The organism is Micromonospora sp. NPDC049523 (assembly GCF_040676775.1).
Taxonomy (GTDB): Bacteria; Actinomycetota; Actinomycetes; order Mycobacteriales; family Micromonosporaceae; genus Micromonospora_G.
The window spans coordinates 229,244-286,914 of record NZ_JBFAPP010000009.1 but is presented as its reverse complement, the minus strand read 5'-3'; the positions used below and the strand labels follow the sequence as shown (position 1 = coordinate 286,914).

Sequence of the window (57,671 nt, the reverse complement as noted above, 5' to 3'; positions counted from 1 at the left end):
GGACCCGTCGTCGATGCTGGCGCTCTACCAGGCGGCGATCCGGATCCGGCGGGCCGAGAGCGGTCTCGGTGACGGCCCGATGAGCTGGATCGAGGCACCGGACGACGTGCTCGCGTTCAGCCGCGGCGACGAGTTCGCCTGCGTGGTGAACCTGTCCGGCGTACCGGTGCCGCTGCCGGCGCACGAGCTCCGACTGCTCGCCAGTGGGCCGCTCGACGGAGACCTGCTTCCCCCGGACACGGCCGTCTGGCTGCGGACCGGAACGGTCTAGACATGACCCGCGTACCCGCCTTCGAACGCAGCACCGGGACAGCGGTGTGCGGTTCCCACCGGCGGTCGTCGGCGGCGTACGCGGGTCAGTGGGTCGCCGGGTACGTCCAACTCGGCCCCGGGCCCACCCGGGCCGAGTGCGACGGCGCGGTGGTGTCCGCCGGGGGTGGGGACGCCGACCCCACCGTCGGCGGACACGCCGTACCCCCGAATTTTTCGGCGGCGGTACGAAACGTCACCGTCGCCACCACCACCGGGCCGTTCCACCGGCCGGTAACCGAACGGGAGGTCTACGCGCCCTGAACCATTGCTGATTGCGGCTCCACGCGGCTCCACGCACGGGGGAATTGGTTTTCCTGACGAAAGGGATCCAATGGCCATCCATACCGCCGGCGCGCCCACGCCCGGCACCGCCACCGCACCACGCAACAACCGCGCCCGGGTCGGGCTGGCCGTCATCGCCAGCACCGCGATGGCCGCGGCCTCGATCAGTGTTCTCACCCTCACGTCGGCAGCGCCCGCCCAGGCCGCCGGCCTATCCCCGTTCGACATCGTCGGTCGCGGTGCCACCGTGCCCTTCGTCGAGCAGGAGGCGGAGAACGTCGCCCACAACGGTTCGAAGATCGGCCCGACCCGCTACTACGGTCAGCTCCCGTCCGAGGCCTCCGGCCGCGAAGCGGTGACCCTGGACGCGGTCGGCGAGTACGTCGAGTTCACCCTGACCAAGCCGGCCGACGCGGTCACCTTCCGGTACAGCATCCCGGACAGCCCGTCCGGGACCGGCCGGGACGCCAGCATCGACCTGCGGATCAACGGCAACGTGGTCAAGGCCGTACCGGTGACCTCGAAGTACGGCTGGTACTACGGGGGTTACCCGTTCAACAACAACCCCGGCGACACCAACCCGCACCACTTCTACGACGAGGCCCGTACCCTGTTCGGGTCGACCTACCCGGCCGGCACCAAGGTCCGGTTGCAGGTCAGCTCCACCGCCCAGTCACCGACCTTCACCATCGACCTGGCCGACTTCGAGCTGGTCGGCGGCCCGATCGCGAAACCGGCGAACGTCATCGACGTGGTGACCGACTTCGGTGCCGACCCGACCGGTGCGACCGACTCCACCGCCGACTTCCAGGCGGCGGTCGACGCGGGCGCGGCACAGGGCCGGGCGGTCTGGATCCCGCAGGGCAACTTCACCCTCTGGGACCACGTGGTGGTCGACCGGGTGACGCTGCGCGGCGCCGGCCCGTGGTACTCGGTGCTCGGCGGTCGGCATCCCACCCAGCGCAACCGGGCGGCCGGCATCTACGGCAAGTACGTCCCCGGCGGCGGTTACACCGGAGGGGTACGCCCGCACGAGGCGAACGGTCCCAGCCGGAACGTGACCGTACGGGACTTCGCCATCATCGGCGACATCCAGGAGCGGATCGACGACGACCAGGTGAACGCGTTCGGTGGGGCGATGACCGACTCGGTCATCGACAACATCTGGATGCAGCACACCAAGGTCGGCGCCTGGATGGACGGCCCGATGGACAACTTCACCATCCGTAACAGCCGGATCCTGGACCAGACCGCGGACGGGGTGAACTTCCACACCGGGGTCACCAACTCCACGGTGACCAACACGTTCGTCCGCAACACCGGTGACGACGCGCTGGCGATGTGGGCGCAGAACGTACCGAACGTCAACAACTCGTTCACCCACAACACCATCGGCGTCACGCTGCTGGCGAACCACCTGGTCAGCTACGGCGGTCGGGACATCAAGATCACCGACAACGTGACCGCCGACTCGCTCACCAACGGCGGCGGCATCCACGTGGCCAACCGCTATCCCGGCGTACAGGGGGCGACCTCGGTCCTCGGCACCTGGACGATCGCCCGCAACACCCTGATCCGCAACGGCAACTCGGACTACAACTGGAACTTCGGCGTCGGCGCGATCTGGTTCTCCGCGCTGAACCAGGGGTTCCAGAACCCCACCATCAACATCACCGACACCGACATCCTGGACAGCTCGTACGCCGCGCTGCACTGGATCGAGGGTCAGACCAACGGCATCTTCCTCAACAACGTCAACATCGTCGGCGCCGGAACGTACGCGCTCCAGGTGCAGGCGGCCAGTCAGGTCTCCTTCACCAACGTACGGGCCAGCGGCATCGCCCAGCCCAAGCCGATGCACAACTGCGTCGGCAGCGGTTTCCAGATCACCCAGGGTCCGGGCAACTCGGGTTGGTACACCGCCACCCCGGACTGCGGCCCGTGGCCGGCACCGATCTGGAACAACGGGCCGACCAGCCCGCCGCCGACCGGCACGCCGCCGCCGACCACTCCGCCCACCACTCCTCCGACCACGCCGCCGACGACCCCTCCGACCACGCCGCCGACCAACGGCAACCTGGCCCAGGGCAAGGTCATCACGGCGACCAGCACCTCGCAGGGGTACGTGGCGCAGAACGCGAACGACGGGAACGCCGCCAGCTACTGGGAGAGCGCGAACGGTGCCTTCCCGCAGTCGCTGACGGTCGACCTCGGCGCGGTGGTGAACACCAACCGGGTGGTGGTGAAGTTGCCACCGGGCTGGGAGACCCGTACCCAGACGTTCGCGGTGCAGGGTTCGACGGACGGGAGCTTCCCGCCGATCGTCCCGGCGGCCGGTTACACCTTCAACCCGGCCTCGGGTAACTCGGTGTCGGTCGTGCTGCCCTCGGCGAACCGCCGCTACCTGCGGTTGGTCTTCACCGGGAACACCGGCTGGCCGGCCGGGCAGGTTTCCGAGTTCGAGGTGTACGGCAGCGGCAGCACGCCGCCGCCCACCACCCCGCCGGTGACCACGCCTCCGCCGACGACGCCCCCGCCCACCACACCGCCGCCCACCACTCCTCCGGCGAACGTCAACCTGGCCGTCGGTCGGCCCACGACGGTGACCAGCGTGGCGGACGTCTACGGCGGTGGCAACGCGGTGGACGGCAATCCGAACACCTACTGGGAGAGCGCCAACAACGCGTTCCCGCAGTCGATCACGGTGGATCTGGGGTCGGCCCGGTCGGTGTCGAGGGTGGTGCTGAAGCTGCCGCCCGCGGCCGCTTGGCAGACCCGTACGCAGACGCTGTCGGTGCTCGGTTCGACCACCGGTCAGGTGCCGTACACGACGCTCAAGGCGTCGGCGGGTTACACCTTCAACCCCGCCTCGGGTAACACCGTCACGGTCACCTTCGCGGCGACCACCCAGCGGTACCTGCGCCTGACCTTCACCGGCAACACCGGCTGGCCCGCCGGTCAGCTCTCCGAGTACGAGGTCTACGCCGTCTAGGCGTACGGCAGGTCCCCTCCCGCCACCGCGGTGGCGGGAGGGGACCGATCACACCCATCGGCTCGGAGAGTGCCGTCGGTGTACCCGGCGCAGGAAGGTGCTGTCTCGTATGTACAGGTTCAGCAGTAATCGGGGACGGGCAACGTCGGCCCGCCCCGCCGCCCCCTGTGGGCTTATGCACCACCACCCCCATCTGACGTTCCAGCCCGAAGTTGGAGGAACGCAATGAGAACCAACCCCGTCCCCTGGCGCCCGCTGGCGGCGATCCTCGCGACCGGTATGGTCGCGGCGCTCGCCCCGGCGATCCCCGCCTCCGCCGCACCCGCCAACCAGGCGAGCGCGACCAACCTCGCCGCCGGCAAGGCCGCCGCGGCGACCAGCGCCAGCACCGGTCACGCCGCCGCCAACATCAAAGACGGTGACCAGGCCAGCTACTGGCAGGGCAGCGGTGCCTTCCCGCAGGCTGCCGCGGTCGACCTCGGCAGCAGCACCAGCATCGACCGGGTCACCCTGAAACTGCCCAAGGGCTGGGCGAAGCGGACCCAGACCCTGGCCATCCAGGGCAGCCCCGACGGTACGTCGTACAGCACGATCGTCGGCTCGGCCAGCTACACCTTCAGCCCCACCTCGGACAACCTGGTGACGGTCAAGTTCCCGGCCACCAACGCCCGGTACGTGCGGGCCGACATCTCCGCGAACAGCGCCGCTTCCGCCGGCCAGCTCGCCGAGCTGGAGGTCCACCCGGCGGCGGTGTCGAACGTCAACCTCGCCGCCGCGGCAGCGGTGGTGTCGCTGAGCGCCAGCAGCTTCGCCGACGTCTACGGGGCCGGCAACGCCGGTGACGGCAACGCCAACACCTACTGGGAGAGCGCGAACAACGCGTTCCCGCAGTGGATCCAGGCCGACCTCGGTTCCGCCGTGGCGGTGAACCGGGTGGTGCTGAAGCTGCCGCCGGCCTCCGCCTGGGCGACCCGTACGCAGACGCTGAGCGTGCAGGGCAGCAGCACCACCAGCAACGGCCCGTTCTCCACCATCGTCGCGTCGGCCGGTTACACCTTCAACCCGGCCACCGGCAACACCGTGACGATCAACTTCAACCAGACCACCGCCCGGTACGTCCGGTTGAACATCACCGGCAACACCGGTTGGCCGGCCGGTCAGCTCTCGGAGTTCGAGGTCTACGGTCCGACCGAGGGTGACACCCAGGCACCGTCGGCGCCGGGGAGCCTGGCGTACACCCAGCCGGGGTCGGGGCAGATCCGGTTGACCTGGAACGCGTCCACCGACAACGTCGGCGTGACCGGGTACGACATCTACGCCAACGGCACGCTGCGCACCAGCGTCGCCGGCAACGTGTTGACGTACACGGACAGCCAGCCGGCGACCGCGACGGTCGCGTACTACGTACGGGCGAAGGACGCGGCGGGCAACCAGTCAGCCAACAGCAACACGGTCACCCGTACCGGCACGCCGGGTGGGGACACGCAGGCGCCGACCGTACCGGGCACGCTGTCGTTCACCGAGCCGGGTTCCGGTCAGATCCGCCTGGCCTGGGGCGCGTCCTCGGACAACGTGGCCGTGACCGGGTACGACATCTACGCCAACGGTTCGGTGCGGGCGAGCGTGGCCGGCAACGTGTTGACGTACACGGACAGCCAGCCGGCGACCGCGACGGTTTCGTACTACGTGCGGGCCAAGGACGCGGCGGGCAACGTCTCCGGCAACAGCAACACGGTCACCCGTACCGGCACCAACCCCGGCGGGTCGAACCTGGCCGTCGGCAAGCCGGTCACCGCGTCGGGCTCGATCTTCACCTTCGTGCCCACCAACGCGAACGACAACAACACCGCCACCTACTGGGAGGGGAACAACTACCCGAGCGTGCTGACCGTGGCGCTGGGGGCCAACGCGAGCGTCAGCTCGGTGGTGGTGAAGCTCAACCCGGACAGCTCGTGGGGTCCCCGTACGCAGACCATCCAGGTGCTCGGGCGTGAGCAGAGCAGCAGCACGTTCACCAGCCTGGCGGCGGCGCAGTCCTACAGCTTCAACCCGGCCACCGGCAACACGGTGACCATCCCGGTCAGCGCCACGGTCGCCGACGTCCGGCTCCAGATCACCACGAACTCGGGTGCTCCGGCAGGCCAGGTGGCGGAGTTCCAGATCATCGGCGTACCCGCGCCGAACCCGGACCTGACCATCACCGGCATGTCGTTCACCCCGGCCTCGCCGGTGGAGACCGACGCGGTCACCCTGTCGGCGACCGTCCGCAACGGCGGGACCGCGGCTTCGGCGGCCACCAACGTCAACTTCTACCTGGGTACGACGTTGGCCGGCACCGCCTCGGTCGGCGCGCTGGCGGCGGGTGCCACCAGCACGGTCACCGCGAACGTCGGTCCGCGCGACGCGGGTACGTACCCGCTGAGCGCCAAGGTCGACGAGGCCAACACGGTGATCGAGCAGAACGACGCGAACAACAGCTACACCAACCCGTCGTCGCTGGTCGTGGCGCAGGTGGCCAGTTCCGACCTGGTGGCCAACGTGAGCTGGTCGCCGAGCAACCCGGCGGCCGGTAGCACGGTCACCTTCACGGTGGCGATCAAGAACCAGGGCACGATCGCCTCCGCCGGTGGCGCCCACGGCATCACGCTCACCGTGGTCAACCCGGCCAACGGTGCCGTGGTCCGTACGCTGACCGGCTCGTACACCGGCACGATCGCGGCCGGTGCCACCACCGCCCCGGTCAACCTGGGCACCTGGACCGCCGTCAACGGCAGGTACGACGTCCGGGTGGTGCTGGCCGACGACGCGAACGAGTTGCCGGTCAAGCGCGCCAACAACACCAGCGTCACCGGGTTCTTCTCCGGTCGTGGGGCGAACCTGCCGTACGAGATGTACGAGGCCGAGGACGGTGTGGTCGGCGGCGGCGCCCAGGTCGTCGGGCCGAACCGGATCATCGGCGACCTGGCCGGTGAGGCGTCCGGACGTCGGGCGGTCACCCTGAACTCGACCGGCAACTTCGTCGAGTTCACCACCAAGGCGAGCACGAACACGCTGGTCACCCGTTTCTCCATCCCGGACGCGCCGGGCGGTGGCGGGATCAACTCGACGATCAACGTCTACGTCAACAACGTGTTCCACAAGGCGATCCCGCTGACCTCGAAGTACATCTGGCTCTACGGGGCCGAGGCCAGCCCGGGTAACTCCCCGAGCGCGGGCAGCCCGCGGCACATCTACGACGAGGCGAACATCTTCCTGGACGCCACCATCCCGGCGGGCAGCAAGATCAAGCTCCAGAAGGACGCCGCGAACACCACCACGTACGCGATCGACTTCATCAACACGGAGCTGGTCACCGCGGTAGGCAACCCGGACCCGGCGCGGTACGCCGTACCGGCCGGCTTCACCCACCAGGACGTGCAGAACGCACTGGACCGGGCGCGGCAGGACGCCAACCTGATCGGTGTCTACCTGCCGGCGGGTACCTACCCGACGCAGTCGAAGTTCCAGGTGTACGGCAAGGCGCTCCAGGTTGTCGGGGCGGGTCCCTGGTACACCCGGTTCGCCGCGCCCACGGGTCAGGAGAACACCGATGTCGGCTTCCGGGCCGAGGCGTCGGCGAACGGCTCGACCTTCGCCGGTTTCTCGTACTTCGGTAACTACACCAGCCGCAACGACGGTCCGGGCAAGGTCTTCGACCTGTCCCGTACGTCGAATATGACGTTCGACAACATCTGGGTGGAGCACCAGATGTGCATGTTCTGGGGTCTCGGGGTCACCAACACCACGATCAAGAACTCGAGGATCCGGAACACGTACGCCGACGGCCTGAACATGACCAACAGCAGCAACAACAACCTGATCAGCAACGTCGAGGGTCGGACCAACGGTGACGACGCGTTCGCGCTCTTCTCCGCGATCGACGGCGGTGGTGGGGCGAACACCGGCAACGTGTTCGAGAACCTGACGGCCACGTTGACCTGGCGTGCCGCCGGTCTGGCGGTGTACGGCGGGCAGAACAACGTGTTCCGCAACCTGTACATCGCGGACATGTTGACCTACTCCGGTATCACCGTCAGCTCGCTGGACTTCGGCTACCCGTTCATCGGATTCGGTCCCGGGTTCACGACGATCGAGAACGCCTCGATCGTCCGGGCCGGTGGTCATTTCTGGGGGTCGCAGACATTCCCAGCGATCTGGATGTTCGCGGCGTCGAAGGAGTTCCGCGCCATCCGAATCAACAACGTGGACATCGTGGATCCGACGTACCACGGCATCATGTTCCAGTCGAACTACAGCGGTGGCCAGGCGACCCAGGCCGTCACGGACACCGTCTTCACCAACATCTCGATCAGCGGTGCGCAGAAGAGCGGTGACGCGTTCGACGCCAAGTCCGGCTTCGGCATCTGGGCGAACGAGTTGCCCGAGCCCGGCCAGGGTCCGGCGGTCGGCTCGGCCACCTTCAACAACCTGCGGTTCAGCAACAACTTCCAGAACATCCGGAACACCACGTCGACCTTCACCATCACCGTCAACCCGTGATCGGGGGACGGCAGGTGTAGCGAGGCGGTAACCAGGTGCCGCCGGGAGGCCAGTCCTCCCGGCGGCACCGTCACGTCCGCCCGTCGGGTCGCGCTCCGGATCGGGGGCCGATGGTCACGTTCGGTAACCGGTCGTAGGATCACGGCATGTCAGCATCCCCGGTACGGTTCGGCCTGATCGGCTACGGCTTCGGCGGCCGGTACTTCCATGCGCCGCTGCTCGCCTCGGCCGCCGAGTGCGATCTGGTCGGTGTGGTGACCACCTCCTCGGCGCGGCGGGAGGAACTGGCTCGGGACCAGCCGGGCACGCCGGCCTTCGATTCGCTGACCGCCCTGGTCGCGGAGGGTGTGGAGGCGGTCGCGATCTCCACCCCGGCGGCCACCCACCTGGCGCTGGCGCAGGAGGCGATCGGGCTCGGACTGGCGGTCGTGGTGGACAAGCCGTTCGTGCTGGATCCGGCCGCGGCGCGGGAGACCGTGGAGCTGGCCGAGCGGACCGGTGTGGTGCTGAGCGTGTACCAGAACCGCCGCTGGGACTCGGACCTGTTGACCGTACGTAAGCTCGTCGCGAGCGGGGAACTGGGCACGGTCACCCGGTTCGAGTCACGGTTCGAGCGGTTCGCCCCGCAGCCGGGACCACCCGCCGCCGGTGGCGGCACCCTGCTCGACTTCGGCAGTCACCTGGTCGACCAGGCGTTGACCCTGTTCGGCCCGGTCGACCGGGTCTACGCCGAGATGCGGCTGCGGGACGATCTCGGTGGCCGCGACGACGACTTCTTCGTCGCCTTGCAGCACACCGGCGGGGTCCGGTCCCAACTGTGGGGCAGTTGGGTTCAGGGCGCGCCCGGTCCCCGGTTCCGGGTCACCGGCAGTACCGGCAGCTACCTGGTCGACGGGGTGGACGGGCAGGAGGACGCGCTCATCGCCGGCCGGTCGCCCGCCACCGAGGCGGATCGGTGGGGCGTGGAGCCCGAGCACCGGTGGGGCCGGATCCAGCGCGGCGAGACGACTACGGTCGTACCGACCGAACGCGGCCGCTGGGACACCTACTACCCGGCCTTCGCGGCGGCCGTACGCGGCACCGCCCCCGTCCCGGTCGACCCCTGGGACGCAGTCGCCAGCCTGAAGGTCCTCGCCGCCGCCCGCACCAGCGCCACCCAAGCCGAAACCATCCCCCTCCCCTGACCCCACTTTCGCTCGTTGATCATGAAGTTAGCGACGAGAAATGTGCCCTGGAGGCGCGCTAACTTCATGATCAACGGCTTGGTGGGGGGCGGTGGTGGCTGGGGGCTGACAAGCTGGGGTGGTGGGCGGTGGCGGGCGGTGGGCGGGGTGAGCGGGGCGACTCCGGGCGCAATCGGGCCGCGTGACCTGGCAGTACGGGACTGGCGGCGGATCCTGGTCGTGGGCGTACGCGGAACGCTGGTGGTGCTCTGGCTGCTCTGGGCGATGCTTGCCTGGTGGTCGGCACCCCGTCCGGCTGACGCCGACCAGGCGCGACGCGACATCGCCGCCGGCTCGGTGACGAGTGTCAATATCGGAACCTACTGGGACAACGGTGGGTTCTGGGGCACTAAACGGATCATGGCAGGTGGTCCCGACGGGAACCAGGTCGCCTGGACGACGGAGACCGGCCGGGTGCGCTACACCGACGTCGGTCACGGATACCCCGAGCCGGCGACGGCGGCCCGGGACGGCAGCATCCCGGCACGGGGCCGCCCGCTTGTCGCGGAACTCCAGGCCGCGGCGGGCGTCAACGGTACGGGAGTGGTCCACCCGCTCATCCGTACGGCGTACTGGCTCGCGGTGTCGCTGATGGCCGTGTTCCTGATCGCCCTGGTTTCGGCTCCCGCCCCGATCCGGGGTACGAAGTGGTACTGGTTCTGGCTCTCCTGGATCCCGCTCGGGCTGGGCGTCCTTGCCTGGGCCACCCGGGAGCCCTGGCTGTACGGGCCACAGACAGCGCTGGAGCAGAAACTCGTCGGCATCGACGGGCCGATCGCGAAGAGGCGGCCCAACGGTTTCGAGGGTTTTGCGCTCCTGGTCGTCATGGGGATCGCGATCGGCCTCGCGCTGTATGGACTGGGCCGACTGCTCGGCCCGACCGTCGTGCCGGGCTGACGCTTCCGAGCCCCGGCTGTCGTGCCTGGCTGGTGGCGCCGAGCCACGGCTGTCGTGCCGCGCTGATGCCGCCGAGCCAGGGCTGTCGTGCCTGGCTGGTGCCGCCGAGCCCCGGACAGGTCAGCGGCTGCCGGCGTACCCGGATCTTCCGACGGCGACGCGGCCCGACCGGGGTGGTCGGGCCGCGCGGATGTCGGGGCCTGGTCGGTCAGTCGCCGGAGTCGGCGGAACCGCCCGAGTCGGCGGAACCGCCCGAGTTCGCCGACTCGCCGCCCCCGCCACCGCGCTTGCGCACCGGGGCCGGCGAGTCGTCCGGGCTGTCGTTGCCCGCCTTCGGCTTCGCAGGCGCCGGCTTGCCCTTGTCGCCCGTGCTGGTCGCCTTCTTGGCCGGCGGAGGGGCCGGTGAGTCGGCGGCCGAGGCATTCGCGCTGTCCGCCGACTCGGGTGAGGGATCCACCCACTGCGGGTCGCCCGGACTGTCCGATGCCGAGTTCGCGGAGTCGAACGGCGACTGGTACGGGCTGTCGGCCGACTCCGGCGAGTCGTCGGCGACCGCCTGGTCCAACTGGGTGTTCACCTGGATCGGACTGACCCGGTCGCGCAGTTCGATGCCGTCGCTGGCAGCCGCCGCCCCGGCGGTGAGCCCGGCGACCAGTGCGACGGCACCCGCCCCGGCGACGATCCGCCACGGTCGATTGATGTGCATGGCATCCTCCTCGGTGTCTTCGTGCCTGTGCCTCCAGCCTCGGCCCCGGCGATGAGGTACGCCTGAACCGGACGTGAGACCTTCTTCATCCGGACCGGGCTGGTGGATCAGGTGGGCGGGCGGAGTCGGCGGGCGCTGTCCAGCCACTGGGCGGCCAGGTCAAGCCGGGCTCGGGTGTTCACCGGCCAGTCCCGTTCCTGCACCCGGTGCGGCCCGGTGGCCAGCGACAACACCACCGCCGCGGTTCGATAGCGCAGGTCGGCGGGATCCACCACCCGCTCGAACGCGGCCAGGTACGTCGCCCCCGCGCGCAGGATCGTGCCGGCCCGGTCCCGGTTCATCTGGGCCAGCACGGAGAGGTGCCCGAGCAGGCAGGCGAGATCGTCCAACCGCTCGCCCGGCCCGGCGGTGTCGACGTCGAGCAGGCCGCAGATCCGGCCACCGGAGACCAGCAACTGGCCCTCGTACAGGTCGCCGTGCACGACGGTGCGGGCTTCCGGGCCGGACTCGCAGACGACCGCCTCGGCCAGCCCGCGCGCCTGCTCGGCCACGCTGGGCAGCGCGGCGGCGAGCACCGAGGCGTAGTGCGGCGCCTTCTCCCGCCAGGACCGCCGGGGCCGGCCGTGCGCCAACTCGGCGGGCAGCCGGTCGAGCAGGGTCAGCACCGCCCGCCCCGGCGGTGGCGGCTGCCGGGCGTGCAGTGCCTGCCGAAGGGTGCGGCCGGGAAGCGCCTGCAACACCAGCAGCCCGTCCGGGCTGTAGCCCAGGCTCGGCGCGGCCGGTAGCCCGGAGTCGACCAGCAGCCGATGCCGTTCGTGCAGGTCACGTACCTGATCGGGGCGGACGACCTTGAGGAAGAGCCGGTCCCGACGGCCGACCGCCTCGATCACCGCCCGCCGTCGCGGGCGGTACGCCCGGACCTCCAACCGCACCGGTCCGCCATCGCCGAGGCCGAGGTCGCGCAGGAGTACGGCAACGGCCCGTTCGTCGTACGCGGTGCGCAGCGCCGGCAGATCCGGGTCGTACGGGAAACGCCAGGCGGCCACCCGGTCGACACCGTCCTCCAGCACCACCGTGCCGCGTGGTGGACGACCGGTGCAGGCGGCCAGCCGTTCCTCCCGAACCCGTCCGTCCGGCCACCGGATCCGCACCCGGTACGCGACCGTGGACCGGCGCCCCGGCTGGTGTTCGACCTGGACAGCCCGCCAGGCGAGCAGTTCACCGCCGGCCGGTCGCAGGGCGGTCCGCAGCAACTGCTCGGCTCCCGGCCCGGTGAGTAGATCAAGATCGGAGTCGGGGGAGCCGCCCGGCCCGCCGGTGCTGGTGGTGGTCGTCGACATACTGCCGACGATCCCGGCGCCCGATGAGCCGGAGGTGAGCCGCCGATGAGAAACCGCTCAGCCTCGGCTGGTCAGTGCGGGAAGCGCCAGCGGGTCTGGCTGTAGGGGTCCTTGCCGAAGCCGAAGGCGGTGGCCGGGGCGACCTCGAACACGAGTGCCGTACCGGCACCCGAGGCGTGGTGGAACATGCCGTCGCGGACGTCGAACCGCCAGTCTTCGCCGTACTTCGTGACGTAGGCGTCGGCGATCCGGCGCAGCCGCGCCTCGTCGGCGAGCCGGACCGCGTCACCCTCCAGCACCAGGTCCAGACCCTGGTGCAGGCCGTTGCTCCCGGTGGTCAGCACGGTGTGCGGGTTGTCGGCGAGGTTGCGGGCCTTGCGCTCGTCGGGCCCGGTGCAGAAGTACATCGCGTGGTCCAGCCAGACCCCGAGCAGCGGGGTGACGTGCGGCCGCCCGTCCGGGCGTACGGTCGACAGCCAGTAGAGTTCGGCGGCCGTGAGGATCTCGCGGGCCTCGGCCCAGCCGGTGGCCTCGGCGGCGTCGTCGCTGTACCGGGCGTCCAACTCGGTCACAGGTTCCAGAGTGTCCATCACCAGTCCCGTCACGCTGCGTCGATCGGTCGTCGCCGACGCTACCGCCCCGGTACGACACCCACCCGCAGTTCGCAAGCGTGTCCGGGCACATCAGCCGGCGGCCGGCAAGCGTGTCCGGGCACATCAGCCGGCGGCCGGCAAGCGTGTCCGGGCACGTCAGTCGGCGGCCGGCAAGCGTGTCCGGGCACGTCAGCCGGCGGCCGGCACTGCCGCGTCAACGCACCTCCAGCAGGGTCTTGCCGAAGCCGGCCCGGGACTCGATGACGGCGTGCGCGTCCGCCGCCCGTTCCAGCGGGAAACGCTGCCCGATCGTGGGGCGCAGCCGGCCGGCCGCCGCTTCGGCCAGCGCGCTCTCGGTGAAGCCACGTAGCTGCGTCGGGTTCATCGCCGGGCGCAACGCCTGTACGCCACGCCGCTGCGCGGTCTCCTCGGAGATGTCCGCCCACTCGCCGCTGGCCAGGCCGAAGCTGAGCATCCGGCCGCCACGGTCCAGCAGCTCGAATGCCGCGCGGGCGAGGTCGCCGCCGACACCGTCGAAGACCACGTCGACGCCGCCGACGGCGCCGCGTACCCGATCGGTCCAGTCCGGTTCCCGGTAGTCGACGGCGACGTCGGCGCCCAGGTCGCGGGTCAGCCCCATCTTGTACGGGCCGCCGGCCGCCGCGACGACCGTGGCGCCGGCCGCCTTGGCAAGCTGCACCAGCAGTGAGCCGACCCCACCGGCCGCCGCCTCCACCAGCACCCGTTCACCGCCGACCAGACCGGCCGACCGGACCAGCCAGGTCGCCGTACGCCCGTCGGCGAGCAACGCCACCGCATCGTCCAGGGCCAGCCCGTCCGGCACCGGGAACAGACCGGCGGCGTCCACCGAGGCCCGTTCGGCGTACCCGCCGGAGCCGCCGGTGCTGCTCACCACCCGACGGCCGACCAGGGCCGGGTCGACGCCGGTGCCGACCGCGCTGACCACACCGCCGACCCCGTTGCCCGGGATCATCGGCAGTTCCGGCCGGTACGGGCCGGCGCCCGTCGCCCGGAACTGGGTCTCGACGAAGGTGATGTTGACGAATGCCACCTCGACCAGCGCCTGCCCGGGGCCGGCGACCGGCTCCGGCGCCTCGCCGGAGACGAGCTGCTCCGGCCCGCCGAACCCGTTCAACCACACTGCGCGCATGACCACTCCTCCGGCGTTCGGCGCTCCTCCTGTCCAGACAGCCTGCAACCTCAACAACGGTAGAGGTCAAGTGTCGGCGGCGGTGCAATCCCGCTCGACCCGACGGCGGGTCAGCCGGCCAGGCGGTAGCCGATGCCGCGTACGGTCTGGATCCGGTCGGTGCCGAGCTTGCGACGCAGGTACCCGATGTACACGTCCACCACGTTCGAGCCCGGATCGTGGGCCAGCCCCCAGACCCGGTCCAGCAACTGCTCCCGGCTGAGCACCTGACCCGGATGGCGCAACAGGGTCTCGGCGAGCAGGAACTCCCGCCCGGTCAGCTCGACCAGCTCCCCGTTCACGCTGGCGGTACGGCGTACCAGGTCGAGCCGGATCGGGCCGGCCTGCACCACGGTCGGGGTGGCCTGGCCGTGCTCGCGTAGCCGGGCCCGTACCCGGGCCAGGAGTTCGTCGAAACTGAACGGCTTGGTCATGTAGTCGTCGGCACCGAGGTCGAGCCCGGCGACCCGGTCCGGCACCGCGTCCCGGGCGGTGAGCACGATCACCGGTAACCGCTCGCCCCGCGCCCGGAGCTGGGCCAGTGCGGCCAGCCCGTCCTGGCCCGGCAGCCCCAGGTCGAGGATCAGCACGTCGAAGTCACCGCTGCGGGCGGCCCCGGCGACCTCCACCCCGCTGGTCACCACCGTGGTCACGTAGCCGGCGGCGCGCAGCCCCTTGGTCAGGAACGAGGCGATCCGCGGCTCGTCCTCGGCGATCAGGACCCGGTTCACCGGATGCCTCCGGGCACGACCGAGGCGGCGGGCAGGACCAGGGTGAAGGTCGACCCCGCGCCGGGGATGCTGTCCACCGCGACCGTGCCCCGGTGGGCCTCCGCGATCGCCGCCACGATGGCCAGGCCCAGCCCGGCGCCCTCGGCCCGAGCATGGGCGTGTTCGGCCCGGGCGAACCGGGCGAAGATCCGTTCCCGGTCCTCGGGCTCGATGCCGACCCCGGTGTCCCGTACGGAAAGCAGCACCCGGCCCGATTCTGCCTGGCCGGGATGCTCCACCCGGGCGGAGAGTTCGATGCTGTCCACGGGCCCGGTGAACTGGACCGCGTTCTGGGCGAGCTGCATCAGCGCCTGGGTCAGCCGCTGCCGGTCGGCGAGCACGGTCACCTCCTCGATGGTGCCGATCCGCCAGTCCCGATCACCCAGGGCAACGGCTTTGGCGTACACGTCGTGCATCATCAGCGCGACCTCCACGTGGTCGGGGTGCAGGAAGTCGGGCTGCTCGGCCTTGGCGAGCATGAGCAGGTCGTTCACCATCCGGTTCATCCGGTCCAGTTCGTCGGTGACCAGCGCGATGGTCTCGGCGCGCTCGTCCGGGTCGTCACCCATCAGCTCAAGGTGACCGCGGACGATGGTGATCGGCGTACGCAGCTCGTGCCCGGCGTCGGAGACGAACGCCTGCTGCGCGGCGAATGCCCGGTGCAGCCGGCCGAGCATTCCGTTGAAGGTGTGCGCCAGGTCGGCGACCTCGTCGGTCCCGGTGACCTCGATCCGCCGGGAGAGGTCGGTCTCCTCGATCGTGCGCGCGGTTTCGGTGACCGTACGCAGTGGACGCAGCGCCCGGCCCATGGCCAGGTAACCTCCGGCGGCGACGACGACGATCACCAGCAGGCAGGCGAGCGCCATCAGGCGTACGGCGTCGTCGATGTCGGCCCGCCGTTCGGCACCGAACTCGACGACGACCACCTGGCCGCGTACCGCGCCGTCGATGATCAGGGGTACGGCGAGCCAGCGCGCCGGACCGCCGGGACTGTCGTCGACCCGCCCGTACGCGCTCGCGGTCAGCCCGGACCAGTGGCGCATCAGCTCGGCGTCACCACTCAGGTCGTACGGTGGCGCCTCGGTCGCCCGGTAGAACGCCCCGTCGACCAGCACCAGCACCGCCTCGCCGGCCTGCGGCTCGTTCCGCAGCAGGTACGTGTCCGCGATGGCCCGCAGGTCGGGGCCGAACGGCTGTCCGCTCGCCGGGTCACGTCCACCGACCAGTCGCCGGAACTCGGTCACCTCCTGGCGCATGTCGGTGCCGATCCGGTTGTCGAGCTGGTTGAGCAGCACCTGGCGGATCACCACCACCGAGGCGAGGCTGGCCACCGCGAGCAGGGCCAGCGCCCACCCCAGCAGACGCAGCCGCAACCCGAGACCGAGAGTCCGACGCCACGGTCGTACCGCTGCCTCAGTCGTCCCCGTCGTCGTCCTCGTCGTCATCGTCGCCGGACCGGTCGTCATCGTCATCGTCATCGTCGGCGGACCGGTCGTCATCGTCGGCATCGGCTGGCTCGCTGTCGTCGCCGCCGGCCCGTCCGTCGTCACGCCCGGCCGGTCCGTCGTCGTCTCCACCAGCGGGTCCGTCGTCGTCGTCGCCGGCCGGTCGGCCGTCGTCCGCGGCGGGCTGGTCGTCTCCGGTGGCGGGCTGGCCGGCGTCGTCGTCATCGTCGCCTCCGGGGTTGGCCGGGCCGAGGCTCGCGCTGCCGGCTGGGTCGGCTCCATCGTCGGTCCTCGTCTGAGCTGCCGGGCTGATGATCTGGATCGGCGGAACCTGGTCGGGCGGGAGCAGCGCCGGCAGGCCGACACCGGTGAGCAGGCCGACCAGTGCCGCCAGCCCGATGCCGGTGGCGACCTTCTGTGTGCTCATCGGACCAAGGTTGCCGGCCCGCGATAACCAACCGGTGAGAGCCGCATGAGAAGCCTCTCATCGACGGGTCTTCCCAGGTCAGCGGCGGGGCGTCAGATAAAGAAGTTTTCACCTTCGGCTGAGCGTCGGCTTACGGACCGGCTGAACACTGGCGGCCACTGGCAGCAGACCGACCGTGGGGGCGGGCATGAGCGAGAGCAGACCATCGACCACATCGAAAAAACGCAGATCCGGCGGCAGGACCAGACGCCGCCGGATCTGGATTCCGGTCATCGGGGTGGCATCCCTGCTGACCACGATGATCGCCGTCCAGCCGGTCTGGGCGGTCACGTTCACCGTCAACAGCACCGCCGACGCGGTCGACATCAACATCGGCAACGGCATCTGCCGGACCAGCGCCAACACGTGCACGCTGCGCGCCGCGATCCAGGAGGCGAACGCGACGCTGCCCGGTGACACGATCCAGGTGCCGGCCGGCACGTACCAGATCACCCGGGCACCCGCCGGCGACAACGGCGACGACACCGGTGACCTCGACATCCTCAGCCCGCTCACCATCATCGGTGCCGGCGCCGCCGGGACCATCGTGGACGGCGGGCAGCCACCGGCCGGGGCACCCGCAGAACGTCGCGGACTGGACCGGCTGCTGGAGATCCACGACAGCGCCGGCAACGTCACCGTCTCCGGGGTCACCCTCCGCGAGGGGTACGACTCCGAGCAGGGCGGTGCCGTACTCAGTGTCTCGTCCGGTGTCGTACGCCTGCAGGGCGTCTCGGTGCTGGACAGCTACGCCGGGGTCTCCGGCGGCGGCATCGACCTCGACGGTGAGGGCCGGGTCGAGATCAGCGGCTCGACCATCAGGGGGAACGCGACCGGCGGCGACGGCGGTGGCATCTCCAACCAGCACGAGGTCGAGTTGGCGCTCACCGACACCGCGCTGACCGGGAACACGGCCGGTGCCGACGGCGGTGGGCTCAGCAGCGTCTCCAAGACCCGGCTGACCGTCACCCGAGGCACCGTCTCCGGCAACGCCGCGCACGGCAGCGGCGGTGGCGTACTCGCCGACTCGGAGCGCGCCAGCACGGTCCGCAACACCGTCTTCACCGGCAACACCGCCGGTGACCCGGTCTCCGGCGACGGCGGCGGTGCCGGCCTCTACCTCGGCGGCAGCGGCGGCGCGACGGTCACCGGGGCGTCGTTCACCGAGAACGAGTCGATCGCCGAAGGCGGCGGGCTCGCGATCCACTCCGGCGGCGCGGTCACGGTCAGCGACAGTACGGTCCGGGACAACACCTCCGAGGCCGGCGGCGGCGGGGTGGAGAACGACGGTCAACGGGTCACCCTGACCCGGCTGACGGTCACCGGGAACACCGCGGCGGCCGACGGTGGCGGCATCGAGAGCCAGGGCAGTGGCGCGTTCTCGATCGTCGACAGCACGGTCAGCCAGAACACCGCCGAGCACGGTGGCGGCTTCGCCAACGTCGCCGACGGCACCCTCCAGATCACCGGCTCCACCTTCTGGGACAACCGGGCCAAGCAGTACGGCGGCGGCATCTACAACGCCAGCGACGCCGAGGCGTTGATCGAGAACACCACGACCTCGGGAAACGTGGCCCAGGTTGCCGGCGGCGGTCTCTACACCGACGCGGACGCGGGCCTGCGGGTGGTCAACGTGACCATCAACCGCAACGTCGCCCCGCACGGCGCCGGCATCGGTGACGAACCGGGCGGCTCGGTCAACTTCCCGGTCGAGCCGAGCCAGTCGGTGATCCTGCGCAACACGATCGTGGCCGGCAACCTCTACAGCCCGGATTGCAGCTTCGCGGTCGGTTCCGAGGGCGGCAACCTGGACAGCGCCGACTCCTGCTACCTGCGCGGCAGCCGGGACCGGTCGAACGCGGGCGACCCGAAGATCGACGCGATCGCCGACAACGGCGGCCCGTCGATGACCCACGCGATCCAGGACGACAGCTTCGCCCTGGACGGCGGCGTAGCCCCGTGCGCCACCGTCGACCAGCGGGGTGTCACCCGGCCGAAGAACACCACCTGCGACATCGGCGCGCTCGAACACGAGGGACCGTTCCCGGCGGCCGACCTGACCCCGCCGGAGACCTCGGTGGTGTCCGGGCCGACGTTCGCCGCCGAACGGGCCACGTTCACCTTCGCCGGCACCGACAACACCACCCCGGTCGGCGAACTGCTCTACGAGTGCCGGGTGCTGGTCAACGACCCGACCGAGCCGCCGGACCCGCCGGACCCGCCGGACCCAACCGAGCCACCGGACCCGGAGTTCATGTTCGTCGGCTGCCCGAACCCGTACGAGGTGCTCGACATCGAGCTGGGACAGAACACCCTTGAGGTACGGGCGATCGACCGGGCCGGCAACGTGGACCAGTCCCCGGCGGTCTGGGAGTTCACCGGCGGCGAGGACATCACGCCACCGGAGACGACGTTCGCCAGCACCCCGCCGAACCCGAGCGCGGGCCGTACGGCCACGTTCTCGTTCCTCGGCACCGACGACCTCACCCCGACCAACCTGCTCGAGTACGAGTGCCGGATCGACAGCACCGACGAGCTGGCCTGGCTGGAGTGCGCCAGCCCGTGGAGCTTCTCCAACCTGACCACCGGTTCGCACACCGTGCAGGTACGGGCGATCGACGAGGGCGACAACGTCGACCCGACCCCGGCGACGTACACCTGGACGGTCGGTTCGCCGGTCGATTGCGACACCTCGAACGTGATCCTCGGCGCCGACGCGGACTCCTGGGTCGACGAGTCGAGCACCCAGGAGAACTTCGGCATCGACGAGTCGCTCAGCGTCCGCTCGCGGGCACCCGGCGAGGACACCCGTACGCTGATCCGGTTCCCGCTGCCGACCGACGTACCGGCGGCCTGTGAACTGACCGGGGCGACCATGCGGTTGCACGCGGACGGCGAGGTCGGTCGGACCCTGGAGGCGATCCCGATCGGCTCCGCCTGGGCCGAGATGCAGGTGACCTGGGCCAACCAGCCCGGCACGGTCGGCACCGCGGCGACCACCGGCTCCGGTGCCGGGTTCCGGGAGTGGAACGTGACCGGTCAGGTCGCGGCAATGCTCGGCGGGGCGCCGAACCACGGCTTCCTGATCCGGGACTCCGCCGAGGAGGGCGAGGGCGACGACTCCTCGTTCGCCTCCCGCAACACGGTCGCGGAGCCGCCGCTGGTGCCGCAGCTCGTGCTCCGGTTCGACGGTCCGGGGGCCCCGCAGCCGCCCGCGCCGCCGGCACCGGTCGCGACCACGGTCACCTGCGGTCAGGTGCTGACCCAGAGCACCCGGCTGCTCAACGACCTGACCAACTGCCCGCTCGACGGGTTGGTGATCGGGGCGCCGAACATCGAGGTCGATCTCGACGGGCACACCGTCGACGGGCCGGGTTACTTCCCCGGACAGCCGGGATCGCCGATCGAGCTGCCCGAACTGGGCGGACCGGCCGGCGTACGCAACGTCGGCTTCGAAAACGTCATCGTCACCGGCGGAACCGTGCAGCAGTTCGTGTACGGGGTCTCGGCGATGGCCGGCACCCGGTTCAACCGCTACGAGGACCTGACCGTACGCGAGAACGCGGTCGCCGGGATCGAGCTGTCGAACGCCGACGACGGCCGCAACGCCAACCAGGTACGCGGTAACACCTTCGACGCCAACGAGATCGGGGTGGCCCTGGTCGCCGGCTCGGAGAACAGTGTCCTGGCGGAGAACAGCTTCACCGGCAACCTCGGGGTGGCGCTCTGGCTGCAGGACGCCAGCGGCCACCTGGTCGAGGACATCACGGTCAGCGGGGTGACCGCCGACCCGACGATCGGCAGCGACGGCGGTTTCCTGCTGGAGGACTCCCGCGACAACCGGCTGATCGGCAACACCCTCTCCGACAGCGGTGACGGCGGGATCCTGATCACCGAGGGTTCGCACCGGACCCTGGTGCAGGGCAACACGATGACCCGTACCGGCGATGCCGGGGTGACGGTGGAGGACTCCGACGAGATCCAGGTGATCGGGAACGTCTCGCACCTGGCGGCGGACTCCGGCGTCGGCCTGTCCGGGGCGAGCGACAGCGTGGTCCGGGACAACGACGTCCGGTACAACCCGGGCGGTGTGGAACTGGAGGGCTCCAGCGACAACCTGGTCGAACGGAACGACGCCAGCTTCTCCGGTGGTGTCGGCATCTCGGTCGGGCCGGGTTCGCTGCGCAACCGGATCCTCGACAACGTGGTCAACGGCGCGTCTGGTGGCGGTATCGCGGTCGAGGGCGCGGCGGTCGACCCGGAGGGTGTGCCGCTCGGCGCGAACGTGGTCGAGCGCAACGAGGTGACCGGTAACCAGGGCGACGGCATCTCGGTGCCGGAGGCCGGGCACCGGTTGGCCGACAACGTGGCGCACCACAACGCCGCGTTCGGCATCGACGCCGCCGAGGAGGGGACCATCGACGGCGGCGGCAACGTCGCCAGCGGAAACGGTGAGCCGGAGCAGTGCCGCGGCGTCGTCTGCGGTACGGGCACACCGGGTGCGCCACCGGCAGCGGACATCACCGGGCCGGACACCGTACTGACGTCGACGCCGCCGAACCCGAGCAGCAGCCTCGGCAGCATCCACTTCGGGTTCACCGGTACGGACAACACCGCCCCGCCGACCGCACTGCGTTTCCAGTGCCGGCTGGACCCGCCGCCGGACCCGCCGGCTCCGGAGCCGGATCCCGGTGACCCGCCGCAGCCGCCGGACGTCGACAACTGGGTCGAGTGCGTGAGCCTGACCTCGTACCACTTCCTGTTCGCCGGGGTGCACCGGTTCGAGGTGCGTGCGATCGACCCGTCGGACAACGTGGACCTGACCCCGGCGACGTACACCTGGACGGTCGCGGCGGTGCCGCCCGGACCGGACTCGACGCCGCCGAACACGACCATCTTCTCCACGCCGGACCAGGCCAGCACCACCCCGGTCGCCGTCTTCGGTTTCCGGGGCAGTGACAACGCCTCGCCCGGCCCCAACCTCGGTTACCAGTGCCGGTTGGACGCGGCGCCGTTCGGGCCGTGTCTGAGCCCGAAGACGTACTCCGGGTTGGCGTTGGGTGTGCACACCTTCGAGGTACGGGCGGTGGACCTGGCCGGCAACGTCGACCCGATTCCGGCGGCGTACACCTGGACCATCTCGCCGGCTCCGGCGGACAGCACCCCGCCGGAGACCACCATCGACTCGGCCCCGGACGCCACCACCGTCAGTACGGACGCGAGCTTCACCTTCTCGGCGAGCGAGACGGACTCGACGTTCGAGTGTTCGTTGGACGGTTCGGCGTTCACCGCGTGTACGTCACCCGTGGCCCACGTCGGGCTCTGGGCGACCGACCACGAGTTCCGGGTACGGGCCACCGACCCGGCGGGTAACACCGATCCGACCCCGGCGGCACACGCCTGGACGATCCGTCCGGCACCCGTGCCGACGCAGGTGACCTGCGGTCAGACGCTCACCCAGAGCGTGCTGCTGACCAACAACCTCACCAACTGCGGCAACGACGGGTTGGTGATCGGGGCGGCCGGCATCACGGTCGACCTGAACGGGTTCGGTGTCGACGGCATCGGGCAGGGGGTCGGGGTCCGGAACAACGGTCACGACCAGGTGACCGTCACCAACGGCACCGTCGGCGGCTTCGACTACGGCCTCCAGTTGAACGCCGGCACCGCCGGTAACATCATCTCCAACCTGACGCTGACCCAGAACCAGGAGGCGGGCATCCAGCTCGCCGACGCGGACAACGGCAGCGCCGGCAACCTGGTACGCGGCAACACGCTCACCGACAATGCGGCCGGCATCGTGCTGACCGGCGGCACCCAGGGCACGCTGCTGCTGGACAACACGATCGGCGGCAGCGCACTGGAGGGCATCCACCTGGTGGGTGCCAGCGGCAACCGGATCGAGGAGAACCGGGTCAGCGGGTCCAGCGGCATGGGTCTGTGGCTGGAGGGGTCGAGCAACAACACGATCGTGGGCAACACGATCCTCGACAACTCCGACGCGGCGGTGACCCTGGAGGCGGCGTCCAACGGCAACAAGCTGGAGGGCAACGAGCTGACCGAGAGCGAAGCCGGGATCAACATCGTCGAGTCCAGCGGCAACGACGTCATCGCGAACATCGTGACGAACCACAGCGACGGCGGGATCAGCCTGGAGGCGGCGCTGAACAACGTACTGCGCGGCAACGACGTGCGGTTCAACAGCACCGGCATCGAGCTGCACCAGTCGTCCGGCAACCGGATCGAGTCCAACGACGCCAGCGACTCCTCGTCGACCGGCATCGCGCTCGGCTCGGAGTCGCTGAACAACGTGGTCACCCTGAACACGGCCAGCGGCAATTCGGCGGAGGGCATCTCGGTCGAGGCGGAGGTGTTGCCGGAGAGCACCGAGCCGGGCAACGTCATCGACCGGAACACCACCGGCAGCAACAGCAGTGACGGCATCTCGGTCAACAAGGCCGGGCACCGGATCTCGGCCAACACGGCCAACAACAACGGTGGCTGGGGCATCTACGCCGAGACCGGGAACGTCGACGGTGGCGGCAACCGGGCCTCGGGCAACACCGAACCGATGCAGTGTTACCAGATCTCCTGCGACGGTTCGGCGCCCACACCGCCGGAGGTCGCACCGCCGGACACGTTGATCGTCGACGAGCCGGCGAACCCGAGCAACAGCACGTCGGCGAGCTTCACCTTCACCGGCATCGACGACAACACCTCGCTGTTCGACCTCGGGTTCGAGTGCCGCCTGGACAGCACCGACGAGGCCGACTGGGTGGAGTGCGAAAACCCGCAGACGTACGGCAACCTGACCGCGGGTACGCACACCTTCCAGGTACGGGCGGTGGACCTGTCCGACAAGGTCGACCCGACGCCGGCCACGTACACCTGGGTGGTGGCGTTGTCACCGCCCGGCGTACCGCCGGTGAGCACGATCAGCGCCGGGCCGACGGCCCAGACCGCGGCGCGCACCGCGCTGTTCACCTTCTTCGCCAACGAGGCGGACGCCACGTTCGAGTGCTCGTTGGACGGGGCGGCGTTCGCCGACTGCGTGTCGCCGGTGTTCTACGAGGACCTGCTACCGGGCACGCACGAGTTCCAGGTGCGGGCGCGGGACGCGGAGGGCAACGTCGAGCCGACGCCCGCCACCCGCGCCTGGACGATCACCGGCCCGCCGGTGGTCACCCTGGTCGTCGCCCCACCGGTGGAGGACCCGAGTACGACGGCCACGTTCGCCTTCACCGCGAACGAGCCGGTGGTCCGGTTCGAGTGCTCGCTCGACCTTGCCGCGTTCACCACCTGCGTCTCCCCGGCGGATTTCGCCAACCTGGCCATCGGCGACCACTACCTGCGGGTACGCGCGGTGGACCTGGACGGGGTCACTTCCGGCGAACAGCAGTGGGCCGAGCACGAGTGGGCGGTGGTCCCGGGCCCGGACGCCACCCCGCCGGAAACGGTGATCGACACCGGGCCGGCGAACCCGAGCCCGGTCGGTACGGCGAGCTTCACCTTCGCCGGCACCGACAACGTCACCGCTCCGGCCGGGCTGATCTTCGAATGCCGCCTCGACAGCCAGAACGAGGCCGATTTCGTGGAGTGTGTGAGCCCGCACGGCTATCCGAACCTGGATCTACCGGCCAACCTGGAGCCCGGTCCGCACGTGTTCGAGGTGCGGGCGGTCGACCAGGAGGACAACGTCGACCTGACCCCGGCGAGCTACGCGTGGACGGTGGCCGGTACGCCCACCGCCCCGCAGACCACCATCGCCACCGCACCGGACCTCGCCACCACCAGCACCACGGCGACGTTCACCTTCACCTCCAGCCAGCCGGGCTCGACCTTCGAGTGCGCGTTGGACGGGGCGGCGTTCGCGCCGTGCACCTCACCCCGTACGGTCACCAATCTCGCGGTCGGTGACCACAGCTTCGAGGTGCGGGCGGTCAACGGTGGCGGGGCAGGGGACCAGAGTCCCGCGGTCTTCGAGTGGACGGTGCAGCCACCGCCGGACACGACCGCGCCGGAGACGTCGATCGGCAGCGCACCACCGGCGACGACCACCAGCCCGACCGCGGCGTTCACCTTCACCGCGAACGAGCCGGGCGTGACGTTCGAGTGCTCGCTCGACGCGGGCGCGTTCGGGGCGTGTCTCTCCCCGGTCAACTACACCGGGCTGACCGCCGGAACCCACCAGTTCCGGGTACGCGCAACCGACCCGGCGGGCAACGTCGACGCCACTGCGGCGACGTACTCGTGGACCGTTTCGGCGCCGCCGAGCTGTGCGGCACCGGGTTCGGTGACGCTCGGGGCGAACCAGGACAGCTGGGTGTTGCAGTCCTCGTCGTCGAGCAACTACGGCCAGGATTCGGCGATCAAGGTCGACAGCAAGTCGGGCAACAATGCCCGGGTCCTGGTCCGGTTCAACCTGCCGGCGATCCCGTCGGGTTGTCAGGTGACCGACGCGCGGCTGCGGCTCTATTCCGGGTCGTACAAGACCGGTCGTACGTTGCAGGCGATCCCGCTCGCGGCAACGTGGTCGGAGGCGAACGTCCGCTGGAACAACCAACCGGCCACCACCGGTACGGCGGCCACCACGGCGTCGGGCAACGGCTACCGCGAGTGGGTGGTGCCCGCCCAGGTGGGCGGCATGTACGCGACCGGCAACTTCGGGTTCCTGATCCGCGACAGTGCCGAGAACGCCAACGGGATGGAGCAGGCGTTCAACAGCCGGGAGAAGGGAAGTGACAACCCGCCCAGACTGGTGATCACCTTCGGCTGACCCAGCCGGTCACCGGTCCGGCCGAACCTCGGCCGGTAGGACCAGAGCCGCCCTCTCCGAGTGGATCGGAGGGGGCGGCTCGTCATGCGCGCCCGGATGAGCGGGACGCAAGTCTGAGGTGAACGAGGCCTGAACAGCGCATTAACTGCGGCCGGATTTTGGGTAAGAGAGGCTAGTCGGAACGGTCATCGACGCCCGAGCGGCGGCCGAGTCGGTCAAGCCATTCGATGAATCCCGATGCCTCCACTTCGGACGTACGATGCGTGAGGGTGTCGACACGTGGAGGCGGGACGGCCGTGCCCGCCACAGTCGCCGGATGCTTCGTGGAGGAGATTGTTCGATGCTGGGTCGCTCCGGCTGGTCCCGTGTCGCCAGGAGCATCCACACGCGCATTCTGCTGTCGTATATCGCGTTGATCATCCTCTCCGGCGGACTTTGCACGGTCGCCATTCACGAGGTGCTGATGATCCGGTTGGAAACCCGGATCAGCGAGGCGGTGCAGCAGGAGTTCGAGGAAATCAACCGGCTGCTTGCGGACGGCCGCGATCCGCGTACGGGTGCCGCCTTCACCTCCGTACAGGGGGTCTTCGACGTCTACTTCCGGCGCAACGTACCGAGTCAGGAGGAGGCCGTGCTCGCCTTCGCCGACGGCAGGTTGCACCACGCCGCACTGAGCCGGTTCCCGATCGGGCGGCTACCCGACGACACCATGCACGTCTTCGCCACCTCGGCGCGCTCGTACGCCCTCGCCGACGGCCGCCCTCCGATCGACCGGTACGACACCGCCCGTGGTGACGCCTACTACGGGATCCTGCCGGTACGGGTCGGCGCCAGCAGCGGGGCGTTCGTGGTCACGTTCCTGCCGGTCAGCCAGCGCCGGGAGATCGCCGAACTACAGACGTACGGAGCCGGCGCGGTGCTCGGCGTACTGGTGCTCGCCTCGGGTTGTGCCTGGCTGGTCACCGGCCGGGTGCTCGGTCCCGTACGCCAGCTCACCGAGACCGCCCGGCTGATCTCGCAGTCGGACCTGACCCGGCGGATCCCGGTCGGCCGGCAGGGCGAGGCGGCCGAGATGGCACTCACCTTCAACGCCATGCTCGACCGCCTGGAGGCGGTGTTCCGCCGGGAACGCGAATTCATCCTCGACGCGAGTCACGAACTGCGGGGACCATTGACCATCTCCATGGGCAATCTCAGCATGCTCGATCCCGAGGACACCGACCGTCCGGAATGGCGGGCCACCATCGCCCTGGTGACCGACGAACTGGAACGGATGGGCCGTATCGTCGGCGACCTCCAGTTGCTGGCCGACGTCGCCCACCCGCAATTCCTGCAACCGGAGCGCATCGACGTCGAATTGTTCGTCGCGGAACTCGCGGTGAAACTCAGCGCACTCGCGCCCCGACGCTGGCACGTCGACGACCTCGGCAGCGGCATCGTCGTGGCGGACCGGCACCGGCTCACCGAGGCGGTGATCAACCTGGCCGACAACGCCGTCCGGCACACCGAGGACACCGAGACCGTCGCCCTCGGCGCGGCCGTGACCGGCACCGAGTTCCGGCTGTGGGTACGCGACACCGGCTGCGGTGTACCCCTGGACGACCAGCCGCACATCTTCGACCGGTTCCGCCGGGGCAGCCACGCCCACCTGCGTTACCCCGGCTCCGGACTGGGCCTGTCCATCGTCCGCGCGATCGCGCAGGCGCACGGCGGGCGCGCCGAACTCGTCAGCCGGCCCGGTGCCGGCGCCACCTTCACCCTGGTGATACCCCGGCAGACAAGGGAGGGCTGGCACCTTGGCCAGGATTCTGATCGCTGAAGACGACCCGCGGATCGCTTCCTTCCTGGTGAAGGGACTGGCGGCCAACGGCTGGCAGACCGTGCACGTCACCGACGGCGAGCAGGCCGAGCAGTACGGCGCGACCGACGACTTCAACCTGCTCATCCTCGACATCGGCCTGCCCGTACGCAGCGGCCTGGAGGTGCTGCGGGCACTGCGTACCCGAGGGCGGCGGCTGCCGGTGCTGATCCTCACCGGCCGGGCACGGGCGCACGACGTGGTCGACTGCCTGGACGCGGGCGCCGACGACTACATGACCAAGCCGTTCCGGTTCGAGGAACTGCTGGCCCGGGTACGCGCCAGACTGCGTGACGTCGGCTCGGACGAGCCACGGGTGTTGGCCGCCGGTCCCGTACGCCTGGATCTCTGGACCCGGCAGGTCACCGTGCACGGCCGGGACGTGACCCTGACCGGTCGGGAGTACGCGCTGCTGGAGACCCTGGTCCGGCACGCCGGCCGGGTGCTCAGCCGGGAGCAGTTGCTCTCCCACGCCTGGGGCTACGACTTCGACCCCAGCACCAACCTCGTCAACGTCTACGTCTCCACGTTGCGCAAGAAACTGGGCGAGGACGTCATCGAGACGTTACGCGGCTTCGGCTACCGCCTCCGCACCACCTAACCACCCCCACCCCACCCCACGAGGCGCCTCTTGCAGAGAGAGTGGTTATTCGGCGTTCGTTAGCCACTCTTTCTCTACAAGAGGGGTGATCTTCTGGTGTGGACGCGGGGGTCGGGTTTTCGTCAGGCGAGGGTGCGGGTTTGGTTTGGCGCGTTGGGCGGCGGGATCGGGAACTCAGCCGATCGGACAGGGTCGGGCGCGGATCGATGAGCTGACCAGAAATCGGGCGGTTCGCGAGGGACGTCGAGCTTCCCGAGGTGGCCGGGATCGGGAAAACCCTCGGTTGGACGGTCCGTGACGGTCGAGTAACTGATTCACTTTCGACTATTCGGTTGTGTCGATCAAGAAAAATCCGGCGTCATACTGACCGCGCTCCACCTCAGGAGAAGGGATCTTGATGCTGCGTACGACGTTGTTTAGGATCTCTCAGGCATTGATATGTCTTCTGGTGCTCGGAGTGCTCATCGTGCCCCAGCAAGGGTCCTGGAGCGTTGACCCCTGGGTTCGCGCTGCGGTGGCTGTCACCCTCGTGCTTGCGGTCCTTCTGATCTACGACAACTTTGTCTACATCCGTCCCCTGGTTCGGTCGTACCCGCGTAAAATTGGCCAGGTGTCTACCCGGCGCGCTCGGGAGCTGCAAAGACTGGCGTCCGCCAACCGGATCATCGGAAGCGGTCAGGCGAGTGTGTTCGCCCTTGCCATTTCCACGCCATTCATGTTGCGCGAGCGGGTCGTCGAGCTTTACGAACCAGGCCAGCGTACGTTGCACCGGCGGGTGACGGTCGAGGTCCAGCTCCCGAAGCCGTTGGTGAAGACCTACCTCCGGGACGGCGAGCCACCCAGAGTTGGTGTGTCCGATCAACCAACCGGCCCATCCGCCGAAGGTCGACCGGGCCCGCTCGCGCCGCCGCTGCGCGGCGAAGAGAATCTCTCGCTCCACTTTCCCCTGATCATTGCCCGCAAGGGTGAACTACACGACAACTTCGTGGTGTCGGACGTCGAAGGGACCTACCTGCCGGTCCTCTCGTACCCTGAATGCCTGCAGTTCGTCGCGAGTGTCCTGCGTATGTTGCTGCTGAAGGCGTACAACTCTGGCAATTCACGGGCTGCGCTTTCCCCCGAGGTGCTGGAGGCAGAGAACCGAGCCCTCACGAGGATCATCAGACGCAACCTTCCGGAGAGCCCGGTCAGCCATCGGCCCCCCGTGTCGCAGCATCGTGACGACGACGACGAGGACGACGACGAGGAGGAGTCGAAGCGTCGGATCGAGGAGGAGCTGCTCAGGTTGGACGGGAAGTCCGGGCCGGACCTGCTCGGGATGCTTGTGCAGCCCATTTCTGACGAGCAGAAGAAAGCCGTCACCCGTCTGCTCAACTCCTTTCCTCCGCATGAGTTGTTGCGCAAGCTTGAGGCTCCGAACAAGAAGGCTCTGCTACTGGCGGCCGAGCTGGTACGCAAGCTCTCCGACAACTACGTGATCGTGGTACGCCTGCCCCGGCCGAGCGACGGCAGGTTCGTCGTGCACTACGAGGCGACGGTGATCCCGAGGCTCCGGCTCAGCAGGAGGGGCAAGTGGAGTCCGGTGGGCTGGCTGGGCGGGAGGATGCGGATCCTGCTGGGCGCGCGGCCCGTCCAACTCGCGGTCTCGCTCGCCAACGCCGGCACCGGCCGGAGCTACCACCTCAAGGTGCAGAGCCCAGAGGGCCTGTACCTGCGCAGCCAGGAGTTCGTGGACGCGGAAGAGTATCTGAAAGTGAAAGCGGACAAGGCGCCGACACTGCCTTATTACCGCTTCCGGCAGAGACTGGGGCAGTCGTACGCCCATTTTTATGCCAGGTTCCTCGCCGAGGTGCCCAATGTGCCGATGCGCCCCCCGCCCCGCATACGTTTCACCTTCATCGAAGTGCCCCCGGGTTCACTGTTCCGTGCGACCGTGGCATCCTCCGCGTGCTTCCTGTTGGTGCTGGTCGTGGGCAATCTGATGTCCCATGGCCACGATCCCGGCACGGACGCGCCGGCCTTTCTTCTCGCGTTTCCTGCGGTCGCCGCCACCTGGCTGGGCTTCGAGGCGCCGTCGCGCCGACTACTGGAGCCGACGCTCACCGCCCGGCTGGCCCTCGTCGGCACGACGCTCATCTCGGTCGCCGCCAGCGCCTTGTACATGGCCTTCAAGGCCACCAACGACGTCGACAACGGTTCGGGGGCACCGCGCTGGAACGACTCGGTTCTGCCGGGCGGGGTGTCGGTGTTGGGTGTGACGAACCTGTGGTGGGGGATCCTCGTATTGATCTCCTGTGTCATGTCGGCCTACGTGTTCCGTCTCTACGTCCTCCGCGTACGCGAGTTCATGCGCCTGTCGTCGCGTCGACACCTTGACGGAGGTGCCGAAGAAGCGTAGGCGTTCTCGGTTGCATCTGATAGATAGACTTGATTAATTAGAGATGGGGTGTTCGGGACCGTGGCGGAATCGGTGGCGAGGGGTGAGAAGCAGAATCTCATGCATAGGCTGATTGCACAGGTAAGCCACCTCGTAATGGTGGCGGGCGGTCAGATCATGAGGTCCCACAGGGCTCGACGAAGGCGATCCGGCGCGAACGATGCGGAGAACCGCGCCGGCTATTACGTGGACGCCAACGACTGGTCGGCGACCCGCGAGAAGGGTGATCTCTCGCCGGACGACGTTCTTGAGGTCGTCCGCGGTCTCGACGAGTACCTTGAGCCTGCGATGAGGAGCTTCGAACCACAGGCGGTGGGGACGCAACCACGATCCGCCGAGGGCGGCGTATAGGCGGCCCGAAGGGCCGGGCATTTGGCCGGGCATTTGTTTGCGTCGGCTTCGAGTGTTCGCCGCAGTCCGGCCACACCGGACCCGCGCAGCTCCGAACCGGCAGGAGTAAGGTGCCGCCGTGGCGAATCTCTTGAGGGGCGTGGCGGCCAGGGTCGGTCGGATGGCCAGGCGTGGGCCCGCCCCGGTTCCCGGCCAACCCACCCCCGCCCAGGTCGCACGTCGGCGGCAGCTCGCGGCGCTGCAACGGCGGGAGCTGACGTACGCGCCGGAGTTGGACGGGCAGGCCGATCCGGGCGAGATCGTGTGGACCTGGGTGCCGTACGAGGACGACCCCCGCCAGGGCAAGGACCGTCCCGTACTGGTGGTCGGGCGGCAGAGCCGGACCCTCTACGGCCTGATGCTGTCCAGCCAGAGCGAGCGCCACGGCCAGCGGAACTGGTTCGCCCTCGGCCCCGGCGAGTGGGATCGCGACAACCGGCCGAGCTTCCTGCGCCTCGACCGTGTGCTCACGATGCGCGAGGACAGCATCCGGCGTGAGGGTGCGGTGCTCGACCGTGGCCGGTTCGACCGGGTCTGCCAGGCGTTGCGTGCCGGCTACGGCTGGCGCTGACGACGGCACGGCACCCTGGCTGCCTGACGAGGGGTGAAGACGGTCGCTGGCACCGCCACCGCCGCCGTACGGAAGAACTCGCTCAGGCTGCCGGCGCGGCGTCGATCGGCGGATGGATCTGCTCGACCCGGTCCCGCTTGCCGTACATCTCCCAGTACCGGTCGGCGAGGTCGTCGGGGCTGACCAGTGGTGGTTCCATGCCGTCGGGCATCGCGACGTTGCCGGAGGCGAAGGCCTGGTGTGCCTCGCTGCCGGTGATCAGTGCGCTGACGGCGAGGGTGCCGACGTACACGCCTTGGTCGGCCAGCTCGCCGTGTAGCGAGTAGAGGTAGTTGCGGGTCGCGGCCATCACGGGGCCGACGCCGCTCAGGTACGGCATCGGCCGGGCGGCCGACAGTCCGTGTCCGACCAGGATCGCCCCGTCGCCGCGTTCGGTCATCTCCGGCAGCACGGCTCGGATCACCTCGACCGGCGTCAGCAGGTAGAGGTGCACGAGGGAGGTCAGCTTCTCGCCGTCGAGTTCGGCTGCCGGGGTGAAGCCGGTGACCCCGATCGGGGCGTACTCGATGACGTCGATCCGGCCGAAGCGGGCCCTGATCGCCGCGATCAGGGCGGGTACGGCGGTGGTGTCGGTGAGGTCGGCGGGAAAGGCGGCCGCTTCGATGCCCTCCGTGGCGAGTTGTTCGACCAGGGTGTCGAGCCGTTCCCTGCGTCGGGCGACGAGCGCCACCCGGTAGCCCTCGCGGCCGAACCGGCGGGCGACCGCGACACCGAGGCCGGTTCCGGCGCCGAAGACGGCTATCACCTTGGACATGGGATGCTCCTTTGGAGAAGAGATATCTTGAGGGGTGCCTCAAGTTCGGGGCAACGGTAGCACCTAACTTGAGGCATGCGTCAAGTTGGGCATTTGGGGGTACTGGTGAGCACGGGCAAAGCGGGTGATGCGGCGCAAAAGCCGGCATTGCGCCGGGATGCGCAGCGCAACCTGGAGAAGCTGACCGCCGCCGCGGTGGACGTGTTCCGGGAACGTGGACTGGACGCGCCGCTGGAGGAGATCGCCCAGCGTGCCGGGGTCAGCACCGGGACCCTCTACAACCGGTTCGGCACCCGCGAGGCGCTCATCGACGCGGTGGTACCGGGACTGGTGGCGGCCAGGCTCGACGCCGTCGCGGCCCGCGCCCACGCCTGCGCCGACCCGTGGCAGGGCTTCGCCCAGTACGTCACCGAGCTGTCCGAACTCCAGGCCACCGATCCGGCGCTGAACGACGTCGTGTCCCGCAGGTTCCCCGAGGCCGAACAGCTGCTGGCGCTCTGCTCGGGCCAGGTGGACCACGGTCGGCAGATCGTCGAACGGGCACAGCGGGCGGGCGCGCTGCGCGCCGACTTCACGCCCGAGGACCTGCCACTGATCTTCTGGTCGACCCAGGTCCTGGTCCGTGCCACCGCGGAGGTAGCCCCCGACGCGTGGCGTCGGGCCATCGGCCTCGTCCTCGACGGTTTGCGTACCGAAGCCGCCCACCCGCTCCCGGTCGAACCGCTCACCCCGGAACAGGTGCACCAGGCAATGCTCCACCTGGGCGAACGCAAGCCCCGGTGAGCAGCCGGTCCACTCAGGACCGGTCAGGATCGACCCGAACTGGTTTCATGGAGGGCCGGTGCGTCGGGCGAGGGGAGTAGGCCGTGGCAACCTGGCTCGGTCTGGTGGTCGCGATGGCGGCGCTGCTGGTTTCCGCGCTCACCGCGTACGTCGCCTATCGGCATCGGCGCGAGGACGTGCAGACCGCGCGGGTCACCGCGTACTTCCATTGGAACGTGGCATTCGCGAAAGTGTCATTGGGCGACGGGCAGGAGCCGGTGCAGGTCGGTTACAACCTTGTCGTGTGGAACCAGGGACCGGCATCGGCATTGCGCGTCGGACTGGTCATCATGGACACCGACGGGCGCGTGGTGGATCTCGCCGGGGTCGACGAGGACGAGTTCCCACTCGACCGGCTCGACGGCGGCGGACGTTATCCGGTGCAGTTTGCCGCGCGGGACAAGCGTTATCACGGTGTCCGGCGTTACCAGGCGAAGCTCACCTGGACCGACGGCAACGGTCGACACGAACATGTCGTCCCACTGCGCAAGGGCCAGACCAGTCTGTAGCCGTGGCAGGCATCGGCCGCCGGACGTCAGTCGTCGTCGAACGGTTCGTCGTTCCACCGCCACCATGCCTGCTCGTCGCGGACGTGCAGCAGGAACTCCGGCACCCGGAAGCCGTCCGGGTCGACCAGTCCGATACCCGCCGCCCGCATCGCCTCGTACGAGGCCACCTGCGCCGGTACGTCCTCGTCGGCGCTGTTCAGCAGCCGGATGTCCTCCTCGAAGAGCGCCCGGAACCGCCCGTACGCGGGCAGCGACTCGAACCGGGCGTGCAGCCAGGGGAAGTCTCCGCCGTCGACGACGAGGTCGCCCAGTAGCTCGTCTCCGGCGTACAGTCGCCAGATCCTGCTCGTCTGCGCCACAGTCACTTCCTCCGCGTCCGACACGACGGCCGTCGTCACGACAGCCGTCCGCCGTGACCGCCCGGAAGCCTACGGGCCCGCGTCCGCTAATACGTCGAGTGCCGGTCGGCTAAGAGAGCCGACCTTACTGTGGAGTCGATGGCCGAGCGCCGATTACGGATTTTAGAAAAAAATCAGGGAAATGAGATTGATACGACAGCTCGATGGCTCCGTTAAGCCGATCCGGCAAACGCTAAGGGAGACTTAAGGGAGAAATAATCGTTCCGACTCGAAGTCAGTGGGGGTGCGCTCGTAGTCTTCGTTCTCGGAAGAAAGGTGTGCCCCCCACATGAATTTGCGACCCACTCCCAGACAACGTCGTTCCGTCACCGCGCTGCTGCTGCTGAGCGTCGCGCTCGCCGGTGGATGCAAGGAACTGCCGGGCACCCCCGGTGCGTCCGGTCCGTCCGGCGACGCCGGCATGGGCTCGACCGGCCCCTCGGCGCCGACGACCGGCGCCCCGGGCAGCCCCTCGGCGACGCCGGGCGCTCCGGGCGCCTCGGCCACCCCGGGCGCCCCGGGTACGTCGGCCACCCCGCCGACCGGCACCAACCCGCCCACCTCGGTCGGTGGCTGGATCACCATCGACCCGGCCGCGCAGGCCGCCGCGACCGCGGCGTTCTTCGCCCGCAAGCCCAAGCCGGTGACCGGCAACCCGGTCAAGGTGCCCGAGTTCAACGTCGGCTGTACGACCAGCCACCACAACAGCGACGACCCGATCGTGCTGCCGAACCTGGCCGGTGCCTCGCACAACCACACGTTCTGGGGCAACAAGTCGACGAACGCCAACTCGACCGCGGAGTCGCTGCGGGCGGCCACCGCCACCACCTGCAACTCGCCGCAGGACCACTCGGCCTACTGGGTGCCGACGATGCTCCAGAACGGCAAGGTCGTCGACCCCGACGAGATCACCGTCTACTACGGTTCCCGCCTCAAGGACCCGAGCAAGACCCAGCCGTTCCCGTTCGGCCTGCGCATGATCGTCGGTGACGCGAAGAACCAGGTCGACACCCCGGACAAGCAGGGTAACCACTTCTGGTGCGCCGGCATCGGCGGCGAGGTCGGCCGGAGCGCCGACGGAACCTTCCCGGTCTGCGCCAAGACCGCGCACATCGTCCGCCAGATCACCTTCCCGGACTGCTGGGACGGCAAGCACCTGGACAGCCCGGACCACAAGGCGCACATGGCCAACGGTGACCACACCGGGGCCTGCCCGAAGAGCCACCCGGTACCGGTCCCCTCGGTGTCGTTCGTGATCTCGTACCCGCTGAGCGCCAACACGGACGGGATCACCCTCGCGTCCGGCACCTCGTTCTCGATGCACGCGGACTTCTTCAACGCGTGGGAGGACGACGCGCTCGCCGCACGGGTTCGTAACTGCCTCGACCAGGGCGTGAAGTGCAACTCGGCCGGTAACTTCTAGTTATCGCGGCACTACGTCTCCAGGCGACGGCGGCACGGTTCTCCCCGATCGGGGCTGACCGGCCGCCGTCGTCGTCGTTGCGGCGTACTCGCCGTGGCGGCCGGCGCCGGCGGCGAACCGGGCGGCACCGGCAGCCGCGTCGGCGGCCAGCGAGTGCATGCCGTACCCGAGTTCGGTGGCGAGCGCGGCCGGCTCCGGTTGGCCGGCGCCCGCGAGCAGCGCCTGCCGGTCGTTACGCAGGCAGGTCTGTGGAAATTCGGCGAGCTGCGCGGCCAGTTCCTCCGCCGCCGCTCGCGCACCGCCGGGCGGGGCCAGCCGGTTGACCAACCCCATCTCGTACGCCTCGACGGCGGGCACCGGGCGCCCGGTCAGGATCAGGTCCATCGCCCGGCTCTCGCCGATCAGCCGGGGCAGCCGGACGGTGCCACCGTCGATCAAGGGCACTCCCCAGCGTCGACAGAAGACACCGAGCACCGCGTCGGACTCGGCGATCCGCAGGTCGCACCAGAGGGCCAGTTCGAGTCCCCCGGCGACCGCGTACCCGGAGATGGCGGCGATCACCGGCTTGCCGAGTCGCATCCGGGTCGGCCCCATCGGCCCGTCGCCGTCGGGTTCGACCCGGTTGCCGCTCGGCGTACCCATGGCTTTCAGGTCGGCGCCGGAGCAGAACGTGCCGCCGGTGCCCCAGAGCACGGCGACGGAGGCCGACGGGTCCGCGTCGAAGGCTCGGAAGGCGTCGGCAAGTGCACGGGCGGTGGGCCCGTCGACCGCGTTGCGGCGTTCCGGCCGGTCGAGGACCACTGTCGTCACCGGACCGTTGCGTTCCACCCGTACGACCATCGGTCCAGGATGCCCCGGACCCGCCGGCTGCGGAACCGACCGCGCGGTTTTGCCCAGGTCGCGCCCGTGTGCTCCGTCCTGCGGGGTCGGGGGACCAGCGGTGAGCACGCCGAGGCAGTAGTGTCGCCGGGACCGAGCGGTATTCCGGGCGATGTGGAGGAGGGCCGGGGTGGGTAGCTGGGGCAGGGGCAACTTCGACAGCGACACCGCGGCAGACCATCTCGGCATGGTCACCGGTCGACTGGTTGCCGAGGTGGCGCAGGCGATGTCCGGGGATCCGGTCGAGATCGAGCCGGACGAATACTGGGGTGTCGCCGTACCGTGCAATCTGGAACTGCTCTGCCTCCTGTCGGAGCAGCGGTACGTGGGCGTCGAGCTGCCGTCGGAGCAGACGATCGCCGATTGGAAGCAGCGCTACCTGGCCGTCTGGGACGACAGCATCGGTGAGCTGGAGCCGACCGGCGACTACGTGACGCAGCGGCGGGCGACGCTGGTCAGCACCTTCGACCGGTTGGCCGCCGAGGCCCGCCGGCAGGCCGGCGCCGACCGGGACTGACCGGGCTCAGCCGCGGTCGAGGCCGGCGTGGCGGCGGGTGGTCTCGGTGACCGCTACCCAGTCCTGGTCCGACTGGCCGTGGGCGACAGCTTCGGTGAAGAGATCGCGGAGCACGCTGCCGAAGGCCAGCGGGACCCGGTGTGAGCGCGCGGTGTCCAGCGCCAAATCGACGTCCTTGCGGCCGAGCGCCAGCTTGAACGCGACCGGCTGGTAGTCCCGGGCGGCGATCATCGCCCCGTAACCCTGGTAGACCGGCCCGGTGAACAAGCCCTCGGTGAGGATGTCGACCAGGAGCGTCGGGTCCAGGTCGGCGGCCTCGGCCACCGTGGTGGCCTCGGCCAGCGCCTCGATCGAACAGGCGATCAGGTAGTTGCCGAGGATCTTGACCAGGTTGGCGTGCGCGGGCTGGTCACCCACCGTCCAGGTCCGGCGACCGAGTACGTCGAACAGCGGTTGCACCTTCGCGATGGCGGCGGTGTCGCCGGCAGCGAGAATGGTCAGGTTGCCGGCCCGGGCCACCTCGGTACGCCCGAGCACGGGCGCGGCGACGTAGTGCAGCCCGTGGGCGCGGTGCTGCCGATCGGCCCTGCCGGCCAGGTCGGCGCTCACGGTGGCCATGTTGACGTGCACGGCTCCTGCGGGCGCCGCGGCCAACAGCCGGTCGTCGAGCAGATTCTCGATCACGGCGGCGTCGTCGGCCAGCATGCTGATCACCACCTCCGAGCCGAAGACCTCGGCCAGCTCGGTGGCGGCGGTGGCGCCGCGCGCGGCGAGTTCCCGGACCGGTTCGGGAGACCGGTTCCAGACCAGGACCGGGTAGCCGGCGTCGAGCAGGTTCCCGGCCATGGCACTGCCCATGGCGCCGAGTCCGACAAATCCGATTTTCATGCTGGTCACACTCCTGGTCGCGGCGATCCGGTGTGTCGACGGGCGGCCCCGCCCACACCGATCGCGACGGGTTACCGGCCACCGGCGGGACGAGACTAGCGCATGGAACCGGCTAAGGTGGTTCCATGGTTGGTGACTGGCGACGTCCGCAACGCTCGGAGAATTTCCGCTGGGGCAACGGCCGGCTCGCGTTCGCGTACTGCGCGACGCTGGGCGACCGGGGCTCGGCGACCCCGATCGAGCGGCTGACCAGCGTCGACGCCCTGCTGCTCTGGGCGGTCGAGGCACAGCTCGCCGATCCCGCCGGCCCACCGCCGGCCGCCCTCGGACCCGCCCTGGCGTTGCGCGAGGCGATCTACGCCACCGGTCGGGCGGTGAGTCTGGCCGAGCAGCCGGACGGCGACGACGTGGCGCTGGTCAACGACTGGGCCGGCCGGCCCGGTGCCGTACCGCAGCTCGTGGTGGCGGGGCCGGGTCAGCCGTACAGCCGGATCCGGGCGACCTCGATCGACCAGATCCTGGCCGACATCGCCCGCGACGCGGTCGACGCGATCGGCAACTCACCCCTTCGGGTACGCCGCTGCGCCGCGCCGACCTGCCGGGGCGTCTTCCTCGACGACTCACCCGCCGCCACCCGTCGCTGGTGTTCGATGTCCACCTGCGGCAACCGGAGCAAGAAGGCCACCTACCGCCAGCAGCACGCGGTGGATGCGGGTCAGAGGCCGTAACCGAGTTCCTCGGCGGCGACCGCCCAGAGCTGGTTCTCGTCGCGTACGGCATCGGGGTCGATCTTGCCGATCTGGTCGGCGGTCGCGACGGCCAGCGCCTCCAGCGCCTCGTCGTCGTCCTCGTCGATCCGCCGGGCCCGGCGCTTCGCTCGGGAGTAGATCCCGGCCGCCTCGACGAGCTTTTCCAGCGATCGGTTGACCAGCGCCGGCGGCTCGTCCTCGGTGGTGATCAGGACCGTCCCGTCGGCACGGTCGACCACCAGGCGGGCCACGTCCGGGTCCTCGCACAGCACCGCGACCACCCGCTCGCCGATCGTGAGCTCGGGCAACGGCGACGGCAACCAGCGCCCTTCGACGGGCACCTTCGTGTACGTGATCGGCCGCAGCGCGGCCAGGGTGTCCATGATCGTCTCGTCGGATAGCACGGTGTAGGAGCATGGCACAGCCGTACCACCGGGCCTGGGTAGCCCTGGTCCACTGTGGACTCGGTTTTGAAATCGTCGGAAGTCGATCGGGTTGTGATCACTTTGATGCGCTCTAGATCATGCGGGTGGGATGGTCGAGCCGTTGATCGGAAAAGTGACACCCGTACGCTGTGAGCTTTCCGACTGTCGACAATCCGGCCGCCCCGAAAATGGGGAGCTATAACACCGACGGGTACCGTCCTGTCGTGCCCGACACCCCCCAGCGGCTGATCGCCGACCGATACCGGCTTGTCCGGCCGCTCGGGCAGGGCGGCATGGGTCGCGTCTGGCAGGCCCGCGACGAAATGCTCGAACGCGATGTGGCCATCAAGGAGTTGGTGCCGCCACCCGGACTGACCGATGACGAGCGCCGGGAAATGCGCGAACGTTCCCTGCGTGAGGCACGTGCGATCGCCCGTCTCGACCAGGTGAACGTCGTACGGATCTTCGACGTGCTCATTGCCGACGAAGACCCGTGGATCGTGATGGAACTCGTACCGTCCCGGTCGCTGCACGAGGTGCTCCGGACCGAGGGCGCGATGCCACCGCCCCGGGTGGCCCACATCGGACTGGGCGTGCTGGCCGCGCTACGGGCCGCGCACCGGGCCGGACTGCTGCACCGTGACGTCAAGCCGGCCAACGTACTGCTCGCGGAGGACGGTCGGGTGGTGCTGACCGACTTCGGCCTCGCCACGGTGCCCGGCGACCCGCACGTGACGCGTACCGGCATGGTGCTCGGCTCACCCGCGTACCTCGCCCCGGAACGGGCCACCGACGGCATCGTCGGCCCGGCCGCCGACCTCTGGTCGCTCGGCGCCACCCTCTACTCCGCCGTGGAGGGACGTACGCCGTACAACCGGTCGACGGCGATCGCCACCCTGGCCGCGCTCGCGACCGAACTGCCACCTCCGCCCCAGCGCGCGGGCCTGCTGACCGCGCTGCTCGAAGGGCTGCTGCGCCGCGACCCTGAGCAGCGGCTCGGTGCCGAGGAGGCGGATCGTCTGCTCCGCCGGGCAACGGCGTACTACGCCGTCGACCCGGTCGACCCGATCGGGCTGCTCGGAGCGGTGGACCTAGGCGGACCAGCCGGCTCGATCGACTCGCTCGGCTCGCCGGGCTCGGGTGGCTCGGGTGGTTCCACCGGGCGGCCGCGCCCGCCGATCGTGCCGGAGTTCGTCGCCGACACCTCCGGCTCGGCCGGTGGGGTGGACCCGGACCAGGGCCCAGGGAGAGTGACCACGGGGGCCGGAGTCGCCGGCCCGGTCACCGGGTCCGGCTCCACGGGCACCCCGCCCCCACCCGGTTCGACGGGCACTCCGCTCCCACCCGGCTCCACGGGCACCCCGCCCCCACCCGGTTCGACGGGCACCCCGCTCCCAGCCGGTTCGACGGGCACTCCGCTCCCAGCCGGTTCGACGGGCACTCCGCTCCCAGCCGGCGTTGCGGCGTCGGTCATGCCGTCCCAGTCCGGTGTCTCCGACGCCGGGGTCGGTGCGGCGGCGGATTCCACGCCGGTCCGGCGACGGCGCCGCTTGCTGATCGGGTCGCTGACGGCGGTGTTGCTGCTCGTACTCGGGGTGACCGCGTCGCTTATCAACGGGGAATCGGTCGGCTTCCTCGACGGTGAGCCGGATCCGAACTCGTCGACCAAGCCGAACACCAGCCCGTCCGGCGTCTCCGAGGCGTCGATGAACAGGGTTGTCCCGCCACCGGCCGCGGGCTGGCACTACTACCGGGACAGCCCCAATCTGGCCGTGCCGGTGCCGGACGGTTGGCAGTCGCATCGTGACGGCGACCGGATCGAGTTCCGCGAGCCGGAGGGTAGCCGGGTGCTCGCCATCGAGGAACTTCGGTCGATCAAGTCGGACCTGGTCGCCGAGTTGAAGGCGCGGGACCAGGCGGAACGGGACGCTGGGCGGTACCCCGACTACCGCCAGATCCGTCTCGGCACGATCAACTACCACGTACGGGCGGCGGAACGAGAGTGGACGTACACCGCCGAGAACGGCGTGCTGACGCATGCGATCAGCCGTACGTTCGTGAGCTTCAACGGCCAGGCGTACACCATCGGTTGGACCACCACGGACGCCGAGTGGGCGACCAGCAGGGGTGCCTTCGCCCTGATCGTGGACGGTTTCCACGGCTTGCCGCCGCCGGGCGGTCCGCCGCCGGGTCGGCCGGGTGGCCCACCGCCGGGACAGCCCGGTCCGCCGGGACAGCCGCCGCCCGGCCAGGGCGGGCAGAACGGGGATCACGGGCAGCCGCCGTTGCCGCCACCGCCGCCGAGGCCGAGTGACGTGCCGGCGGGGAATTCGATCGTCAACGTCGGCAGCGGCCGGTGCGTCGACATCCCGGACAGCGTCGCCGCCGACGGCGTCGGGGTGCAGATGTGGGACTGTCACCAGCCCCCTGGCCAGCTCTGGACCTTTCCCACCGACGGTACGGTCCGCTCGCTGGGCAAGTGCCTCGACGTTTCGGACCGGTCGACCATCAGTGGCGCGGCGGTCGAACTCGCCGACTGCGACGGCGGCGCCTCCCAGGATTTCACCCTCAACAGCTCCGCCGACCTGGTGAACGTACGGGCCGACAAGTGTGTCGACGTGCTCGACGGCAATCCTGAGAACGGCGCCCAGTTGCAGATCTGGGACTGCACCGGCGCGCCCAACCAGAAGTGGCGCCTGGGCTGACTCGGATGGGTTAAACAGTGGACAGTCGGCCGCGTCAGGGATACCTTGACGTAGTGGATCAGTTGATGAGTGTCGCGCTGACCGTCGACGTGGCACCGGCAGCCCTGGCCGCCGAGCATGCGGCGGCCAACGAGGCCAGCCAGCAGGCCGACCTGCTGCTCGGCGGTCGACCCGTACCCGGCTCCGAGCAGTGGCAGGCCGAGCAGGACAGCCCCGTCGGCGCCCAACGCGAGGTGGCCGCCCAACTTCTCCGGTTCCGGATCGAGTTGAAAACCGGCATCGACCCGATGGGCAGCCTGATCGGACTCCGCCGCTGGGGCGTGACCTGGGAACTCATCGCACGGGCCGCCGGCATCAGTCGCCAGGCCGCACACGAGCGCTGGGGTCGACGCGTACGTCAGGTGCTCGACCCGTACGGCACCGGCGAACTGCCCGGCCCCATCGCAGACGACGAAGCCGACCTAACCTGATCCCCGGTCGCCCCGGGGCTAGCTGGTCGCCGGGCGGCGCCGGGGCTCGGAAGCGGCGCGGCGGTCCGGTCGCAGGACCGTACTGCTGGTGCCGGCACCGACCGCGATGCCACCGAGGACGTCCCGTACCGCCTCCCGGGCGTCGTGCCGGGGGCGCCAGCCCAACTCCTGCTCCGCGCGCGAACAGTCCATCAGCGGCACCCCGGCGGTGAGGTCGATCCAGCCCGGCTCGGTGGGCAGCAGCCGCAGCCGCCACGCCGCCTTGGCGAGCATCCGGAGCAGGAAGATCGGCACCGGGATACTCCGGCCGCCCAGTTCCTGAGCCAGTACCGGCCCGTCGAGCACCGGTTCCCCGGCGATGTTGAACGCGCCCTCCCGGTCACTGCGCAGCGCCTGCACGTACGCCTCGGCCAGGTCGTCGGCGTGCACCGCCTGGGCGCGCAACCGTTTGTTCCGGGGGATGATCGGTAGCCGCCCCGAGCCCAGCCAGCCGACCGGCACGATCCGGCCGATGAAGTGCCGCCTGATCTGGGCACCCGCGTCGCGCTGGAAGACCAGGGCCTGTCGCATCCGTACGATCCGCAGCTCGGGGTGATCGTGTTCCACCCCGTCGAGCAACGCCTCGACCGCCGCCTTGTCGGTGCTGTAGCCAGAACCGCTGATCCCGGTCGCCGGCCAGCTCTCCGTCACCCGCCGGTCCTTCGGGCCCTGGGCGTACGCCCCGAACGAGGAGGCGTACGCGAGCGTGCCCACCCCGGCCTCGTCGATCGCCCGCAGCAGATGCCGGGTGCCGGTGAGATTGGTACGTCGCAGCAGCACCCGACGGTGGCTGGGTTGGATCTGCCAGGCCAGGTGCACCACCGCGTCGACCCCGCGCAGCGCGTCGGTCAACCGGGGAAGGTTGTCCGGTTCGCCGAGGTCCAACGCGTACCACCGCACCCCGGCGTACGGCGCACCGGCCTCGTCCGGCGGCGGACGCCGGGCGATGCCGACCAGCTCGATGTCCGATTCGCCGGCCAACCGGCGCAGGAGGGCGGTGCCGACGTTGCCGGTGGCTCCGGTGATGGCGATCCTCATGTCAACCTCTACCCGACCGCTGCCCGGTCATGCCCATGCGTGAAGCCTCGACGCCGCGCAGGTGGTTGGTTGCGTACCGGCACTCGGCGGTGGACGTGCCGGGATCAGGCGGACAAGCCCGGTTTGCCAGGTGGAGATCGGGGAATCCGGCGCGGATGCGAGCGGTGTTGACGAAACTCGAGCAGGCGACCGCACTGGACCGGGCGGGCGATCAGATCCAGCGGGGGATCTGGGCCGCGCTGCCCCGGCGGTGGATGCGCGACCTTCTCCACGGGGTCTGGCTGGGCCATCCCCTCCACCCGGTGCTGGTGCAGGTGCCGGTCGGTGCCTGGACCGCCAGCGCGATCCTCGACCTGCTGCCCAACCAGCGGAAGGCCTCGACGGCGCTGGTCGCGATCGGCACGTTCGGCGCCCTGCCGGCGGCTCTCGCCGGCTGGAACGACTGGGCTTCGCTCTCCCAGTCGCAACGCCGGGTCGGCCTGGTCCACGCCGCGGCCAACGTGGTCGGACTGGCGCTCTACGGAAGCTCGCTCGGCGCCCGGCTCAGCGGCCTGCACGGCATCGGTCGGATCCTCGGCTGGGCCGGGCTTTCGGCCGCGAGTGGCGGTGCGTTCCTCGGCGGGCACCTCGCGTACAAGATGGGCGCCGGGGTCAACCAGGCCGTGTCCGAACTACACCGGATGGACGAGGGCTGGCACCCGGTCGCCGACCTGGCCGCCCTGCCCGAGGCAAGCCTGGTGACCCGGAAGATCAACGATATTCCGGTGCTGGTCTACCGCGACGGGGACAACGTCACCGCGATGCTCGAACACTGCGCCCACCAGGGCGGGCCCCTCGGCGCCGGTGACGTGACCAAGGTCGACGGACACGTCTGCGTGGTCTGCCCCTGGCACGGCAGCACGTTCCGGCTGGACAACGGCGAGGTGGTCCACGGGCCGGCCGCCACCGACCAGCAGACCCTGCCGACCCGGATCATGAGCGGCGTGCTGGAAATCCGGATGCCCTGACCGGTGCTGTCCTCCCGATGCTGATTCGATTGCTGATTCGATTGCGATGATTGGGCTGCGCCGATTGGCTGCGGTGATTGGGCGGCGCTGATTGGGCTGCGTTCGTGCGGGCTGGCCGTTGCGGTGCTCAGCCGCGTCGGTGCCGGCCGCCGTCGGCGGCGTCGTTCAGGGTGCCGGTCGCGGGCCGCCGTCGTAGCCCGAGTACCGCGCCGATCTGGGCGCCGACGATGCTGGCCACCGCGATCACCGCACTGACCGCGAGCGGACGGTTCAGGTTGTTCACCTCGCTTGCCCGGGACGCCCCGACCGCGTACGTGCTGACCTCACTCGGTTCGCGGGGCTGCTGCGGCGCGGGCTGGGCGGGAGGAGCGGGCGGCTTCTCCGGGGTCGGCCAGCCGTTCGTGGGCGCCTCGGTGTGTCCACCGGGCGGCGGGGGGATCGCCACCATACCGGTAGCGTGCTTGCGTATGCCCTGGTCGGCGGCGTCCGCCGGCAGGTGCAGCAGTTGACCGGGCTTGATCCGGTCCGGGTTGCGGATCTCGTTGAGCCGGGCCAGGTCCTGGTAGCGCTCGAAGTCGCCGAGATAACGATCCGCGATGGTGCCGAGGTAGTCACCGTCTTCCACCCGGTAGACCGGAGCAGGCTCGTCGGCGGGGGTGTTCGGCGCGGCCAGGGCGCGGGGCGCCGCCGCGGTCGTGGTAGCCGGGGCGGCCACTGGCGCAGCCGCTGTCCGACCGTACGGTGCCGACGCCCAGGCGGTCGGGGCGTACTCGGTGGTGGTCGCGGTTGCGGGGCCGGCGATCGCCAGGGCCGGTCGGGCGGACGGTGAGTGGGGCGCGGTCGCGACCGTGCCGGCCGCCACCGAGGTCGCCGCGGTCGCGGCCGGGCTGGCCACCAGGATCAGCGCCACCGCCCCGACCAGGGCCGCCGCCGCCCGCTGCTGCCGGCGCATACCGGGCAGCCGGACCGCCGGCCGGCGCAGGATCCGGGCCGGCAACTCCACGAGTACGGAGAGCGCGAACGTCGCCCAGCCGACCCAGCCGACGATCGCCAACGCCCGCAGGAACAGTTGCCCGTCATCGCGGCTGGTCAGCGTGCTGCCAACCTCTGCCAACGTCGGCACGTGATCTGGTAGCGGGTTGCCGGCGAAGGCCAACAGCGCGATCGGCGCCCCGGCTATCAGTCCGACCAGGATGAGGAGCGAGCAGAAACCGGTGAGGAACTGCCCGGTACGCCGGGCCGCCGATACGCGCGCTGCGGGCATGACGTCGCCTCCCTATCTACGGTTCGTCGGTGAGCGGCCGGGCGGTGGCGGTGCCCGTGATCGGCACCGCACCCTGGCCAAACGCGCGGAGCAGGATCGGCTGGTAGTCGAACTCGACCGTCACGGTGATCGTCTGGTCCGGTGGCTCGCCCTCGATCACCGGCGGCGGACCGTCGACCCCGGCCGCGGCCCGGTACGCGTTGACGGCGGCGATGGCGGCTTCCTCGTCGAGCCGTTTGGGTCCACCGTCGATCGCCGCGCCCAGGTCGATCGCCTGGCCACCGGTGCGGGCCGCCTCGGCGGCCAGGTTGTGCGCGCGCTGCAGCGCCATGAGCCGCCGGGTGCCGTCGTACGACAGGGCAACGATCATGAAGATCGCCAGGATGGCGATCGCGAGGAAGGCGCTGACCCGACCGGCGTCCCGGTCCCACCGCCCGCTCATCCTCGGCTCCGGTAACGGTCGATCGGCGATACGAAATATGCCTTGACTGGTTCCGGCGCCGGCAGCCCCAACCCGGCCAGGTCTTCGTACGACACCACGCAGGTGACCTCGGCGACGATGAAGACGGGATCACCGAGCGGCTGCGCGAACGCCTCCTGCAGGGACCATTTCGTGCCATCGCTGAGGGCCGACCTGCCCGAGAGCGTGACAGAGGCGGCCGGGTCACAGTTCAGTCCCTGCTCGGCCAGCCGCTCCGTCACCGCGGTGGCGCCGGCCGCCTGCGCCTGATCCGCCGTCCGCGAGATGCTGCTGGCGCGGGCCGCGTCGTGGGCCGCCGCCGAGACCGCGTTCTCGGCGATCGCTTGTCGACCGGCCACCACCGCCATGCCGAAGAGAAGAACGAAGACCGGGGCGAGAATCGCGACCTCCACCGAGACCGACCCGCGTTCCGGCCAGCGGCCCCTGATCCGTCCGGCCATGCTCAGTCTCCCGCGGTGAATTGTTCGATCGGGCCCCGCGCGTTCTGCCGGACCGTGAACTTGACCCCGGGCATCACCTGTAACACCGATCCCTGGACGGTCGCGGTCGCGACACCCGTCGCCTCGTTCCGTTCGACGTCGACGCTGGTCGCGACGAGCCAGTCCGGGGCGCCGTTGATGTAGGCCCATACCTTCGCCTCGGCGACCGTCTCCGAGTCGCCGGAGAGCGTACGGGTCGAATTGACACCGATCTGCGCGGCGTTGAGTGCCACCGCCCGAGCGAGGAAGTACACGCCGGCCTGGATCGACATCATCAACAGCATGAAGATCACCGGCAGCAGGATTGCCAGCTCGACCGGGGTGGCCCCCCGTTCGGAGCCGCCGCGCATACCAGCCCTGGGCGGGCAGCCCGCACTGCCGCCCCCCACCGCTTCGGCGGTGGGGGGCGGCAGTGCGGGCTGACGTCGACGCATGGGGTTACTAGTCCTCCGGGAACGGGTCGTCCGGGCCGGGAAGCTTCCCGGTCCAGTCATCCACGAAAGTGGTGGCTATTCCGATGAGGGCGAACGCGATGACGGCCAGGCCGACGATGATGACGGCGGTGGGCACCGGCCCGTCACCCCGGTCGACCTGCTCGCGAAGCTCCGCGAGCCGGTTTCTGGCGTACACGTGGGCGTAGACGAACATGGCTCTTTCCTTCCTTGGCAAGTTCGGATTCAGAGGCGGGCGACGAAGGGATAGAGGATGAAACCGATGAGGACAAAAACGAGCAGTGCACCGGGTACGTCGAGCCGGCTGGTCACCGTCTCGGCCCGGGCCAGTTCGTCGGTGCGGATCTGATCCCGCAGCGAGTCGGCCCGCTGGCGGAGTGTTTCGTGTACCTGCGCCCCGTCGGATCCGGAGGACTGCATGATGGCCCCGACATCGCCGAGTTCCGGCACCCCGATTTCGTCGGCGAGGTCCCGGATTTCGTCCCACGGCGAATGCATCTGCAACTGGGCCAACCGCAGCGCTTCCCTGATCCGTTCGAAAACCCAGCCGTCGCAGACCGCGGCGGCCTGTTCCAGCGCCTGCACCGGCCCGTGCGCCGCGGATAGTTGCAGTGCGACGAGGTCCAGATAGGTGCAGACCGCCCGGCTGAACTCCCGCCGGGCATTTTTCGCCTTGGCGAGCACATCGCGGTGTGCGATGAACGCCGCCAGTGCCGCCAGCCCCACCGCCGCCAGTACCGGCACCACCACCGGCGGGGTGATGCCCACCGTGGTGAGCAGCACCGCAACCGCCGCCGGGGTCACCAGTCCGATCAGTACGGAGAGCACGATCGACAGGGCGTACTGCTCCGGCGTCCGGCCCAGCAGGGCGAGGTCGCGGGTTGGTGGCCTCAGCCATCGGGCGACGCCGGTGAGCCACTCCGAGTCGCTCCGGCTGGACTGCCCGATGGCCGGGCCGGCCGGTTGGTGCAGCCGGCGTAGCGCCGGCCCCAGCGCCGGGGTGGCCGGCAGCGACTCCCGGACGATCAGGAAGAGGCCGAGGCCGACGGCCGAGCCACCGGTCACGGCGATCGTGAGCTGCCAGTTGAGGATCATGCGAGCACCTCTTCCGGCTTCGGGGCGGCGAGGAAGCGCGCCGGGCGGGGCGGCTGACTCATCGACCGGACCCAGGCCAACAGCCCGATGAACGAGGCGCCGAGGACGATCATCACGATCTGTCCGAGCGGAGAGCCGTACGGGCGCATGTAGGCCGGGTTCACCAGCCCGTACGCGAGCACCGCCAGGGTCATCCCGCTCAGGAACCGGACCGCGAACCGGGGTTGAGAGCGTTTCGCCTCCACCTCCCGTCGGGTGGCGACCTCGGCCGCCGCCGCGGTCGCGATCGAGCCGAGTACGTCGCCCAGCCGTTCGCCGCGGTCGGAGAGGTGCAGGATCAGCGCGGCCACCACCTGGTCGCCGACCGGGTCGCCGATCTCGTCGGCGAACGCGAGCAGCGCGGGGCGGCCCAGCCAGCCGGCCTGGAGTCGGGCGGCGAGCAGCCGTACCTCCTCCTCGATCTCCGGCGGCGCGGTGGCGACGGTGGCGGTGATGGCCTGTTGCAGCCCCTGCCCGGTGCTGGACATGTCCTTGAGTCGGCGGGTCCACTCGCCGACCGCCTCGATCCGGGCGATCACCCGTTGCTCGGCCCGGCCGGCGTTGAACAGCCATGGCACGCCTAGCACCGCGATCGCGAACAGCAGACCGATCACCGGCAGCCCGGTGAGCAGGAACGCCAGTACGCCCACCAGGCCAGCGACGCCCAGCAGCGCCTGGTGCCGGCGGTGTTCCGCGGGGCTGGTGCCGGAACCCTGCCAGAGGCGACGCAGCCACTGGTCGGAACCACCGGGCGGTCGGGCCGGCTTGGTGGTGCCGACCAGTGCGACGACCAGCAGGACCAGCCCACCCATGCAGGCCGCTCCGGCGAGCACCGCGATCAGTTCGACGTTGCCGAGGGGTATCACCGGGCCGCCCCGATCGTCTGCACGGTCCCGCTCATCCGCGCCGTCCCAGCCGGGTCCGTCGCGGACGCCGCCAGGCGCCCGTACCGGCCTCGATGTAGCGGCTCAGCAGGCGGGCGTCGTACCCGATCCGGAGGAGCTGGTCGCGGATCCGCTCTGGCAGGTGCTTCGGGACCGCGCGGCCGTCCGGCCCGGGGCCGAAGATCGTGGTGGTGGTGATCCGACCGGTTTCACCGGCGCCGATGACCTCTTCGATGTGCGAGACGAAACGGTGCTTGCGACCGCCGATCGCGGTCTCGTCCTCGACCGTGACGTAGACGATCAGGTCGAGCGCGTTGCCGGCCATCCGGCGGGCCTGGTCGACGGTCATCTCCCGGCCGTGGGCGAGCGCCAGTTCGATGATGCGCTCGCCGACCCCGGCCGGCGTACGGGCGTGGATGGTGCACATCGAACCCCGGCTGGTGGTCATCGCCTGGAGCATCGGGACGATCTCCCGGGAACGGACCTCACCGACGATGATCCGCAGTACGCCCATCCGCAGCGACAGCGGGATCAGGTCGGCGATGGTCACCTCGCCGGCCGGTCGACCGTCGATTCCGCGTTCGCCGTGTCCCTCGCGGGACTCGAAGCTCATCACCGCCCGGTGTTTGATCCCCCGTCGGGTGGGCAGCAGTTCCCGGCTCTCCTCCAGCACCACGTACGGCTCGTCCGCCGGGATCTCGTCCATCAGGGCTCGGATCACGGTGGTCTTACCGGCACCGGCCAGGCCGGCGACCATGATGTTCAGGCCGGCTGCCATCGACGCCCGGAGGAAGTCGCGGATCAGCAGGTCGATCATCTCGTCCAGGTCGCCTCGGCCACCGGCGATCTCGTCGAGGCTCACGTCGAGCGTGTTGTGCTTCCGGATCACCGCGTACGGCCGGTGGCTGACCAGGTAGACAGCGGCCAGCCGGCTGCCGTCGGGCAACTGGAGGTCGAGTGTCGGCTTCGAGGTGGACAGTGACCGCTCGGTGGAGCCGGCCCGGCGGGCGGCGGCCTGGAGGATCTCCACCAATTCCTCGTCGCTGTCCGCGATCGGGTCGGCCCAGTCGACGCCGCCCCCGTGCCGGGTGATCCGCACCAGGTCGCAACCGAGGATGTGCACCTCTTCGATGGTGCTGTCGACCAGCAGGGTCTGCAGTCGTCCCAACCCGACCAGTTCGGCGCTGACCTGGTCGAGCAGGCTCCGCTCCTCGCTGGCGTGCATCGGCGTACCGGCCCGGCGGGCAGCGTCGGCGTACTCGCCGACCACCGCGACCGCGAGCCGGGCCCGCTCGGTGTCCTCCTCGTCGACGCTGAACTCACGGCCGCGCTGCCAGAGGGTCAGCCGTTCGCTGAGTTCGCGCCGGAGTTCGCGGACCACCGCGAAGTCGATCCGTGGCCGTTGGGTCGGCGGCTGGGCCACCGTCCCGCCTGCGGCGGTGCCCGGCACACGGGCACCCTGGACCGGGTAGGGAGGGTTGGCGCCGACCGGCGGGGCGCTGCCGTTGACCAGGGGAGTGGCCGGGCGCTGGTGCCGGCCGTTCGCCGGAATCGGCGGCACCGTCGAGGTGACACCGTTCTCCCTGCCGCGTGGGTCGTGCGAGACCGGCTCAAACCGCATTCGGCACCTCCTGGACGGGGGCCGGCCAGGAGAGTCGGGCCCGGCGGCGGTCCAGCAGGGTACGGATCGGCACCTCCAGGGCGCCGGCCGCGCGCATCAGCGGCCGCTTCGCCCGTACGGTGCCGCCGTGGCTGAGCACCTCGGCGGTACGCGGGTCGTGCGGCAGGTGCGCGATCACCGGCAGGCCCAGTGCCTTGCTCACCTCGCCCCGGCTGTGCCCGTTGCCGACCAGCAGCACTCGAAGCGAGCCGGGCGGCACCCGGTGCTCGGCGAAGTCCCGCTCGATTGCCTTGACCGTCGAGCGGGTGCTGGAGATGTCGGAAAGGCGGGCGCCGGAGACGACCAGCACGATGGCGGCCGCCCGCAGCACCGGCCACGGTGGCGCGACCACCTGCAACCGGCCACAGTCGACCAGCACGTCGTACGCCGGCTGACCTCGGTCGAGTTCGTTGAAGAAGTCGGCGAAGCGCTGCCAGAGCGGGGTGACGCTACCGGCCTGAGCAGGGTCGACCACGCCGGGCAGCAGCAGCCGCTCCCGCTTCGGCGCGTCGAGGTCGACCAACTGGGACCAGAACGCGCTGTCGAGGCTGCCGTCGCGCAGTTCGCCCACGGCCAGTTCACCGATTCCCCGCGGGCCGCTGAGCGCCCCGCCGAGGTAGCCGGCGAGCACCGAGCCGCCGGACGGGTCGCACTCGGCGAGGATCACCCGGTGGTGCCAGGAGAGCGTGCAGGCGAGGGCGGCGGTGGTGACGCCGGGCGAGCCCTTGGCGGAGACGAAGGCGACGACGGCCATGCTCAGGCCGTCGCGGTCAGGACGACCGCGATGCGGTCACTGGCATTCAGGGCCACCACCGACGGCACGTCCCGGACGGCGAGCGCCAGGTAGATCACGACCGTGCCGCTGTTCGGGAGCGAGGTGTCGATGACGGTGGTCTCGAACCGGGTGCTCGCGGCGTCGGCGCCACCGGTGCTGTTCTTGTCGGGTAGGCCGATCAGCAGGAGCTTGTCGCCGGGGCGGAGTTTCTTCGCCGGCACGGCCTCGACGTCCAGGTCGATCGCGACCTGTTGCTGTCCGGGGCCGAGCAGTGGCTTGTCGGTCAGTTGCGCCGCCGTCAGCAGGGTGCCCGGGGTCAACGAGGCCGCCGCCCGCTTTCCGATCACCTCGTTGAGCCGGCCCGCGGCCACCGGTGCAAGACCCTGCCCGCCGGCCACCTCGACCCGGACCACGTCGTCGGCGGTCAGGATGGCGCCGACGGGGACAGGGCGGGCCACCGCGAGGTAGCTGCCGGTGGCCCGTACCGAGGTGACCGCGAAGGCGGACCCCAGCCCACCGAGTGCCACCAGCAGGACCGCCAGGCCGAGCAGGCCCGGTCGGATCCGCCGCTGCCGGACCACCTTGGGCGGTGCCACGGGCGCGTCGACCGGCCCGGACACGTTGCGGGTGGGTGCCACGGTCACCTCGTCACCACCTGAAGCTCGTCGATCTCGATCGCCACCTCGGCGCTGTTCCGCTGGGTACGCATGGTCCCGCTCGCGCCGCCGCCGATGACACGCCACGGCACCACCCAGTACGTGGTCCCGCTGACCTTGTACTTGCTGTCGCCACTCGGCTTGCTGTAGCCGTTGGCATAGCCGCACGGCGGTTTGGTGTCCTTGTCGGTCGCCGGGACGTACGCCCGACCGTGGGTCGGGCAGGTCACCTTGTCGCCGTTGCCCATGTCCCAGACCATCTTTTCGACACTGGCCTCGATTTCGACGGTGACGCCGCGGTCGGACTTGCTCTTCACCTGCGGCCCCCAGGTCTCCGGCCCGGGATCGGTCCAGAGCCACACCGGGAGTCCGACCAGGCCGGCTCCCTTGCTCGGATGCGGGGCGATTCCGACGCGCGGGTTCTTCAGGGTGAGGCTGGCCAGCAGTTCGGCGGCCAGCTCCGCCGGGTCCGGGGGAGCGCCGAAGCCGGGGGGTGGTCCGTCCAACAGGCGCGGGATCAGGCCATCTCCGCCGCAGCTCGCCTGATACAGGGTCTTGCCTTCCGGCACGTCGTCTGGCTGCGGTTCGGCGACTTTGTAGTAGCAGCCGTCCTGCGGGTTGAACCAGCCGAGTATGTCGTCGTAGCAGGGGACCGCGACGCCGTCGCGTACGCACTTGCGGGCCGGGCCGTCGTCGCCGCCACCACCGCCCGGGCCGCCGCCACCGGGCCCGCCGGGGTTACCGGGGATGTCGTCCCAGACGTGGCAGTCGGTGTGCGAGGGCGGGCATTCGGCGCCGGGGTCGCGGGCGGATGCGGAGCCGGTGAGTCCGAGGGCGAGCAGCAGGGTCGCCAGCGCGCCGACCGTGAGCAGCCGCCGGCTCAGCACGGCTGGTCCTGGTGGGCGGTGCCGGCGCTGATCAGCCAGCGGCCGTCGGAGTAGAGCGTCGCGGTCGCGGTGGCCAGGTACCGGCCGCTGGTGGAGCCGGGTACGACGGACTTGTCCTTGGTGTAGACCAGCCGGTAGCCGGTGCCGTCCAGGCAGTCCTGGATCGAGGCCGTGGCCGGGACGGTGTCCAGCCGTACGTCGGTCACTCGCGGATCGGAGATGAGCGTGCCGGTACGCATCGCGCCGTGCTCCTTCGCATCACGAATGGCAAGCCGGACCTGGGTCAGCAGGGGGTCGGCCAGATACTTCTTGAGCGCCGGATGGAGTGGGTTAGCCGATTTCTCCGCTTCCCGGGAGGCGTCCAGATAGCCGGTATAGGCGGCAAGTGCGGCCTTCGAGGCGGCTTCGGCCTCCGGCGCGGCATCGGGTGTCGCGGCGGGAGCGCCGTCGAGAGACGCCGGTGCAGCCGGCCCCTGGTCCTTCGCGCAGCCGGTGCCCATGGCCACCGACAGGATCACGATGAGGACGGCGGAGAACCTGCCCAATCGCTGTGCGCGCAACGGTGTGTCCATCCTTTCCGCCGCTCGCCTTTCTCAACACCGGCTTGCTGGTCTCACCGGTCTGTGCTGGTGAGGGGTGTGTGTCCGCTGGGTGCGGGCACGTTACGGCCGCCCCGGACGGCTCGTGTCGAGCCCGGCGCCTCCGTACGGACATTTACTTGTGTCAATCTGAACGGGATCTTACCGATGTGCCAATTCTTTGCCGGATGAGCTGGTTGATCTGTTTTACCCTACGGTTGCGCTTCACCCAAGGGGCGAGCATAGGCTGACCGCCGACGATGCAACAGAGGCAATTGCAGAGAACACGTACGGTCACCATCTTCCGCCCTGATATCCATTGAGGTCCTTTGATGATGGTCGATACCTATCGACTCGCTCGCGGGCTCCGGGCCGCGTTGGTAGATCACCCTGCGCGTGCTGATGCACGTTCGGATGCACTGCGAAATGCAGCGGATGGCGGTGGTCTGGCCGTTTCCGTACCCCGGTCCGGTACCGGTACCGGCGCGTGGTCGGCTGCCGCGCGTGATCATCGGGAGGGGTGCGGGTCGGGCGGTGACCCAGCGGCGAGCGCCGATCGAAGATCGCTCTTGGCTGATCATGAAGTTACGCACCGTGTTGTCGAAGATCCGGCCCGACCGGGTCGTCCCGCCCCACGACGGAGGCCCTCATGTCGCTGACCGAGCACCTGCCGGCGCCCGCCGGCCCCGCGCGGACCGGCCACGGTCGGCTGCCGCGGCTGCTGGCCGCCGCCACCGTCGCCCCGCTGATCCGTTGGATCGTCGCGGCCGACTCGGTGCCGGGCGGCACGCAGCGGCGGACCGCGTGCGACGAGTGCGGTACGTCGATCGGGCTTGCCGGGCCACTGCGGGCACTCTCACCGCTCGCCCGCTGCGGCACCTGCCGACACCGGATCGGCGCCCCGCCCGCCACTGTGGAACTGGCCCTGCTCGTGTCGGTCGGGGTGCTGGTCGTGGCCGCCCGACCGGTGTCGGAGACGGTCGCCTTCGCCTGGTGGGCGCTCTGCGTACTGCCGTTGTTCTTCGTCGATCTGGCCGTACACCGGTTGCCGGACCGACTCACCTACCCCGCCGCGTTCGGCACCTGGGGTCTGCTCGGCCTCGCGGCACTGCTCGGCGGTACGGAGACAGCCGGCGGCGGTACGGCCTGGTTGCGGTCCCTGCTCGCCGGTCTCGCGGTCGCCTTCGTCTTCGCCGCCTCGACGGTGCTGCTGGGGCGGCGCGGATTCGGCCTCGGCGACGCCAAACTGGCGCTGAGCAGTGCCGCGGTGCTCGGCTGGTTCGGCTGGGAGTTGGTGTTCTTCGGGCTGATGGTGTCGTTCGTCGCAGCCGCCCTGACCAGCGTCGCCCTGCTGCTCGCCGGCCGGGTCCGCTGGTCCGGCCATCTGCCGTTCGGCCCGTTCCTCATCCTGGGCAGCCTGGTCACGCTGGCGCTGGCCTGATGAACCGGGCCGGCGGCTGCGCGCCGACGCTGGGCCTGACCTGGCCGGCGGGCTGCACGCTCGACGGCGTGCCCTGCCGGGACGGCCCGGCCTCGGCTGCAGGTCAGGTCATCAGGCTGGTGATGAAGTCGCCGAAACCCTGGGCGAGCATCATGCAACCCGCTCCGAGGGTCTTGAAGGTGTGTGCGGCGCTGTCCGGTCGGAACGCGATGAAGAAGATCAGGAAGGCCAGGCCTCCCCAGGCAAACACTTTCTTGATGAAAACGGGCATCTTTCCTCCGCTGGGGCGATCGGCCGTTTCGTCCGGCCCGTGGAGTTCGGATGACAAAATCTGCTTTTGACGTGTCCGCTGGCTTCCCGCCGGGGAGGGCGGCAAACAGCAGGAGCCGGCTTCACCTGGCCAGGAAGTGCCAACCCATCCAGAGCCACGCTCCGAGTACGATCACCCGCCCGGTGCCGCTGCGCATGGCCGCGATGAGCGCGCTGCCCAGCGGGGCGACCGTACTGTTCGGGCGGCGACCGGCGAGGTCGACCAGGACCATGGCGCCGATGATCAGAGCGAATCCGACGACGAGTACGGCGCGTGCGGTCAACGGGTCACCAGCCACGCGCCGGTGCTCAGCCACAGCACATAGCCGGCGAGCCGGCCGGGATAGGTGTCCAGGAACGGGTCGGCCAGGATGCTGAACGTCGGATGTGCCGCGTCGTTGCCGGTGAACAGGGCAACCAGCTCCCAGACGCAGAAGGCGGCGCCGAGCCCGACCCAGGTCACCGCGGTTGCCCGACCGGCGAACAGCGTACGGTGCGGCACCCGTCTCGCCCCCCACCAGAGCAGGACCAGTCCGGGCGCCAGTACGGCACACGCGGCGGGCAGGGTCAGGGGCCGGGCGACCGCGGCCAGCAGGGCGTACCCGGCGATGGCGGTGGCGAAGGTGGGCGTCGCCCGACCGACGAGTGGGCCGACAGTATCGGCAGCGGGCGGCTCGGCCGTGTCCAGATCCGTCTGATGCATCCCAATAGGATGCGGTGCTTCTCCCGCTTTATCCGCTACGGCACGCGGGTGATCGGGGTGAACTGGACAAACGATGGCATCCACCGCGCAAGGCGGGGTCCGAGTCGCGGCTTGACGGGGGGTTTCAGCTCAGGCTTAAACAGTGCGACGGGGGCCGCCGCCGGCCGGAGACTACCGGTCATGACTGAGCAACAGAACCTCATGACCGGCCAACAGCACCGAGCGGAGCTGTTCCGCGGCCTGCACAACGCCGGTGACCCGGTTGTCCTGGTCAACGCGTGGGACGTGGCCAGCGCCAGGATCGTGGAGGCGGCCGGCGCCCGCGCGATCGCGACCACCAGCGCCGGGGTCGCCTGGAGCCTCGGCGCCCCGGACGGTGACATGCTCGCCCGTGACCTGGCCGTCGACCTGGTAGCCCGGATCGTCGGCGCGGTTTCCCTACCGGTGACCGCGGACATCGAGTCCGGCTTCGGTGCCACCCCGGGCCAGGTGGGCGAGACCGTACGGGCGGTGCTGACCGCCGGGGCGGTCGGCGTCAACATCGAGGACACACTGCACGGGGGAGCCCCGGCGCTGCGGCCCGTCGACGAACAGTGCGCCCGGCTGCGCGCCGCCCGATCCGCCGCGGACGATGCCGGCATCCCGCTGTTCGTCAACGCCCGCGTCGACACCTTCCTGCGCGGGCTGGGTGGGCCGGCGGAGGCGGTGGAGCGGGCGAACGCCTACCTGGCGGCCGGCGCGGACGGGATCTTCGTGCCCGGCGTGGTGGACCCGGAACTGGTCGCCGACCTGGTACGGGACATCCCGGCCCCGGTGAACATCCTCGCCGGTCCCGGCGCCCCGTCGTTGCCGGAGCTGGCGAAGCTCGGGGTCGGCCGGCTGAGCCTCGGCTCCGGACCAGCCGAGGCGGCGTACGGGATGGCCCGGCGGGTCGCCGAGGAGGCGTTCGGCACCGGGACGTACGACGCACTCGCGGGTGCGCTGGACTGGGGCACGGTCAACGCGCTGATGACCCGCCGCTGAGGGTCGTCACCGTCGCCGACCGGTCAGCTCCTTCCGGCGGTCGCCCGATCCGGCAGCAGGCCGGCGGGTTCGATGCCCACCGGTTGGAGTAGCCACCAGTGCCCGCCCAGCCCGGCCGGGTCGGTCAGTTCGGCCACCGTCGAGGCGGCGGCGAGCGCCCGGACGTACCCGCTCGGGTCGGTGCCGGCCAGGGTGAGCGGCGGTCGGCGGCCGTCGGCCCCGAGCGCCCGCAGCGCCTCGCCCTGGGTGACCAACGTGTACGGCACACCGGCGGCCTCCTCGCCGGCCACCGCCACCGAGTCGACGGCAACGTGTGCGGTCAGGTCGCAGGAGCCGTCCGGGACCGGTGGCACCTGCCGGCCGGATCGGAAGCCGGTCAACGTACCGCCGATCGGTCGACCGGCGCGGAGATGGCCGTAGTCGACGGCCAGGGCCAGTCCGCGGTCGACCGCGCCGACCGCGGCGGCCCAGGCGGCGTCCCGGCTCCGGCCGATCTCCACCCGCGCACCCGGCAGTGGGGCATCTTCCGCCCCCGGCGAGCCGGTCCCGCCCGGCCACCACTGGTCCAACCAGGCGAGGTCGGCGGCGGCGATCGGCGGACCGGCGGACTCGACGCCCGAGGACGGGTCCACCAGCACCTGGTGCCAGCCTGCCGGCCCGGCCTCGGCCAGGTCGAGCGGTACGTTGTCCAGCCACTCGGTGCCGATAAGCAGCCCGACGATGCCGCCCGGCACGGTGTCGCGCCACTCGATCGAGGGAGGCAGCGGCTCGGGGCGGGGCGCGAGTTCGACCCCGGTCAGGCGCAGCCGGCGGCCCAGGTCGGCCGGGGCGAGCGCGGCCATGGTGCGAAGCAG

Annotated in this window: 51 protein-coding genes and 2 pseudogenes (2 of these 53 running past the window's edge); 22 read left to right on the top strand and 31 right to left on the bottom strand. The window is 70.1% G+C overall.

The annotated features are described in order from the left end of the window. The 6 genes from AB0J90_RS16900 to AB0J90_RS16875 all read left to right on the top strand — a co-directional run. On the top strand, positions 1–271 hold the 3' portion of the coding sequence (locus AB0J90_RS16900; RefSeq protein WP_363596707.1) for a glycoside hydrolase family 13 protein. 1,358 nt of this gene lie to the left of the window's left edge; the window shows 271 of its 1,629 coding nt (coding positions 1,359–1,629); its start codon lies off the left edge, out of view; the stop codon is at positions 269–271. Positions 272–273: 2 nt separating this feature from the next. Beyond that, on the top strand, positions 274–573 hold the full coding sequence (locus AB0J90_RS16895; protein ID WP_363596705.1) for a hypothetical protein: 300 nt from the start codon (positions 274–276) through the stop codon (positions 571–573). A gap of 169 nt (positions 574–742) precedes the next feature. Further along, the gene (locus tag AB0J90_RS16890) at positions 743–3,586 is read left to right on the top strand and encodes a discoidin domain-containing protein (protein ID WP_363596847.1); all 2,844 of its coding nucleotides are present in this window, start codon (positions 743–745) and stop codon (positions 3,584–3,586) included. Positions 3,587–3,811: 225 nt separating this feature from the next. Continuing rightward, a complete protein-coding gene (locus AB0J90_RS16885) occupies positions 3,812–8,125 on the top strand; it encodes a discoidin domain-containing protein (protein ID WP_363596703.1) in 4,314 nt (1,437 codons plus the stop codon). Between the two features lie 146 nt (positions 8,126–8,271). Continuing rightward, positions 8,272–9,309, top strand: coding sequence for a Gfo/Idh/MocA family oxidoreductase (locus tag AB0J90_RS16880; RefSeq protein ID WP_363596701.1), 1,038 nt, complete (start codon positions 8,272–8,274; stop codon positions 9,307–9,309). Positions 9,310–9,375: 66 nt separating this feature from the next. Continuing rightward, positions 9,376–10,245, top strand: coding sequence for a hypothetical protein (locus AB0J90_RS16875; RefSeq protein ID WP_363596699.1), 870 nt, complete (start codon positions 9,376–9,378; stop codon positions 10,243–10,245). Between the two features lie 208 nt (positions 10,246–10,453). On the opposite strand, the gene AB0J90_RS16870 is transcribed toward AB0J90_RS16875, so the two are convergent. The 8 genes from AB0J90_RS16870 to AB0J90_RS16835 form a co-directional block, all read right to left on the bottom strand. Then, on the bottom strand, positions 10,454–10,951 hold the full coding sequence (locus tag AB0J90_RS16870; protein ID WP_363596697.1) for a hypothetical protein: 498 nt from the start codon (positions 10,949–10,951) through the stop codon (positions 10,454–10,456). Positions 10,952–11,058: 107 nt separating this feature from the next. Further along, the gene (locus tag AB0J90_RS16865; protein ID WP_363596695.1) at positions 11,059–12,291 is read right to left on the bottom strand and encodes a hypothetical protein; all 1,233 of its coding nucleotides are present in this window, start codon (positions 12,289–12,291) and stop codon (positions 11,059–11,061) included. Positions 12,292–12,362: 71 nt separating this feature from the next. After that, on the bottom strand, positions 12,363–12,863 hold the full coding sequence (locus tag AB0J90_RS16860; protein ID WP_363596693.1) for a pyridoxamine 5'-phosphate oxidase family protein: 501 nt from the start codon (positions 12,861–12,863) through the stop codon (positions 12,363–12,365). Between the two features lie 235 nt (positions 12,864–13,098). Next, on the bottom strand, positions 13,099–14,055 hold the full coding sequence (locus AB0J90_RS16855) for a zinc-binding dehydrogenase (protein ID WP_363596691.1): 957 nt from the start codon (positions 14,053–14,055) through the stop codon (positions 13,099–13,101). 110 nt (positions 14,056–14,165) lie between these two features. Beyond that, positions 14,166–14,825: a response regulator transcription factor gene (locus AB0J90_RS16850; RefSeq protein ID WP_363596689.1), complete on the bottom strand. Its 660-nt coding sequence runs from the start codon at positions 14,823–14,825 to the stop codon at positions 14,166–14,168. After that, entirely contained in the window at positions 14,822–16,237 is a 1,416-nt protein-coding gene (locus AB0J90_RS16845) for a HAMP domain-containing sensor histidine kinase (RefSeq protein ID WP_363596687.1), read from the bottom strand. The genes AB0J90_RS16850 and AB0J90_RS16845 overlap by 4 nt, the downstream gene beginning before the upstream one ends. A 40-nt stretch (positions 16,238–16,277) precedes the next feature. Beyond that, positions 16,278–16,736 carry a hypothetical protein gene (locus AB0J90_RS16840; protein ID WP_363596685.1) on the bottom strand — a complete coding sequence of 153 codons (459 nt, stop codon included), beginning with the start codon at positions 16,734–16,736 and terminating at the stop codon, positions 16,278–16,280. Positions 16,737–16,844: 108 nt separating this feature from the next. Beyond that, positions 16,845–17,009: a hypothetical protein gene (locus AB0J90_RS16835; protein ID WP_363596683.1), complete on the bottom strand. Its 165-nt coding sequence runs from the start codon at positions 17,007–17,009 to the stop codon at positions 16,845–16,847. Between the two features lie 4 nt (positions 17,010–17,013). Between AB0J90_RS16835 and AB0J90_RS16830 the strand changes: the two genes are divergently transcribed. The 6 genes from AB0J90_RS16830 to AB0J90_RS16805 all read left to right on the top strand — a co-directional run bounded on the left by AB0J90_RS16830 (position 17,014) and on the right by AB0J90_RS16805 (position 31,408). Further along, on the top strand, positions 17,014–25,551 hold the full coding sequence (locus AB0J90_RS16830) for a right-handed parallel beta-helix repeat-containing protein (RefSeq protein WP_363596681.1): 8,538 nt from the start codon (positions 17,014–17,016) through the stop codon (positions 25,549–25,551). A gap of 340 nt (positions 25,552–25,891) precedes the next feature. Further along, positions 25,892–27,370 carry an ATP-binding protein gene (locus AB0J90_RS16825; RefSeq protein WP_363596679.1) on the top strand — a complete coding sequence of 493 codons (1,479 nt, stop codon included), beginning with the start codon at positions 25,892–25,894 and terminating at the stop codon, positions 27,368–27,370. Next, positions 27,348–28,010 carry a response regulator transcription factor gene (locus AB0J90_RS16820; RefSeq protein WP_363596677.1) on the top strand — a complete coding sequence of 221 codons (663 nt, stop codon included), beginning with the start codon at positions 27,348–27,350 and terminating at the stop codon, positions 28,008–28,010. The genes AB0J90_RS16825 and AB0J90_RS16820 overlap by 23 nt, the downstream gene beginning before the upstream one ends. Positions 28,011–28,524: 514 nt before the next feature. Next, positions 28,525–30,408 (top strand): hypothetical protein, encoded by a 1,884-nt coding sequence (locus AB0J90_RS16815; RefSeq protein ID WP_363596675.1) that lies wholly within the window; start codon positions 28,525–28,527, stop codon positions 30,406–30,408. Positions 30,409–30,468: 60 nt separating this feature from the next. Continuing rightward, positions 30,469–30,798: a hypothetical protein gene (locus AB0J90_RS16810; RefSeq protein WP_363596673.1), complete on the top strand. Its 330-nt coding sequence runs from the start codon at positions 30,469–30,471 to the stop codon at positions 30,796–30,798. Positions 30,799–30,916: 118 nt separating this feature from the next. After that, on the top strand, positions 30,917–31,408 hold the full coding sequence (locus AB0J90_RS16805; RefSeq protein WP_363596671.1) for a type II toxin-antitoxin system PemK/MazF family toxin: 492 nt from the start codon (positions 30,917–30,919) through the stop codon (positions 31,406–31,408). An 82-nt stretch (positions 31,409–31,490) separates the two neighbouring features. Here AB0J90_RS16805 and AB0J90_RS16800 read toward each other — a convergent pair whose 3' ends face one another. After that, on the bottom strand, positions 31,491–32,222 hold the full coding sequence (locus AB0J90_RS16800; RefSeq protein WP_363596669.1) for an SDR family NAD(P)-dependent oxidoreductase: 732 nt from the start codon (positions 32,220–32,222) through the stop codon (positions 31,491–31,493). 105 nt (positions 32,223–32,327) lie between these two features. Between AB0J90_RS16800 and AB0J90_RS16795 the strand changes: the two genes are divergently transcribed. Beyond that, the gene (locus tag AB0J90_RS16795) at positions 32,328–33,005 is read left to right on the top strand and encodes a helix-turn-helix domain-containing protein (protein ID WP_363596667.1); all 678 of its coding nucleotides are present in this window, start codon (positions 32,328–32,330) and stop codon (positions 33,003–33,005) included. 83 nt (positions 33,006–33,088) lie between these two features. Continuing rightward, complete coding sequence (locus AB0J90_RS16790) at positions 33,089–33,553, top strand: hypothetical protein (protein WP_363596665.1); 465 nt, start codon at positions 33,089–33,091, stop codon at positions 33,551–33,553. A gap of 26 nt (positions 33,554–33,579) precedes the next feature. Here the strand turns inward: AB0J90_RS16790 and AB0J90_RS16785 are convergent, their stop codons facing one another. Further along, positions 33,580–33,912, bottom strand: coding sequence for a hypothetical protein (locus tag AB0J90_RS16785; protein ID WP_363596663.1), 333 nt, complete (start codon positions 33,910–33,912; stop codon positions 33,580–33,582). Between the two features lie 328 nt (positions 33,913–34,240). Between AB0J90_RS16785 and AB0J90_RS16780 the strand changes: the two genes are divergently transcribed. Next, on the top strand, positions 34,241–35,374 hold the full coding sequence (locus tag AB0J90_RS16780) for a DUF1996 domain-containing protein (RefSeq protein ID WP_363596661.1): 1,134 nt from the start codon (positions 34,241–34,243) through the stop codon (positions 35,372–35,374). Between the two features lie 81 nt (positions 35,375–35,455). On the opposite strand, the pseudogene AB0J90_RS16775 reads toward AB0J90_RS16780, so the two are convergent. After that, positions 35,456–36,214 (bottom strand): annotated as a pseudogene (locus AB0J90_RS16775) (crotonase/enoyl-CoA hydratase family protein); the annotation flags it as partial. A 169-nt stretch (positions 36,215–36,383) separates the two neighbouring features. Between AB0J90_RS16775 and AB0J90_RS16770 the strand changes: the two are divergent. Next, on the top strand, positions 36,384–36,770 hold the full coding sequence (locus tag AB0J90_RS16770) for a DUF4259 domain-containing protein (protein WP_363596659.1): 387 nt from the start codon (positions 36,384–36,386) through the stop codon (positions 36,768–36,770). Between the two features lie 6 nt (positions 36,771–36,776). Here AB0J90_RS16770 and AB0J90_RS16765 read toward each other — a convergent pair whose 3' ends face one another. Continuing rightward, positions 36,777–37,187 carry an NAD-binding protein gene (locus AB0J90_RS16765; protein WP_363596845.1) on the bottom strand — a complete coding sequence of 137 codons (411 nt, stop codon included), beginning with the start codon at positions 37,185–37,187 and terminating at the stop codon, positions 36,777–36,779. A 15-nt stretch (positions 37,188–37,202) separates the two neighbouring features. Continuing rightward, positions 37,203–37,727 (bottom strand): annotated as a pseudogene (locus AB0J90_RS16760) (NAD(P)-binding domain-containing protein); the annotation flags it as partial. Positions 37,728–37,783: 56 nt separating this feature from the next. Between AB0J90_RS16760 and AB0J90_RS16755 the strand changes: the two are divergent. Further along, entirely contained in the window at positions 37,784–38,386 is a 603-nt protein-coding gene (locus AB0J90_RS16755) for a CGNR zinc finger domain-containing protein (protein WP_363596657.1), read from the top strand. On the opposite strand, the gene AB0J90_RS16750 is transcribed toward AB0J90_RS16755, so the two are convergent. After that, complete coding sequence (locus AB0J90_RS16750; protein ID WP_363596655.1) at positions 38,374–38,811, bottom strand: SUKH-4 family immunity protein; 438 nt, start codon at positions 38,809–38,811, stop codon at positions 38,374–38,376. The genes AB0J90_RS16755 and AB0J90_RS16750 overlap by 13 nt on opposite strands. Positions 38,812–39,056: 245 nt before the next feature. Between AB0J90_RS16750 and AB0J90_RS16745 the strand changes: the two genes are divergently transcribed. Both AB0J90_RS16745 and AB0J90_RS16740 read left to right on the top strand, forming a co-directional pair. Next, positions 39,057–41,537, top strand: a complete 2,481-nt coding sequence (locus AB0J90_RS16745) for a serine/threonine protein kinase (protein ID WP_363596653.1) — start codon at positions 39,057–39,059, stop codon at positions 41,535–41,537. Between the two features lie 53 nt (positions 41,538–41,590). Further along, positions 41,591–42,007, top strand: a complete 417-nt coding sequence (locus AB0J90_RS16740) for a hypothetical protein (protein WP_363596651.1) — start codon at positions 41,591–41,593, stop codon at positions 42,005–42,007. An 18-nt stretch (positions 42,008–42,025) separates the two neighbouring features. Here the strand turns inward: AB0J90_RS16740 and AB0J90_RS16735 are convergent, their stop codons facing one another. Further along, complete coding sequence (locus AB0J90_RS16735) at positions 42,026–43,084, bottom strand: NAD-dependent epimerase/dehydratase family protein (protein WP_363596649.1); 1,059 nt, start codon at positions 43,082–43,084, stop codon at positions 42,026–42,028. A gap of 155 nt (positions 43,085–43,239) precedes the next feature. Here AB0J90_RS16735 and AB0J90_RS16730 point away from each other — a divergent pair, with 155 nt between their 5' ends. Next, complete coding sequence (locus tag AB0J90_RS16730) at positions 43,240–44,091, top strand: Rieske (2Fe-2S) protein (RefSeq protein WP_363596647.1); 852 nt, start codon at positions 43,240–43,242, stop codon at positions 44,089–44,091. A gap of 127 nt (positions 44,092–44,218) precedes the next feature. Here AB0J90_RS16730 and AB0J90_RS16725 read toward each other — a convergent pair whose 3' ends face one another. From AB0J90_RS16725 to AB0J90_RS16670, 12 genes are all read right to left on the bottom strand, one after another. Further along, positions 44,219–45,355: a LysM domain-containing protein gene (locus tag AB0J90_RS16725; protein WP_363596645.1), complete on the bottom strand. Its 1,137-nt coding sequence runs from the start codon at positions 45,353–45,355 to the stop codon at positions 44,219–44,221. A 16-nt stretch (positions 45,356–45,371) separates the two neighbouring features. Continuing rightward, complete coding sequence (locus AB0J90_RS16720; RefSeq protein WP_363596643.1) at positions 45,372–45,797, bottom strand: hypothetical protein; 426 nt, start codon at positions 45,795–45,797, stop codon at positions 45,372–45,374. Beyond that, the gene (locus tag AB0J90_RS16715; RefSeq protein ID WP_363596641.1) at positions 45,794–46,276 is read right to left on the bottom strand and encodes a TadE/TadG family type IV pilus assembly protein; all 483 of its coding nucleotides are present in this window, start codon (positions 46,274–46,276) and stop codon (positions 45,794–45,796) included. Before AB0J90_RS16715 ends, AB0J90_RS16720 begins: the two co-directional genes overlap by 4 nt. A 2-nt stretch (positions 46,277–46,278) precedes the next feature. Continuing rightward, complete coding sequence (locus AB0J90_RS16710; protein WP_363596639.1) at positions 46,279–46,749, bottom strand: TadE/TadG family type IV pilus assembly protein; 471 nt, start codon at positions 46,747–46,749, stop codon at positions 46,279–46,281. A gap of 7 nt (positions 46,750–46,756) precedes the next feature. Continuing rightward, positions 46,757–46,963, bottom strand: a complete 207-nt coding sequence (locus AB0J90_RS16705) for a hypothetical protein (protein WP_326562160.1) — start codon at positions 46,961–46,963, stop codon at positions 46,757–46,759. A 29-nt stretch (positions 46,964–46,992) separates the two neighbouring features. Beyond that, the gene (locus AB0J90_RS16700) at positions 46,993–47,859 is read right to left on the bottom strand and encodes a type II secretion system F family protein (RefSeq protein WP_363596843.1); all 867 of its coding nucleotides are present in this window, start codon (positions 47,857–47,859) and stop codon (positions 46,993–46,995) included. After that, positions 47,859–48,713, bottom strand: coding sequence for a type II secretion system F family protein (locus AB0J90_RS16695; protein WP_363596841.1), 855 nt, complete (start codon positions 48,711–48,713; stop codon positions 47,859–47,861). Before AB0J90_RS16695 ends, AB0J90_RS16700 begins: the two co-directional genes overlap by 1 nt. A gap of 85 nt (positions 48,714–48,798) precedes the next feature. Next, the gene (locus tag AB0J90_RS16690; RefSeq protein ID WP_363596637.1) at positions 48,799–50,406 is read right to left on the bottom strand and encodes a CpaF/VirB11 family protein; all 1,608 of its coding nucleotides are present in this window, start codon (positions 50,404–50,406) and stop codon (positions 48,799–48,801) included. After that, entirely contained in the window at positions 50,396–51,199 is an 804-nt protein-coding gene (locus tag AB0J90_RS16685; protein ID WP_363596635.1) for a ParA family protein, read from the bottom strand. Before AB0J90_RS16685 ends, AB0J90_RS16690 begins: the two co-directional genes overlap by 11 nt. A gap of 2 nt (positions 51,200–51,201) precedes the next feature. Further along, positions 51,202–51,864 carry an SAF domain-containing protein gene (locus tag AB0J90_RS16680; RefSeq protein ID WP_363596633.1) on the bottom strand — a complete coding sequence of 221 codons (663 nt, stop codon included), beginning with the start codon at positions 51,862–51,864 and terminating at the stop codon, positions 51,202–51,204. After that, a complete protein-coding gene (locus AB0J90_RS16675) occupies positions 51,861–52,763 on the bottom strand; it encodes a hypothetical protein (protein WP_363596631.1) in 903 nt (300 codons plus the stop codon). Before AB0J90_RS16675 ends, AB0J90_RS16680 begins: the two co-directional genes overlap by 4 nt. Beyond that, positions 52,757–53,323, bottom strand: a complete 567-nt coding sequence (locus tag AB0J90_RS16670) for a hypothetical protein (protein ID WP_363596629.1) — start codon at positions 53,321–53,323, stop codon at positions 52,757–52,759. Before AB0J90_RS16670 ends, AB0J90_RS16675 begins: the two co-directional genes overlap by 7 nt. Positions 53,324–53,990: 667 nt before the next feature. Between AB0J90_RS16670 and AB0J90_RS16665 the strand changes: the two genes are divergently transcribed. Beyond that, positions 53,991–54,782, top strand: coding sequence for an A24 family peptidase (locus AB0J90_RS16665; RefSeq protein ID WP_363596627.1), 792 nt, complete (start codon positions 53,991–53,993; stop codon positions 54,780–54,782). Between the two features lie 103 nt (positions 54,783–54,885). On the opposite strand, the gene AB0J90_RS16660 is transcribed toward AB0J90_RS16665, so the two are convergent. From AB0J90_RS16660 to AB0J90_RS16650, 3 genes are all read right to left on the bottom strand, one after another. Continuing rightward, the gene (locus tag AB0J90_RS16660) at positions 54,886–55,053 is read right to left on the bottom strand and encodes a hypothetical protein (protein ID WP_363596625.1); all 168 of its coding nucleotides are present in this window, start codon (positions 55,051–55,053) and stop codon (positions 54,886–54,888) included. Positions 55,054–55,174: 121 nt separating this feature from the next. Continuing rightward, positions 55,175–55,375, bottom strand: a complete 201-nt coding sequence (locus AB0J90_RS16655) for a DUF6186 family protein (protein WP_363596623.1) — start codon at positions 55,373–55,375, stop codon at positions 55,175–55,177. Beyond that, on the bottom strand, positions 55,372–55,794 hold the full coding sequence (locus AB0J90_RS16650) for a hypothetical protein (RefSeq protein WP_326562169.1): 423 nt from the start codon (positions 55,792–55,794) through the stop codon (positions 55,372–55,374). The genes AB0J90_RS16655 and AB0J90_RS16650 overlap by 4 nt, the downstream gene beginning before the upstream one ends. 180 nt (positions 55,795–55,974) lie before the next feature. Between AB0J90_RS16650 and AB0J90_RS16645 the strand changes: the two genes are divergently transcribed. Further along, positions 55,975–56,817: an isocitrate lyase/phosphoenolpyruvate mutase family protein gene (locus AB0J90_RS16645; protein WP_363596621.1), complete on the top strand. Its 843-nt coding sequence runs from the start codon at positions 55,975–55,977 to the stop codon at positions 56,815–56,817. 23 nt (positions 56,818–56,840) lie between these two features. Here AB0J90_RS16645 and AB0J90_RS16640 read toward each other — a convergent pair whose 3' ends face one another. Then, positions 56,841–57,671 carry the 3' portion of an SAM-dependent methyltransferase gene (locus AB0J90_RS16640; protein ID WP_363596619.1) on the bottom strand. Its footprint extends 216 nt past the window's final position, so only the last 831 of its 1,047 coding nucleotides appear in the window; its start codon lies off the right edge, out of view; the stop codon is at positions 56,841–56,843.

Bases quoted from the DNA above. Each gene is read 5' to 3' on its own strand.
- AB0J90_RS16870 (WP_363596697.1), bottom strand. From the start codon at position 10,951: ATGCACATCAATCGACCGTGGCGGATCGTCGCCGGGGCGGGTGCCGTC.
- AB0J90_RS16885 (WP_363596703.1), top strand. From the start codon at position 3,812: ATGAGAACCAACCCCGTCCCCTGGCGCCCGCTGGCGGCGATCCTCGCG.
- AB0J90_RS16720 (WP_363596643.1), bottom strand. From the start codon at position 45,797: ATGAGCGGGCGGTGGGACCGGGACGCCGGTCGGGTCAGCGCCTTCCTC.
- AB0J90_RS16880 (WP_363596701.1), top strand. From the start codon at position 8,272: ATGTCAGCATCCCCGGTACGGTTCGGCCTGATCGGCTACGGCTTCGGC.
- AB0J90_RS16645 (WP_363596621.1), top strand. From the start codon at position 55,975: ATGACTGAGCAACAGAACCTCATGACCGGCCAACAGCACCGAGCGGAG.
- AB0J90_RS16755 (WP_363596657.1), top strand. From the start codon at position 37,784: ATGGTTGGTGACTGGCGACGTCCGCAACGCTCGGAGAATTTCCGCTGG.
- AB0J90_RS16665 (WP_363596627.1), top strand. From the start codon at position 53,991: ATGTCGCTGACCGAGCACCTGCCGGCGCCCGCCGGCCCCGCGCGGACC.
- AB0J90_RS16895 (WP_363596705.1), top strand. From the start codon at position 274: ATGACCCGCGTACCCGCCTTCGAACGCAGCACCGGGACAGCGGTGTGC.
- AB0J90_RS16800 (WP_363596669.1), bottom strand. From the start codon at position 32,222: ATGTCCAAGGTGATAGCCGTCTTCGGCGCCGGAACCGGCCTCGGTGTC.
- AB0J90_RS16890 (WP_363596847.1), top strand. From the start codon at position 743: ATGGCCGCGGCCTCGATCAGTGTTCTCACCCTCACGTCGGCAGCGCCC.
- AB0J90_RS16685 (WP_363596635.1), bottom strand. From the start codon at position 51,199: ATGGCCGTCGTCGCCTTCGTCTCCGCCAAGGGCTCGCCCGGCGTCACC.
- AB0J90_RS16715 (WP_363596641.1), bottom strand. From the start codon at position 46,276: ATGGCCGGACGGATCAGGGGCCGCTGGCCGGAACGCGGGTCGGTCTCG.
- AB0J90_RS16780 (WP_363596661.1), top strand. From the start codon at position 34,241: ATGAATTTGCGACCCACTCCCAGACAACGTCGTTCCGTCACCGCGCTG.
- AB0J90_RS16725 (WP_363596645.1), bottom strand. From the start codon at position 45,355: ATGCCCGCAGCGCGCGTATCGGCGGCCCGGCGTACCGGGCAGTTCCTC.
- AB0J90_RS16835 (WP_363596683.1), bottom strand. From the start codon at position 17,009: ATGACCGGAATCCAGATCCGGCGGCGTCTGGTCCTGCCGCCGGATCTG.
- AB0J90_RS16690 (WP_363596637.1), bottom strand. From the start codon at position 50,406: ATGCGGTTTGAGCCGGTCTCGCACGACCCACGCGGCAGGGAGAACGGT.
- AB0J90_RS16650 (WP_326562169.1), bottom strand. From the start codon at position 55,794: ATGCATCAGACGGATCTGGACACGGCCGAGCCGCCCGCTGCCGATACT.
- AB0J90_RS16865 (WP_363596695.1), bottom strand. From the start codon at position 12,291: ATGTCGACGACCACCACCAGCACCGGCGGGCCGGGCGGCTCCCCCGAC.
- AB0J90_RS16825 (WP_363596679.1), top strand. From the start codon at position 25,892: ATGCTGGGTCGCTCCGGCTGGTCCCGTGTCGCCAGGAGCATCCACACG.
- AB0J90_RS16710 (WP_363596639.1), bottom strand. From the start codon at position 46,749: ATGCGTCGACGTCAGCCCGCACTGCCGCCCCCCACCGCCGAAGCGGTG.
- AB0J90_RS16735 (WP_363596649.1), bottom strand. From the start codon at position 43,084: ATGAGGATCGCCATCACCGGAGCCACCGGCAACGTCGGCACCGCCCTC.
- AB0J90_RS16855 (WP_363596691.1), bottom strand. From the start codon at position 14,055: ATGCGCGCAGTGTGGTTGAACGGGTTCGGCGGGCCGGAGCAGCTCGTC.
- AB0J90_RS16660 (WP_363596625.1), bottom strand. From the start codon at position 55,053: ATGCCCGTTTTCATCAAGAAAGTGTTTGCCTGGGGAGGCCTGGCCTTC.
- AB0J90_RS16840 (WP_363596685.1), bottom strand. From the start codon at position 16,736: ATGAGCACACAGAAGGTCGCCACCGGCATCGGGCTGGCGGCACTGGTC.
- AB0J90_RS16730 (WP_363596647.1), top strand. From the start codon at position 43,240: ATGCGAGCGGTGTTGACGAAACTCGAGCAGGCGACCGCACTGGACCGG.
- AB0J90_RS16875 (WP_363596699.1), top strand. From the start codon at position 9,376: ATGATCAACGGCTTGGTGGGGGGCGGTGGTGGCTGGGGGCTGACAAGC.
- AB0J90_RS16705 (WP_326562160.1), bottom strand. From the start codon at position 46,963: ATGTTCGTCTACGCCCACGTGTACGCCAGAAACCGGCTCGCGGAGCTT.
- AB0J90_RS16695 (WP_363596841.1), bottom strand. From the start codon at position 48,713: ATGGGTGGGCTGGTCCTGCTGGTCGTCGCACTGGTCGGCACCACCAAG.